This is a genomic window from Maricaulis sp. (assembly GCF_048270095.1).
Classification (GTDB): domain Bacteria; phylum Pseudomonadota; class Alphaproteobacteria; order Caulobacterales; family Maricaulaceae; genus Maricaulis.
In genome coordinates this window covers 1-57,671 of the sequence record NZ_JBLWTL010000011.1, presented here as the reverse complement: position 1 = coordinate 57,671, position 57,671 = coordinate 1, and the positions used below count along the sequence as shown (strand labels likewise).

The window sequence follows — 57,671 nt, the reverse complement described above, 5'->3', positions numbered from 1 at the left end:
CGACAGGATCTGGGCGATCTGCATCACCTGTTCCTGGTAGATGATGACGCCATAGGTCTCCTGCAGCACACCCTCCAGATCGGGGTGGAGACAATCAACCTCGGCGCGGCCAAACTTGCGGTCGACATAAACGTCGATATTTTTCATCGGGCCGGGACGGTAGAGCGAGATCAGCGCGATCAGATCCTCGATCAGATCGGGTTTCATCTTTTTCAGCGTGTCGCGCATGCCGGTGGATTCCAGCTGGAACACACCGATCGCATGGCCCGAGGCCAGCAGCTCGAATGTCGGCCCGTCATCGAACTCGATCTGTTCGAGATCGGGCACGGCCTTGCCGGCCGTCTCGACATATTGCAGCGCCCGGGCGATGACGGTCAGGGTTTTCAGGCCGAGGAAATCGAACTTCACCAGACCGGCCGGCTCGACCCATTTCATATTGAACTGGGTGGCGGGAATATCGGAGCGCGGATCGCGGTAGAGCGGCACCAGCTCATTGAGTGGCCGGTCGCCAATCACGACACCAGCGGCGTGGGTCGAGGCGTTACGGAAGAAGCCCTCCAGCTTCAGCGCCACTTCCAGCAGCGCCGCCACCGACGGGTCATTGCGCTGCATTTCGCGCAGGCGCGGCTCGAGATCGAGCGCCTGGCCCAGCGTCACAGGATTGGCCGGATTTGCGGGCACCATCTTGGCCAGCCGGTCGACCATGCCGAGCGGCATTTGCAGCACCCGCCCGACATCGCGCACCACGGCGCGCGCCTGCAGCGTACCGAAGGTGATGATCTGCGCGACCCGGTCAGCGCCGTAACGCTCCTGGACGTAGTGGATCACCTCACCGCGGCGCTCCTGGCAGAAATCGATATCGAAATCGGGCATGGAGACCCGTTCCGGATTGAGGAAGCGTTCAAACAGGAGACCAAAGCGCAAAGGGTCCAGATCGGTAATGGTCAGCGAATAGGCGACCAGCGAACCGGCCCCGGAGCCCCGGCCCGGACCGACCGGAATATCGTGCTGCTTGGCCCATTGGATGAAGTCCGAAACGATCAGGAAATAGCCCGGAAAGCCCATTTCCCTGATGACGTTGAGTTCGAAATCGAGCCGCGCGCGATAATCCTCTTCCGGTGCAGCGGCCGCACCGGCGGCGAGCCGCGCGGTCAGCCCCTCATGCGCCCGGGCGATCAGCTCCTCGCCTTCATCGCGGCCGGCCTCGGTTGGAAAGCTCGGCAGGATGGGCGCATGGGTGCGAACGCGGAAGGCGCAGCGGCGCGCAATCTCGATCGTGTTGGCCAGCGCCTCGGGCAGATCGGCAAAGCGCGCATTCATCTCGTCCGGACTGGTGAGATAGTGCAGCGGCGTCACCCGGCGCCGGTCAGTGACCGAGACATAGGAACTCTGCGAGATGCACAGCAGCGCATCATGCGCCTTGTGCATCGAGGCATCCGGGAAATAGGCCTCATTGGTGGCGACCAGGGGCAGCTCGCGCGCATAGGCCTGCTCGACAAGCCAGTTCTCGGCCTCAAGCTCCTCGGCGAGGCCATGACGCTGGAGCTCAAGATAGAGCCGGTCGCCAAAAGCCGCCTGGTACTGGTCGAGCAAGGCAGCGGCGTCGGGCTTGCGGCCTGAAACGATCAGCCGGTTGAGCGCGCTGTCTGGCCCGCCGGTCAGGGCGATCAGCCCCTCGGCATGGGCCAGCACCTGCTCAAGTGGAACATGCGGTTCTTCAGTGCCGTCAACATCGAGGAAAGCGGCACTGGAGAGCGCCATCAGATTTTGGTAGCCGGCCTCGTTCTGGACCAGAAGCGCGATCGTTCCGTCAGGTGCGGCGCGCTCACCGGGATGCGGCACGGCGAGCCGGATCGAGAGCGTGCAGCCAATGATCGGCTGGATCCCCGCCCCCGCGACATATTCTGAAAATTCCAGCGCGCCGTAGAGATTATTGGTGTCGGTGAGCGCGACGGCCGGCATGTCCTGGGCGAGGCAAGCCTCGACCAGTTTGGGAATCCGGATCGCGCCCTCGAGCAAGGAATAGGGTGAGCGAACGCGCAAATGCACAAAGGCCTGTTTCGTGCTCATCGCCGCCTCTCCCGTCAACCCGATCAGATACCGGCGCGCACCCCGCGCGCCGAATCTTGAAGTCTAACGCGATCAGACCGAGCCGAGAACCGATCCCCACATGGTGATCATCCAGGTGAAGCCGAGAATGGCGGTGGCCGCCGAGATATCCTGAACCATACGACGCATCTTGAACCCCTCCGTTTGCGTGTTCATGGTTTGTTCTTTTCACGAAAAACGCAGACCGTCAAGCGGAACACCAACAAAATCCGTTTCGTTGAGGAGAATTCAGGGGCCGGTATAGGCGGTGAGTTGACCATCGGCGAAGGTCACGACCCGATCCATGCGCTCGGCGATGTCGTGATTATGGGTCGCCACCAGGGCCGCGGCGCCCTGCTCTCTCACCGTATTTCGCAAGGCCTCAAACACCGTCGAGGAGGTCGCCGGATCGAGGTTTCCGGTCGGCTCATCGGCCAGCAAGACCCGCGGTGAATTGGCCAGCGCACGGGCAATGGCGACGCGCTGCTGTTCGCCACCGGAAAGCTGGGCCGGCTGATGCGCCGCCCGCCCGGTCAGGCCGAGCATGGCCAGCAATTGGTCCGCCCGCTCGACGGCACGGCGCTGCGAGACGCCGGCAATCAATTGCGGCAGGACGATATTCTCCCGCGCATCAAACTCCGGCAGCAAATGGTGGAATTGATAGACAAAACCGACATCGCGGCGGCGCATAGCCGTGCGCAGGCGGTCCGGCATGTCGCGCGTCGGAACGCCGCCGATCAGCACCTCGCCGCTATCGGGGCGCTCCAGCAGACCCGCCGCGTGCAATAGCGAGGACTTGCCCGAACCCGATGGGCCGACCAGGCCGACGATTTCGCCGGGCATCATCACCAGATTGACGCCGCGCAGGACGTGCAACTCATCGGCCTCAGTGACATAGGTGCGCTCGATATCGCGCAATTCCAGAACCGGCTCACTCATAGCGCAGCGCCTCGACAGGATCGAGCCGGGCCGCGCGCCAGGCCGGCGGCAGCGTCACCAGCAAGGAGACCGCGAGACCGAAGAGGGAGACGAAGGCAACCTCGCCCCAGTCCAGGTCGGCGGGAATGCGGTAGAGATAATACACGCTCGGATCCCAGACCTGGGCGCCGGTGACCCAGGTGATGAAATCCTGGATCGGCCCGACATTGATCACGAACAAAATCCCCAGAATAATCCCGGCCAGCGTGCCGAGCATGCCAATACTGGCGCCAACGATCAGGAATATCCGCAAGACCGAGGCCTGGGTCGCTCCCATGGTGCGCAGGATGGCGATGTCGCGGCTCTTGTTCTTCACCAGCATGACGAGGCCGGAAATGATATTCAGCGCCGCAATCGCGATGACAATCGTCATCACCAGGCGCATCGCCGAGCGTTCAAATTGCAGGGCGTTGTAAAAGGCCGGATCCAGCCGGGTGTAATCATAGACGACCGCATTGGAGCCGATGATCGCCGCGATCGGGTCAACAAAGCTTGCCGCGAGCTCGGGGTCGTCGAGCCGGACCTGGATCATGTCGACAGCGGAACCGCGCCCGAAGAAGAGCTGGCCCTGTTCCAGCGGCATGAAGGCAATCGCGTCATCAATCGTGGAAACGCCGGCCGCCAGCAATGCCCCCACATAATAGGCCTTGCGCCGCGGTGCGACGCCGAAGGAGGTCGCAGCACCGCGCGCCGTCAGGAAGGTGACGTAATCACCGACATTGACGTTCAGCCGCCGCGCGACCCCGGTGCCCAGCACGATGACATCGCCACCATTGCGGCCCGCACCAAATTCCTCGATCGATCCATGCGTGATCCCGGTATGGCTGCGCGGATCATCGCCGCTGCTCACCACATCCAGCGCGGCCAGATCCTCCGGGCTGATCGAGAGCACTTGCAGGAAAGTCTCGTATTGATCGGTAGAGGCCATCACCTGACCCTGCACGACCGGGTCGGCGCTCTTGACGCCGGCCATCGCCTCGATCTCGGCAACGAGCGCGTCGATCCCGCCGGGCTCGATCTCGCGTGTATCGACAAAGACATGCGGCTGGAATCCCAGCAGCTGGCTGAACAATTCATTGCGGAAACCATTCATGATCGACATCACGGCGATCAGCCCGGTCACCGCCAGCGCGATCCCGGCGAAGGAAATCATGGCGATCAGGGCGACGCCGCCATTCTTGCGCTTGGTGCGCAGATAGCGCGTCGCGATCTGGAATTCATACGGGCTGAACGGCATCGCGCCGCCCGGATCGATCGGCGGGGCTTCAGCCATGGGCAAAGTCTCGTGCTGCCAGGCGCGCCACCGCATCCTCGATTGCCAATTCATGGGTTTCGCCGCTGCGGCGGATCTTGACCTCGACCTTGCCCTCTTTCAGGCCGCGCGGCCCGATCACGAGCTGGTAAGGCAGGCCAATCAGATCGGCGGTGGCGAATTTCGCCCCGGCGCGGTTGTCGGTGTCGTCATAGAGCGGGTCGAGACCGGCAGCGACCAGGCTGGCATAGGCCGCGTCCGACGCCGTATCGCAGGCCTCGTCGCCAGCGCGCATATTGATGATGCCGACATCAAACGGCGCCACGCTGTCAGGCCAGATACAGCCCTTCTCATCGTGATGCGCTTCAATGATGGCGCCAAACAGGCGCGAGACGCCAACACCGTAAGAGCCCATATGCACGGGACGGTCCTGACCATCGGGATGGGTCAGATTGGCCTTCATCGGCTCGGAATATTTGGTGCCGAAATTGAAGATATGGCCGACCTCGATACCGCGGGCCGATAATTGCCGGTCCTTGGGCACTTCCGCGAAGGCGGCGGGGTCGTGCATTTCCTCGGTCGCGGCATAGAGCGCGGTGCGCTGATCGACCAGGGGCTGCAAATCGCCATCAAAATCAACGCTCGCGCCGGGCGCGCCCATCTCGACCAGGTCGGCATGGCAGAAAACCTCGCTCTCGCCGGTTTCGGCCAAGACGATGAATTCATGCGAGAGATCGCCGCCAATCGGGCCGGTATCGGCACGCATCGGCACAGCCTTCAGGCCCAGGCGCGTGAAGGTGTTGAGATAGGCGATGAACATGCGGTTATAGGATTTGCGGGCCGCAGCCTCGTCGGTATCGAAGGAATAGGTATCCTTCATCAGGAATTCGCGCCCGCGCATGACACCGAAACGCGGCCGGATCTCGTCGCGGAATTTCCACTGGATATGATAGAGCAGTTTGGGCACGTCCTTGTAGGAGCGGCAATAACTGCGGAAGATGTCGGTAATCATCTCCTCATTGGTCGGCCCGTAGAGCATGTCGCGCTTCTTGCGGTCGGTGATGCGCAGCATCTCCTGGCCGTAATCATCATAGCGTCCGCTTTCGCGCCACAGATCGGCCGATTGCAGGGTCGGCATCAGCATTTCCACGGCGCCGGCGCGGTTCTGTTCCTCGCGCACGATCTGCTCGATCTTTTGCAGGACTTTCCAGCCCAGCGGCAACCAGGTGTAGATCCCGGCGCTCTGCTGGCGGATCATGCCGGCGCGCAGCATCAGCTGATGCGAGATAATCTCGGCGTCCGCAGGGGTTTCTTTCAGGACAGGCAGGAAAAATCGGGACAAGCGCATGAATCGGTATCCGTGTCGGAGGGCTTGAATATCATTAGAGCGGGTCTGCGGTGGATTACAAGCGGCGGCCCCGGCCCCCGCAGCATTCCAAGCTGTGGCTACCAGCGTCCGCCATGCGGGATGAGCTGTTCCAGCACGCCGCTGAGCATCAGGAAGAAATAGACGATCCAGAGCCCGGACGTGATCGCCGTCGTCCACCACAGCTTCTTCGCCAGATTGGGGCGGACGGGTGCGCCCGGCTCGCTGCCGGCCACGACATCACCCTCCTCCTGCTGGCTGGTGATACCGATCGGGAGCATGGTGAAAAGCAGGATCCACCAGATCAGGGTGAAGACCACAACGCCATTGACGATACCCACACCGCCATCGCGGATGAAGAAACGTGACAGCCATAGCAGGCCGGCCAGAGCCACCGCGCCGCGGGCGAGCCATTTCATCATCGCGCCGGCTCCTGCATCAACTCGATCAACAGGCCGCAGCTATCCTTGGGGTGGATGAAGATCACCGGCACGCCATGGGCGCCGACATAGGGCTCGCCGGTGCCAAGCACGGTCGCGCCCCTGGCCCGCATATCATCGCGCGCGGCGATGATGTCGGCCACTTCAAAGCAGAGATGGTGCTGGCCGCCCCTGGGATTGCGCTCGAGGAATTTGTGCACCGGGCTCTCCGCGCCCAGCGGTTCGAGCAATTCAATCTCGGAATTGGCCAGCTTCACGAAAGCAACGCGAACACCGAGATGCGGGAAATCCCGCGTCTCGGTCGCTTCGGTGGCGCCGTAGAGATCGGCATAGGTCTGCTTGGCGGCTTCGATATCCGGTACCGCGACCCCGACATGATTGAGACGTCCGACCTTCATTTCGCTCTCCCTAGACCGCCAAAACCATGACATCGACCATCGGCTTCTTGCCCCAGATGCCCGAGGCCGTGCGGCGGACCGCGCGGCGGATCTCTTCCTCGACCTGATCCTCGTCCTTCTTGACGCGCGGATGCAGTTTTTCGAAACACGCTTCCGCCGAGGTTTCAAGCGCATCGAGGAAATCATCAATCGAGAAATCGGCGCTCTCGGCGAGGCCGGCCTGCTTGATATCCGGACCCGAGATCAGACGCCCCTTGGCATCAACCGCAAGCGCGACAACGATATAGCCGGCTGACGCCAGGCGGCGGCGTTCGCGCATCGAGGTCGCATCCGACGGGGTGAGGAATTTGCCGTCGAGATGCAGACGCCGGGCCGGCGCTTCATCAATGATCGAGGCGGTGCCGTCGGAGCGGATCTCGACCATGTCGCCATTGCGCACGGAAACCGAGTGCGGCACTTGCAGCTGGCGCGCATAGGCAGCGTGCTCAAGCAAATGGCGACGTTCGCCATGCACCGGGATGGCCACGCTCGGCTTGGCCCAGGCATACATTTGCGCCAGCTCGCCCCGGCATGGATGGCCGGAAACATGGATCGGCCGGTCGCGCTCAGTGATAATTTCGACGCCTTTTTCGGCCAGCTGGTTCTGCAGCTCGAAAATCCCGACTTCATTGCCCGGGATCACCCGGCTGGAGAAGATCACGGTATCGCCCTTGGTCAGGGTGACATTGCGGTGATTGCCGGCGGCGATGCGCGACAGCGCTGCGCGCTCCTCGCCCTGGCTGCCGGTGCACAGATAGAGGATGCGGTTTTTCTGATAGGTGACCGCTTCTTCCTCGCTGACGAAGTCCTGGACGTGCGACAGCATGCCCACCGCCTTCGCCGCTGCGGTCATGCGATGCATGGAGCGGCCGACCAGACAGACACGGCGGCCATTGGCCTCGGCGGCCTCGATCGCCGATTGCAGACGCGCGACATTGGATGCGAAGGCAGCGATCGCCACCCTGCCCTTGTGCTCGCCGACCACCTTGATCAGCTCGTCGCGGACATCGGCTTCCGAGCCGGATTCGCCTTCGGAGAAAACATTCGTGCTGTCGCAAATCATTGCGAGCACGCCTTCTTCACCCAGCGCGGTGATGGCCTTGATATCGGTGGCTTCGCCGATCAGCGGATCAGGATCAATCTTCCAGTCACCCGTGTGAAGCACCAGGCCGGCCGGGGTACGGATCGCCAGGCCATTGGGCTCGGGAATGGAATGGGTCAATGTGATCATCTGGCAATCGAACGGGCCGACATTGAAACGGCTGTCGAGCCCGACCTCATGCAGGGTCACCGCATCGAGCAGACCATGCTCGCGCAGCCGGTCGCGGACCAGCCAGGCGGTAAAGGGTGTTGCCCAGATCGGGCAGCGCAGCTTGCGCCAGAGATGCGCCACAGCGCCCATATGGTCTTCATGGGCGTGCGTCAGCACCATACCGACGAGATCACCGCGGCGCTCCGCGATGAATTCCGGATCGGGCATGATCAAATCGACGCCGGGCGTCGAAAGATCACCAAAGGTCACACCGCAATCGACGATGATCCATTTGCGATTCTCTTCTGGCCCATAGCCGAAGAGATTGAGGTTCATGCCAATTTCGTTGGAACCGCCCAGTGGCAGAAAATACATGCTATCGGTCAATTGGCACCGCCATTGAGTTTCCAGACCTCCAGCAGGCCTCGGATGGTGAGATCGGGATCGTAATGCTCGATCGTCCGGGACGCGCCGTCGAAGAGCGAAACCACGCCGCCCGTTGCGATCACCGTCATGGGTTGGCCATACTCACACCTGAGCCGTTCGACAAGCCCGTCGATGAGATCGATATAGCCCCAGAACACGCCAGACTGCATGGCGCTGACCGTATCCTTGCCCATAACGCGGTCCGGCTTGGCAATCGCCACACGCGGCAGTTTGGCCGCCGCACCGTGCAGGGCCTGCATGGACAGGTTGATGCCGGGCGCAATAATGCCGCCCTCAAAAGCGCCATCGGCGGCGATGACATCGAAGGTCGTCGCGGTCCCGCTATCGATCACGATCAGGGCACCGGAATAGCGGGCGCGGGCGCCGAGCGCATTCACCAGGCGGTCGGCACCGGCATCCTGCGGGCGGTCGAGCCGGACCTCGATATCCAGGCGGACACCCGGTTCCCCGACAATAACCGGCTCGCATTCGCAATAGCGCCGCGCCAGATTGCGCAGATTGAACAGGGCTTGCGGCACCACGGTCGAGATTACGCAGGCATTGATATCGGAAAATTTGAAGCCGCGCAGCGCCATGAGTTGCGACAGCCAGACGGCATGCTCATCCGCCGTGCGGGTGCTCTCGGTGCCGGCGCGCCATTGTGCTCGCCAGTCCTCACCATCATGAATGCCGAACAGGATATTGGTATTACCGCAATCGATCACGAGCAGCATGTCTGGCTCTCCTATCCCGTCGCCGGGAAAAACACTTCGCCTGCGGAGATATACCTGTGTTGACCCGAGGCCAAGTCGAGCCGCAGCGCGCCGTCCGGCCCGAGATCGCCGAAAGATCCATCAAGCGTCTCATTGGCGAGGCGAACCAGGCAGCGTTCACCGAGCCCGTGTGCGCGGGCCAGCCAGTGATCGCGCACGCCCCCGAAACCGGCGCGCATCCACGTCTGGAACTCGCGGTCGAAAGCCTCGGCGAGCACAGCCAGGGCGGCTTCGCGGTCCAGCCGGCCTCCGGCCTGTCCCAGGCTGATCGCCGGCCGTTCCGTGTCGTCCGGTGCCGCGACGAGATTGATACCGACACCGATGGCAAGCCACAGCCCGCCGCCGGGCGCCGCGCCGGATTCGAGCAGGATGCCGGCGACCTTGCGGCCATCGACCAGCACATCATTGGGCCATTTCAGCCGCGTCCGTCCGGCATCGCCCAGCGCCGCGTCGCAGACCGCGGCGACCGCGAGCGCGGCAATGAAGGATAATTGCGCCGCCTGCCCCGGCGGACGGTCGAACACATAGAGGCCGCTGGCGAACAGATTACCGTCGAGACTGTGCCAGTCGCGGCCGCGCCGGCCACGGCCGGCTGTCTGGCGCTGCGCCGCTATCCAGACCGGGCCGCGCTCGCCCGCCATGGCGCGCTCGCGAGCCTCTGCATTGGTCGACCCGGTCTGTTCGAGCCATTCGATCCGGGGCGCAGGTGCGGTCAATGTCTAGAGCACGTCCAGGCCAACACTGAAGGCCCGGTAGACCATCCAGCCGAGGGCCGGCAGCAGCAGCAAGGTCGACCAACCCGCCACGCGGGTGACCCAGTAGATGCTCATCGCCGGCTGTACGAAATTCACTTCCGGCGCATCAAACCACATCACCTTGATAATGCGCAGATAATAGGCCGCGCTGACGACGCTGAAGAGGACCGCCAGAACCGCGAGGATGAGAAGGTCCGACTGGACGGCCGAGAAGACGACGAAGAATTTGCCAAAGAAGCCGACAAAGAAGGGCAGACCGCCAATCGAGAACATCAGCGCGGTCAGGGACCAGCCCAGGCCCGGATTGGTTTGCGCCAGCCCGGCCAGGTCAGAGATCTGCTCGACCATGCCCTCGCGGGTCCGCATCGACAGCATTGCGCCGAACGTGCCGACCACGGAGATCATGTAGAGCGACATGAAAACCAGCAGCGCCCAGATACCGGTCTGGCTGGCAGCGGCGATCGCGACGAGGGCGTAACCGATATTGCCAATCGAGGAATAGGCCATCAGGCGTTTGAAGTTTTGCTGCGTCAGCGCGCCAAAGGCACCGACCCCCATCGACAGGACGGCGATGATCCAGACGACATCGCGCCACTGGTCAATCATGCCCCCGAAGGGCTCCAGCAGAACGCGCGCCAGCAGCACGATGGCCGCCATTTTCGGCGCCGAGGCAAACAGGGCGGTGACCGGCGTGGGAGCGCCCTCATAAACGTCCGGCGTCCACATGTGGAAGGGCGCAGCGGAAACCTTGAAGGCGAGACCACAAATCACGAAGACCAGGCCGAAGATCAGGCCGATGGACGGCTCACCGGCGACGGCGATGGCGATCTCGTTGAAACCGGTTGACCCGCTGAAGCCATAGACCAGCGAGGCACCATACAGCAGCAGGCCGGAGGACAGTGCACCGAGGACGAAATATTTGAGGCCGGCTTCGGAGGCGCGCAGGCTGTCGCGATTGAACGCCGCCAATACGTAGAGCGCCAGTGATTGCAGCTCGACGGCCATATACATCGAGATCAGGTCATTGGCCGAAACCATCATCACCATGCCGGTGACGGCCAGCGCGACCAGAACCGGAAATTCGATCTTGGAGAGCTTCTCTGACTCCAGATAGGGCAATGCCAGAAGCAGGGCGACAGCTGCGGCCAGCGTAATCGCGACCTTGGAATATTTCGCCAGCGAGTCGAGCACGAAGGCGCCGCCAAAGGCCTGGCCATCATCGCCAGTCAGGAAAAGCGCGGCAAAACCGGCGGCGACCAGAAGCCCGATTGTCAGCAGATGGACAAGGCGCGGTGTGCCCGCCCCTTTGAGGAAAACCCCGAGCATCAACAGCGCCATGGCGCCGCCAGCCAGCATCAGTTCCGGTGTCAGGAGCGACAGGTCGTGGGAGAGCATATCCGCGGTCATGTCAGGCCTCTTACTGAGCCGGTGCGGCGAGTGCCGCATCATAATTGGAGATCAGCGCCTCGACCGAAGCGGCCGTGATATCGGTCACCAGGGTGGAGGAAACACCGAGCAAAAGCGTCATGATGATCAACGGCACGAAGATGATCCATTCCGTGCGGTTGAGATCGGTCAGCGTGTTGAGCTTTGGATTGGTGATCTCGCCGAACACAACATCGCGATAGACGGTCAGCATATAGACCGCCGACAGGATAATCCCGACAGCTGCGCCGGCACCGACCCACCAGGCGACCTGGTAGCCACCGATCATCGTCATGATTTCGCCGATGAATCCGGATGTGCCCGGCAGCCCGACATTGGCCATGGCAAACAGGCCGAAGATCGCCGCATAGACCGGCATCTTGTGCACGACCCCGCCATAAAAAGCGATTTCGCGCGTGTGCATGCGGTCATAGATCACACCGACGCACAAGAAGAGCGCCGAGGAGATAAAGCCGTGGGAGATCATCTGGAAGATGGCGCCCTGCACCCCGAGCATATTCATCGAGAACAGGCCCAGCGTCACAAAACCCATATGCGCGACCGAAGAATAGGCGATCAGCTTCTTGATGTCGGTCTGCCGGAACGCGACCAGGGAGGTATAGATGATGGCGATCAGCGAGAGCACGAAGACCATGGGCGCGAAATAGGCGCTGGCATCCGGGAACATCGGCAGCGAGAAGCGCAGGAAGCCGTAACCGCCCATTTTCAGGAGCACACCGGCCAGGATGACCGAACCGGCTGTCGGTGCCTGGACGTGGGCATCGGGCAACCAGGTATGAACCGGCCACATCGGCATCTTCACCGCGAAGGAGGCGAAGAAGGCGAGCCAGAGCCAGGTCTGGGCCTGCGGTGTGAAGGCGGTGTCGAGCAGGACGGTGATGTCGGTCGTTCCCGCTTGCAGGAACATATAGATCATCGCCACCAGCATGAGCACGGAGCCCAGCAGGGTATAGAGGAAGAATTTGAACGCGGCATAGACGCGGTTCTGACCGCCCCACACCCCGATGATCAGGAACATCGGGATCAGGCCGCCTTCGAATAACACATAGAAAACAACAAGATCGAGCGCAGTGAAGACGCCCAGGATCAGGGTTTCCAGCAGCAGGAAAGCGATCATGTAATCGGCGACGCGCTTTTCGATCGCGCCTGATGCCAGGATACAGATCGGCATCAGGAAGGCCGTCAGGACGACGAAGAGCACCGAAATGCCATCGACGCCCATGCGGTAGCCCATGCCAATTTGTTCAAGCCAGACAACCTCATGCACGAATTGGAAGCCGGAAACAGCCGGATCGAATTCGAGCAGCATCAAGCCGGCAAACAACAGGGTGACGAGGGTCGCGCCGAGGGCCACCACGCGCGAATTCTTGTCGATCAGGCCCTGGTCTTCAGGACGCGAGGCGAACCGGAAAACGGCAATGATTACAGCACCAATAGCTGGTGTGAAGGTCAGGATCGACAGGAAGGCATCGAGCTCGGAAAACATGCTATTGGCCTCCTGCGCCGGCGAGAATCCAGAGGGTCAGCCCCAGAACACCGATCAGCATCACGAATGCGTAGTGATAGACAAAGCCTGACTGGGCCTTCGCGATGCGTTTGGCGGCGGCAAACGTCATGCCGGCGACGCCGTTCGGGCCGAAGCCGTCAATGATGCGCACATCGAAGAACTTCCAGAACACATCGCCCAAGCCCTTGGCACCTCTCACGAAAATGAAATGGTAAATCTCGTCGACATACCATTTATTGTAGAGGAGCGAGTGGATCGGACCGCCACGCGCGGCAATCCGGGCGCCCATCCCGACATTGATCAGATAGGCGTATATCGCAGCCAGGAAGCCGATCAGGGTGACGACAAACGGCGCCAGGATGACCCAGACGGGCGGATGTTCGCCAGTCGCGTGAGCCTCGCCCTCGTCTGCCGCAGCATGGGTGTTGGCCGGCTGTTCGTGTGCTGCAGGCTCGCCATGAGCCACTACATCCCCATGAGCATCGGCATCACCGCCCGCGACAGCCGGTCCGTGGACCGCGCCGGGCAGGCTTTCATTCCAGAAATGCGCCGAATTGCCGCCGATGAAATCATTCTTCATCAGACCACCGGCGAAGATCGCACCGATGGCGAGCACGACGAGCGCGCCCATCATCGACCATGGCGGATCATGGGCGTGGTCGAAGGTGTGCTTGTCACCCCGGAAGGTCCCGTTGAAGGTCATGAAGATCAGGCGCCAGGAGTAGAAGCTGGTCAGAAGTGCCGCGATGACACCGACCCAGAAAGCCAGATTGCCGAAGGCAATACCTTGCTGGCCGGCCATATAGGCGCCTTCGATGATCGCATCCTTGGAGAAGAAGCCGGCAAAGCCGAGATCAGGCAGGACGCCGATACCAAGCGCCGCGAAGGGCAGACCGACGCCGGTCAGGGCAATCGTGCCGATCAGCATCATGATCCAGGTCGCGGGCATCATCTTGGTGAGCCCGCCCATTTTTCGCATGTCCTGCTCATCATGCAGCCCATGGATGACCGAACCGGATCCGAGGAAGAGCAAGGCCTTGAAGAAGGCGTGCGTGAACAGGTGGAACATGGCGGCGCCGTACAGGCCAAGCCCGGCGGCGAAGAACATATAGCCCAGCTGCGAACAGGTGGAATAGGCGATGACGCGCTTGATGTCGTTCTGGGCCAGACCGACGGTCGCTGCGAAGAAGGCGGTCAACGCCCCGATCACGGTGATGAAGGCGGAGGCATGGGGCGCCAGTTCGAAAATCGGGAAAGCGCGGCAGACCAGGAAGACCCCGGCGGTCACCATGGTGGCAGCGTGGATCAGGGCGGAGACCGGGGTCGGTCCCTCCATCGCATCGGGCAGCCAGACATGCAGGAAGAATTGCGCCGATTTACCCATCGCGCCGACAAACAGCAGGATGGCAATCAGTTCGATCGCCGGGATATCCATGCCGGCAAAGGCGAGCGTCGTCGCGGTATGGTCGCCGGCAGCCGCGAAGACATCATTGAAGCTGACCGAACCGAACACCAGGAAGATCGCCATAATGCCGATGGCAAAGCCGAAATCGCCGACCCGGTTGGTGACGAAGGCCTTGATGGCCGCGTCATTGGCGGACTTCTTCTTGTACCAGAAGCCGATCAGCAGATAGGAGGCCAGGCCCACGCCTTCCCAGCCGAAGAAGAGCTGGAGGAAATTGTCGGCCGTCACCAGGGACAGCATGGCGAAGGTAAACAGCGAAAGATAGGCGAAGAAGCGCGACCGGTGCGGGTCGTTCGCCATATAGCCCCAGGAATAGATATGGACCAGCGAGGCAACGCTGGTGACCACAACCAGCATCACCGATGACAGCGTGTCGAGCTTGATCGCCCAGCTGACATCGAAGGTGCCGACCGACATCCAGGTCGCCAGGTGAATGGTCTGGCTATTGCCGCCATAGGCGACGTCAAAGAAATTGAGGATCGACAACAGGGCCGACACCACGACAAAGCCGGTGGTGACGATCTGGGCGACGCGGTGACCGATGAAATTGCCGAACAGGCCTGCGAAGGCAGCGGCAAACAGCGGACCGAAGACGATGAGAACTGCCATAATCCCCTTAGCCCTTCATCAGATTGGCGCCCTCAACCGAGATATCGCCCCGGTTGCGGTAGTATACGACGAGAATGGCGAGACCGACGGCGGCCTCGGCGGCGGCGACGGTCAGCACGAACAGGGCAAAGACCTGTCCGGCGAGATCGCCGAGGAAGCTGGAAAACGCCACCAGATTGATATTCACCGAGAGCAGGATCAGCTCGACCGACATCAACAGGATGATGACGTTCTTGCGGTTCACGAAAATCCCGAACACGCCAATCGTGAACAGGATCGCCGCAACGGCGAGATAATGTCCCAGACCGATATCGATCATTCGCCAATCCCCTGTCCTGGTTTGATGTCGAGCATCTCGACGGCGTCTTCGCGGCGGCGGCCGACCTGGGCCGTCACGCTCTGGCGCCTGACGCCGGACTTGTGACGCAAGGTCAGCACGATGGCGCCGATCATGGCGACCAGCAGAACCAGACCGGATGTCTGGAAGAAGTAGATGTAATCATTGTAGAGAATGAGACCGAGCGCCTCGAGATTGGACATCCCTTCCGGCGTCGCGGCGGCGCGCAGCGCCTCGGCTTGCGGCGAGCTCTGCCAGGTCATCGCGATCATCACCAGCTCGCCCGCGAGGATCAGCGCGACAATGGCGCCGAGCGGGAGATAGCTCAGAAAGCCCTGTTTCAGCTCGGTGAAATTGACGTCGAGCATCATCACCACGAACAGGAAAAGCACCGCGACCGCGCCGACATAGACAACGATCAGCAGCATGGCGAGGAATTCCGCGCCAAGCAGGACAAACAGGCCCGCCGCCGAGAAGAAGGCGAGGATCAGGAACAAAACCGACCTGACCGGATTGCGCGCGATGACGACCATGAAGGCCGACGCTATCAGCACTCCGGAAAAGGCCCAGAAGGCCAGTGTTGCGAGCATGATGCCCTCTTCCGTTCTCTTGCGTCTCAGATAACGGCCGTATCAGCGATACGGCGCGTCGAGTTCCAGATTCCTGGCAATTTCCCGTTCCCAGCGATCGCCGTTCTCGAGCAGTTTTGCCTTGTCGTAATACAATTCTTCGCGCGTCTCGGCGGCAAATTCGAAATTCGGCCCTTCGACGATGGCGTCGACCGGGCAGGCTTCCTGGCAATAACCGCAATAGATGCACTTGGTCATGTCGATGTCATAGCGCGTGGTGCGGCGTGAGCCGTCCTCGCGGGGTTCCGCTTCGATAGTGATGGCCTGGGCCGGGCAGATCGCCTCGCACAGCTTGCAGGCGATGCAGCGCTCTTCGCCATTGGCATAGCGGCGCAGCGCATGCTGACCACGGAAGCGCGGGCTCAGCGGGCCCTTTTCGAAGGGGTAGTTCAGCGTCGCTTTCTTGGCGAAGAAATACTTCATGCCCAGCCCGAAGGCGGACCAGAAGTCCATCAGCAAGGCACCGCGAATGGTTTGTTCAATACGTCCCATGACGATTATCCCTGTGCCCCGAAGACGATGTAGGCGCCGACCAGTGCGACCGCGGCCAGCGAGGTCGGCAGGAAGATCTTCCAGCCCAGACGCATCAGCTGGTCATAGCGGTAACGCGGCGTCAGCGCCTTCACCATGGCAAACATGAAGAAGAAGAAGACCACCTTGATCGCAAACCAGAAGAAGAACCACAAATGCGAGACCAGGTACGGCCAGGCCGTCGTGTCCAGCTCGATCGGTGGATTCCAGCCGCCGAAGAACAGGATCGTCGTCATCGCACACATCAGGACGATGTTGAGATATTCGCCGATCATGAACAGCAGATAGGGCGTCGAGGAATATTCGGTCTGATAGCCGGCGACGAGTTCGGACTCGGCTTCGGCCAGATCAAACGGCGGACGGTTGGTCTCGGCCAGAGCGGAGATGAAGAAGATCACCGTCATCGGGATCATCACCAGGAACATCGGCCAGCCATCTTCAAACAGGGCCCGGCCAGCGAGCACATTCCAGTTCCAGAAGCCGCCCGACTGGGCCTCGACGATAACGGAGAGATTCATCGAACCGGCAAACAGCAGCACGGTGACGATGACGAAGCCGATCGAGACTTCATAGGAGACCATCTGGGCCGCCGAACGCAGCGCCGCCAGGAATGGGAATTTCGAGTTGGAGGCCCAGCCGCCAATGATGATGCCGTAAACACCCAGCGAGGACATCGCGAACAGGTAGAGCAGGCCAACATTGAGGTCGGCGATCACCCAGCCCGGTGCCACCGGCACCACGGCCCAGGTGGCGAAGGCCAGGACCAGGGTCAGCAAGGGTGCGAGAATATAGAGCGGACGATCAACGCCGGCCGGAATGACGATTTCCTTGAACACGAATTTGAAGAAATCCGCGAAAGACTGCAGCAGACCGAAAGCGCCGACCACATTGGGGCCCTTGCGCATCTGCACTGCCGCCCAGACCTTGCGATCCATCAGCAGCAGGAAGGCCAGCGCAATCAGCAACACAATGGTGAAGCCGAGGATCTGCAGCACGGCCATGCCCAGCCCGCCCCAGACGCCGAATTGGGTGATGAAATCGCTCATCGCTTACTCCGCCGCAGCTTGGGCTGGCCCGGCGGCGATGGCGGAGCATTCCGCCAGCGTCTTCGAGGCCCGCACGATCGGGTTGGTAAAGTAGAAATTCGTCACCGCGACACCGAAATCATCTGCGGCGACATCACCGGCAGCGCCGATCTTGGCGACGTCGAATTCGGCGGCATCATCGCAACCGGGGGCATAATCAATCCCGGCGAAGACGGCATGGCTAGCGAACAGCTTGCGGCGTAGTTGCGCCAGATTGTCATACGGCAAGGTCTTGGAGAGATGCTCGGACAGGGCGCGGAAAATCGCCCAGTTTTCCTTCGCATCGCCTTTCGGGAAGACGGCGCGCGAGGCGAGCTGAACCCGGCCCTCGGTATTGACGAAAATCCCGTCCTGTTCGGTCCAGGCGGCGCCGGGCAGGATGAGATCGGCGCGGTGGGCGCCGGCATCGCCATGGCTGCCGATATAGATCACGAAGGCATCGCCGAAGCTGGCCATGTCGAGCTCGTCGGCGCCCATCAGCACGATGGTATCCATCTTCGCCGATTGCAGGCCGGCAACATCATGACCGCCCTCACCCGGCACGAAGCCGAGATCGAGACCGCCGACGCGGCTGGCGGCCGTGTGCAGCACGTTGAAACCATTCCAGTCGGCGCTGACTGCACCGACCGCGGCGGCAAGTTCACCGGCAGCGCGCAGGACTTGCGCCCCGTCTGCGCCGGCCAGGGCGGCAGAGCCGAGAATGATCATCGGACGCTTGGCATCTTTCAGCGTCTTGATGAAGCCGGAACGTTTCTTCTTCAGGCCGGCCAGATCCTTGGCGGACGTGCCGACATGCTCATAGGGATAGGTCAGATCAACCGGTGCGCCGATCAGGCCGACCTGGGTGTCATTATTGAGCCAGGTCTTGCGGATGCGGGCATTGATCATCGTCGCTTCGGTGCGCGGATTGGCACCGATGACCAGGATCGCGTCGGCGTCTTCGATGCCGGCGATAGTCGTATTGAAGAGATAATCCTGGCGATTGCCGGAATTCAGCTTCGATCCATCCTGGCGGCAATCATAGGAGACGATGCCAAGCGCATCGAACAAATCCTTGGCGGCCTTCATTTCCTCGACCGGGCACAGATCACCGGCAATGGCGCCGATCTTCGAGGCGTCGCCGGAGAGTTTGCCGGCAGCGATTTTCAGCGCTTCGGGCCAGTCAATCGCGCGCAGCTTGCCGGCCTCGCGGACGTAAGGCTTGTCGAGGCGCTGACGGCCCAGACCTTCCCAGGCGTAGCGCGTCTTGTCGGAAATCCATTCCTCATTCACGCCCTCATGAACGCGCGGCAGGATGCGCAGCACGGCAGGACCGCGCGCATCGACGCGAATGTTCGAGCCGACCGCATCCATCACATCGATAGTCTCGGTCTTTTCCAGTTCCCACGGACGGGCATTGAAGGCGTAGGGTTTCGAGGTCAGCGCGCCAACCGGGCAAAGGTCGATCACATTGCCGGAGAGTTCCGAAGTGATGGCTTTTTCCAGATAGGTCGTGATCTCGGCATCTTCGCCGCGGCCAATCATGCCGATCTCCGGCACGCCGGCGATCTCGGTGACGAAACGGACGCAGCGCGTGCACTGGATGCAGCGCGTCATCTCCGTCGCAACGATCGGACCCATATATTTGTCTTCGACGGCGCGCTTGTTTTCAGGAAAGCGCGAACCCGTGCGGCCATAGGCAATCGACTGGTCCTGCAGATCGCATTCGCCGCCCTGGTCGCAGATCGGGCAATCGAGCGGGTGATTGATGAGCAGGAACTCCATCACCCCTTCGCGCGCCTTCTTGACCATCGGCGACAGCGTATTCATCGCCGGCGGCTCACCATTCGGCCCGCCGCGCATATCCTTGACCTGCATGGCGCAGGACGCAGCCGGTTTGGGTGCCCCCACCAGCTCGACCAGACACATGCGGCAATTGCCGGCGACCGACAGGCGCTCGTGATAGCAGAAACGCGGAATTTCGCGCCCGGCAGTCTCGGCGGCCTGCAACAGCGTATAGGAAGTCGGAACCTCGATTTCCTGGCCGTCAATAATGATCTTGCGGAGATCTTCGCTCATTGGATGATGCCCTATTCCGCTGCCACTTGAGACACGAAGACCGGCTTGCCGGCGCGATAATTATTGATGCGGGACTCGATTTCCGGACGGAAATGCCGGATCAGGCCCTGGACGGGCCAGGCGGCCGCATCGCCGAGGGCGCAGATCGTGTGGCCTTCGACCTGGCCAGCCACGTCGAGCAGCATGTCGATCTCGGAGATCTCGCTCTCGCCGCGCGACATGCGTTCCAGCACGCGCCACATCCAGCCAGTGCCTTCGCGGCATGGCGTACACTGGCCGCAGCTTTCATGGCGATAGAAATACGAGATCCGCGCGATGGCCTTCACCACGTCGGTCGACATGTCCATCACGATGACGGCGGCAGTGCCCAGGCCGGACTTGTGGGCCTGGAGCGCGTCGAAATCCATCAGCACGTCGTCGCAGATATGTTTCGGCAGCAATGAGACCGACGAGCCACCCGGGATGACGGCCTTGAGATTGTCCCAGCCGCCGCGAACACCGCCGGCATGGGTCTCGATCAGGGTCCGCATCGGGATCGACATCGCTTCTTCGACATTGCACGGCTTGTTCACATGGCCGGAGATCGAGAAGATCTTGGTGCCGACATTGCGCTCGCGGCCGAATGAGGCAAACCATTCAGCGCCGCGGCGCAGGATGGTGCCGGAAACCGCGATGGATTCGACATTATTGACCGTGGTCGGGCAGCCATACAGGCCCGCATTGGCCGGGAATGGCGGCTTCATGCGCGGCTGGCCTTTTTTGCCTTCCAGGCTTTCCAGCAATGCCGTCTCTTCGCCGCAGATATAGGCGCCGGCGCCGTGATGGATATAGACGTGGAAGGGCCAGCCATGGATATTCTTGTCGCCGATCAGCTTGGCCTCATAGGCCTCCTTGACCGCCTTTTCGAGCGCCAGGCGCTCGGTGACGTATTCACCGCGCAGGTAAATGTAACAGGCATGCGCCTGCATCGCGAAGGAGGCGATCAGACAGCCTTCGATCAGGAGGTGCGGATCATGGCGCATGATCTCGCGGTCCTTGCAGGTGCCCGGCTCGGATTCGTCAGCATTGACGACGAGATAATGCGGGCGCGCGCCCACTTCCTTCGGCATGAAGGACCATTTCAGACCGGTCGGGAAACCGGCGCCGCCACGGCCGCGCAGGCCCGAGGCCTTCATATTGTCGATGATCCAGCCGCCGCCCTGCTCAAGGATTTCCTTGGTGCCATTCCAGCAGCCGCGCTGCTTTGCGCCTTCAAGGCCGGCATCATGGTGTCCGAACAGATTGGTGAAGATCCGGTCCTTGTCCTGGAGAAGCGCCGTCATGATTTGGCCTCCGCTTTTCCGGTATTGGGCAATTTGATCGTCTTGGCGCGCGAACCGTCATAAAGGCTCGGATCGGTCAGCACTTTGGTGCCGTGCGGCTCGGAGGAGACGCGGTCCGATTGCGGGCCGTATTTGATCGCTTTGCCGGCGGCGAGATCGTCGAGGATCTGCTCCAGCTTGGCGGCGTCGAGGTCTTCCACGTAATGATCGCCGTCTTCATTGGCGAGCTGGAACATCGGGCCATTGGCGCAGGCGCCCATGCATTCCACTTCAACCCAGGTGAACTTGCCGTCGCCGGAAATCTCGCCGGCCTCGCCAATGCGTTTCTTGCAGACGTCGATCAGATCCTGAGAGCCACGCAGCATGCACGGTGTCGTGCCGCAGACCTGGATCAGGTTTGTCCCGACCGGGGCCAGATTATACATGGTGTAGAAGGTGACGACTTCGTAGACTCGGATATAGGGCATTTCCAGCCGGTCCGCGACAAGGCGCAGGGCCGGTTCAGACACCCAGCCCTCCTGCTTCTGGGCGATCCAGAGCAGGGGAATAACGGCCGAAGCCTTGCGGTCTTCGGGATATTTCCCAAGCCAGAACGCAATTTCCGCCTCACTCTTCGCGTTGAAGGTGAAGCTGTCCGGCTGTTGTTTCGCGAGGCGGCGTACGCTCATCGGTCGATCTCCCCGAACACCACGTCGAGCGATCCGATGATCGCCGAGACATCGGCCAGCATATGGCCCCTATTCATGAAATCCATCGCCGCGAGATGGGCAAAGCCCGGCGCGCGGATCTTGACGCGGTAGGGCTTGTTGGAGCCATCGGAGACGAGATAGACGCCAAATTCGCCCTTCGGCGCCTCGACGGCGACATAGCATTCGCCCGCTTCCACCTTGACGCCTTCGGTATAGAGCTTGAAGTGCTGGATCAGCGCTTCCATCGAGCGCTTCATCTCGGCGCGGCGCGGCGGCGAGAACTTGCTGTCGGTCGCCAGGACTTCGCCCTGGTTCTCCGGTTTTTCCAGCCAGTCACAACATTGCAGCATGATCTTCACGCTCTCGCGCATTTCTTCCATGCGGCACAGATAGCGATCATAACAATCGCCATTCTTGCCAACCGGCACGCGGAAATCGAGCTCGTCATAGACCGAATAAGGCTGTGAGCGGCGCAGATCCCAGGCCAGGCCGGACGCGCGCACCATGACGCCGGAGAAACCCCAGGCGAGCACGTCTTCCTTGGTGACAACGCCGATATCGACATTGCGCTGTTTGAAAATCCGGTTCTCGGTCAACAATGTGTCGATATCGTCGAGCTTTTCCGGGAATTGGTGGCACCAGGCGCGAATATCACTGATCAGCTGCGGCGGCAGGTCCTGATGCACGCCGCCGGGGCGGAAATAATGCGCGTGCATGCGGCTGCCCGAAGCGCGCTCATAGAAGATCATGAGCTTTTCACGCTCTTCGAAACCCCAGAGCGGCGGGGTCAGCGCGCCGACATCCATCGCCTGCGTGGTGACGTTGAGCAGATGATTGAGAACGCGGCCGATCTCGCAATACAAAACGCGGACATATTCGCCGCGCTTGGGCACGGTGATGCCAGCCAGCTTCTCGGCGGCCATGCAAAACGCATGTTCCTGATTCATCGGCGCGACATAGTCGAGCCGGTCGAAATAGCCGATACCCTGGAGATAGGTCTTGTGTTCCAGCAGTTTCTCGGTGCCGCGATGCAAGAGGCCGATATGCGGATCGACCCGCTCGACGACTTCGCCATCGAGCTCGAGCACCAGGCGCAGCACGCCGTGCGCGGCCGGGTGTTGCGGGCCGAAATTGATCGTGAAATTGCGTGGGGCGGTATTGATAGCGTCGTCAGCCATGACCTAGCCCCCCTTCCGGCCATCTTGGGCCTTCTCGTCGCCGGGAAGGATGTATTTGGCACCCTCCCACGGGCTCATGAAATCGAAATCGCGATAGGCCTGCACCAGTTCAACCGGCTCGTAGACGACGCGCTTCTGCTCGTCATCCCAGCGCACTTCGACATAGCCGGAGAGCGGAAAATCCTTGCGCAACGGATGCCCCTCGAAACCGTAATCGGTGAGGATGCGGCGCAAATCCGGGTGGTCGGAGAAGGAGATGCCATACATGTCGAAGGCTTCGCGCTCATACCAGTCGGCAACCGGGAAGAGCTCGGCCACACTGGCGACCGAGGTCTCCGCATCGGTCGCCAGCTTGACGCGGATGCGCTGGTTCTGATGCATGGAGAGCAGGTGATAGACGACATCGAAGCGATCGCTGCGCTGCGGATAATCCACGCCGCACAGATCGATCAGCGTCGTGAAACGGCAGGCCGGATCATCGCGCAGATAGCGCAGCACATCGGTGATGCGGTCGCGATGGATATGGATCGTCAGATCGCCAAAGCTGATATCCCAGCTCTTGACGGCTGAATCCTGGGCCGCTGCGATATGCTCGCCTAGCGTCGTGAGGGCTTCGCTCATCTCGTCCTCTCCTAGCGCTCGATCGAGCCTTCGCGGCGGATCTTCTTCTGCAATTGCAGAATTCCGTACACGAGGGCTTCAGCGGTGGGCGGGCAACCGGGCACATAGATGTCAACCGGCACGATGCGGTCACAGCCGCGCACGACGGCGTAGGAATAGTGGTAATACCCGCCGCCATTGGCGCAGGACCCCATCGAGATGACATAGCGCGGCTCGGGCATCTGGTCGTAGACCTTGCGCAAGGCGGGCGCCATCTTGTTGGTCAAGGTGCCGGCAACGATCATCACGTCCGACTGGCGCGGGCTGGCGCGCGGCGCGAAGCCGAAACGCTCGACATCATAGCGCGGCATCGACGCCTGCATCATTTCCACGGCGCAACAGGCCAGACCGAAGGTCATCCACATCAAGGAGCCGGTGCGCGCCCAGGTGACCAGATCATCGGCGGCGGCAACGACGAAACCCTTGTCGGCGAGCGCATCAGAGACGCCGTCGAAGAAGGGATCGTGTGCCTTCGGATCATATCCGGGAACCGCAGCGCGGCCGGCCATTCCAGCAGGTGGTGTGAGGTCTGATGTCATGGCTTCATTCCCAATCCAGCGCGCCCTTTTTCAGCTCGTAGATAAAGCCGATCGTGAGCACGGTGAGAAAGACCATCATCGACCAGAATTCAAACGCCCCCAGGCTCTCGCGCAGCGTTACCGCCCACGGGAAGAGGAAGGCCACTTCCAGGTCGAAAATGATGAACAGGATGGCGACGAGGTAGAAGCGGATGTCGAATTTCATCCGCGCATCGTCAAAGGCTTCAAAGCCGCATTCGTAAGTGGAGACTTTTTCCGGATCGGGATTCGAGGGCGCGATCACAAAGGCCGCGGCCATGAAGCCGACACCCAGTGCCGCCGCAATGCCGAAGAAAATCAAGATAGGCAGGTAATCGAGAAGCAACGCGTCCATTGCCGGGCCTCGCCAGATTGCGTCCGATACCGGGCCGGTATCCGCCGGGGTGCTCGTTGTGAGACGCCACAGGACGAATCAAAACACCGCAACAGCCCCCTGCCCGATTTGGCGCGGAAGCTAGATCGCACCGGCCTCTGGGGCAAGGGCAAATGGCGGCGTTATTTCAGTGATTGTGGCCGGATGGGCCCGCCAGGCAAGGCAGTTGCGAGCGGGTCGCAAAGAGCGGTGTGGAAAGCCGGATCCGACGGCTCCCACAATCACCGGCTCCTGACGCAGCCGCCTCAACGCAATGCGCGTTGCGCAATGCCCGCGATCCAGGCGCAAACACGGTCCGGTGCTTCCATCGGCGCCAAATGGCTGACCGCGTCAATTCGCTCGATGCTGACGCCGCGACGCCGCAACCCCGCCTGATTGACGACAGTCGAACCGCGAGGGGCCTTGAGTACATGGGCGCGGTCGCCAACTATCCGTGCCGCGCGCAGACAATCATGGCCCTGGGCCTCATAATTGGCCGCTTCCCAATTCGGATCACAGGCCAGATGCACCCCGTTTTCGTCCGCAACCAGGCCATCGGCGAGATAGTCCTCAAGCACGCCGGGAGCCCAGCTGGAAAAGGTCTTGTGGCGCCCGTAACGCCGGGCAACAGCGGCGCGATCGGGCCAGCCATTGGCCCGGCGCCGGGCCTGGTTGGCAATGCCGAAACGGCCCTTGAGCAGGTTATGCAGGGGCCAGCGCGCCACCAGATTGACGCTGAGCGGCAGGATCACCGGTTCGACCAACGCCAGCACCGGCCGGGTTGGCAAACGGGCCGCGGCGAGCAAGCTGCTGGCCGCGCCCATTGAATGCCCCGACAAAATGGCAGGAGGCTGCGGCAATTGGTCGTAGAGTTGCCGCAAGTCGTCGGCATAGACATCCCAGCTGCGATGCGTGCCCGGATCGGCCGGCAGGCGCGAACGGCCATGACCGCGCAGATCCGGCGCGATGATCTCGAAGCGGTCAGCCAGGGGCGTCAGCATCTGGTCATAGGCGCGGGCGCAAAACCCGTTGGCATGGGCAAAAACCAGCACCGGGGCGCCGGAATTGGTCCAGACCCGGGCCGACAGCACGCCATCGCTCAGTCGATAGTCTCGATATTCAGGCACAGTCATGATTCAGGCACAGTCATGCACGGCTTTCCAGCAATGGCCCTCAAGGAGCCCCCCGCGTTCAAGCATTGCGCGCACCCGGGATCAATTCGCATTGGCTGCGCCCGGCCGCATAGACGCCATACACTTGTCCCTAGTCAGCCCCGGCGGTGGCCGGCGCGCATCCAAACGCGTCGCGCATCGCCGCTCCGGCGTCCACGTCGCGCATGGCCGCGACCCCGGCGATGGCGCAGCGATCAGCGGCCGTGATGTCCTGATTGGCAATGATTTCAGCAGACAGGCGCGCCCAGTCATCATTGCCGGTGAGGATTTCCAGACCGCCATCGGCCGGCGTGTCGAACCGCAACAGACGGCCGCCCGATTGCCAGGCCGGCCAGTTCATCCAGTCCCCCTCACCCGCATTGGGATCGCCGGCATGAGCAAAGGCGCCCCAATAGGCGCCCATCGCGCTGGCGACGGCCTGCCGGCCCTCGGCATTGGCGTTGGTGAACAGGACTTTGCCGATATCGCCGTAGAGAATCGAAAAATCGTTGAACACAAAGGGCAACTCCATGCTGTGCGCCGCGCCGAGCAGGGCGCCGGTGTCGGTGAAGAGCAAGGAACCGCCTTCATCCCAGTCAAAGCGATAGGCCCAGACCTGGTCATGCCCGGCCGCGATGAGGCGATCGGCCGCGTCATCGACGCCGTCGAGCCGCCAGAGCCGGGCACCGAAATCGCCATTGGCGACATAGCGCGCCGGGTCACGCCGATTGCGGATCACTCCGAATGTCGTCTTGGTGAACTCCGGGTCGAAGGCGAGATAGAGGCGGCTCTCATCGCGATTGCTGCCGGTAATCAGGGGCACGAACTGGCGCGCCGGGTCAGCGAAGACCGCACGCATGCCGCCGACCGGCAAGGTCACACCATCTTCGATCACGCGCGGCATATCCGCCTCGCCATAGGCGGCAAAGACTTCCTCGAGCGAGGCTGCTCTCAAGGCGCTGGCCGGCGCATTGGCACCGGCGAAGCGGGCCCCGGCTTCCAGCCCGGCGATTTCATTCAGCGCGCTCGGCGGCAAGGGCTCGGTGCCTTCGGCGCGTGCCAGGGACACGCTGCGCATCGTCCCGCTCTGGGCGATCGCACGATGGAAGAGACCATCCGCCAGCGGCGAGGCCATCAGGGCCAGAACATTCTGGGCGCCGGCGCTCTCGCCGAAAATCGTCACCCGCTGCGCATCACCGCCAAAGGCCGAGATATTGTCGCGCACCCAGGCGAGGGCCGCGATCTGGTCGAGCAAGGCAAAATTCGCGGCCGCATCCTCGGCTGTCTGCGCGTCTGCGCGCAACGCAGGATTCGCGAACCAGCCGAGCGGGCCGAGCCGATACTGGATGACTGCCACGATGACATCCTGGTCGAGCGCGAGCTGCGAGCCGTCATACTGACCCGCATAACCCCATGTATTGGCCCCGCCATGGATGAAGACCATCACCGGCAGCTCGCGGTCGCGGGCATCCGCGGGGGCGTAGACATCGAGATAGAGACAATCCTCGCCGCCGATCAATTGATCCGGTTCCAGGTCGGAATCAAAGCCATTGGTGATCTGGGCGCAGCGCTCCGGCGATGTCAGCGCTTCGAACACACCTTCATGTGGCGAAACGGGGCGCGGCGCGCGCCAGCGCAAATCCCCGACCGGCGGTGCGGCGAAGGCCAGACCGCGCCACGCCTCGGCACCGCGAGCCGTGCGTGACCCAATGATCTCGCCCTGGTCGAGCACGCGGATGGTCGCGGGGTCAGATGCGGGTGGCGCGGACGGTTCGCTTGATTGGCCGCAAGCGGCGAGTCCCAAGCCCAAAATCGCTGACAGAATAATGCGCATTTCATCCCCCAAGACACAACTTCGCCAGAAAGTGCGGTGATTACCCCCCAAGGGCAAGGCGCGATTGCGCGATCGAAGCCTTGACCTTGACCTCTCGCTCCTCGACCAAGGTGATGGCGGCGGCACTGCCGCACGGATCAGGATATGGAAATCAGCATGGCATCCCGTTTCAGAGACTGGTTTCGGCTCCTGACCTGCGCTGCGCTCGGTGCGGCCGCCGCGAGCGCGGCCATGGCACAGACCAATGAGAACCCGCCGGCCCCGCGCTCTGATTATGCCGACGGTCTGATGACGCAGCCACCGCCGGTCACCGAACCGGACCGCTGGACGCGCTGCAATCCCGCCCCGGCGCCGTGTAACCATCCCCGCATTGCGCTGGTCCTCTCGGGTGGTGGCGCGCTGGGCATTGCCCATGTCGGTGTCATCCGCGCGCTCGAGCAGGCGGGTGTCCAACCTGACCTGATCGTCGGCACATCCATGGGGGCCGTGGTCGGTGGTCTCTACGCGACAGGCTATTCGGCCGACCAGCTCGAGCAGGCCGTGCTCGGGATGGACTGGCAACGCATTTTCAGCTCCGCTTCGCCGCGCCGCTCGCTCTCCTACCGCCGCCGGCGCGAGGAGGAGAATTTCCCGGCCGAACTGAGTTTCAACATTGATCGCGACGGGCTGCGCCTGCCGCGGGCCTTCATCAACGACCAGAACCTCAATCTCTCCCTGCGCAATATGGTGCTCAATCCAGGGCGCGGCTCGTTCGACGACATGCCGATTCCCTTCCGCGCGGTCGCGACCGATATCGTCACAGGCGAGCCTGTGAGCCTGGAGGAAGGCGACCTGGCGATGGCGATGCGCGCCTCAATGGCCGTGCCCGGCGTGCTGCCACCTGCGGAGATCGACGGACGGCTTCTCGTGGATGGCGGGTTGAGCAAGAATATCCCGATTGATGTCGCCCAGGCGATGGGTGCCGATATCATCATCGTCGTGGCGATGCAGGGACGCCTGATGACGGCCGGGGAATTGCGCACCGGCGTCGATCTGATGGCCCAGTCGATGACGCTGCTTGTGCGCTCCAACGAGACCGCGCAACTCGCCCTGCTCGGACCGCAAGACATCCTGATCCAGGTCGATCAGGGCACGCTGACGACAGGCGACTTTGCCCGCGGGGTCGAGTTGATCGAGGCCGGCACACTAGCCGCCAATGCCTATTTGGGACAATTGCAGGCGCTCGCGACCAATCATACCCGGCTGGTCTCGCGTCCCCTGCCCCGGATTGATGAAGTCCTGATCGAAAACACCTCCCGGCTCGACGATACCGTCCTGCTCTCCCATGTCCGCCAGACACCGGGCGAAGACCTCGATGTCGCGGGCCTGTCCGACGATCTCGCCGGGATTTACGGCCTGGGGGCGTTCGAGTGGGTCACCTATGAATTGCGCGAGAACGGTGAAAACACTGCGCTGGTGATCGATGCCGTCGCGCGCGCCGATGATGTCGCGAGAATCCGCGCCGGCATGACGCTGGAAAATGATTTCGACGGCAATGACGAATACCGTATTTCCCTGGAATACCGGTCGCCACCGATCGACCGTTTCGGCTCCGAAGTCCGGGTAGACGCCGTATTTGGTGACCGCTTCGGCCTGACCGCGGAAGTGTTCAAACTCTTCGACACCGCGCAACATCTCTTCGTGGCGCCGCGCGTCAATGTCGTCATGCGCAATGTCCCGCGTTATCGCGAGGACGGTTTCCGGACCGGCTCCTACCGCGCCAATTTCGCCGAAATACAGCTTGATGCCGGCTGGCAATTCGATTTCCCGGCGGAGATCCGCTTCGGCTATCAGCGCGGCACCGGCGAGGCGCGTCTGCATGACGGCTTTGCGACGCCTGAAACCATTGCGGTGGATATCGGTCAGTTCAATCTGTCCGCCGGGCTCGATACGCTCGACAGCGCCTTCTTCCCGACCCGGGGCGTGCGCCTGTCATCGCGCTGGTCGGTCGCTCGCGAAGCGATTGGCGCCAGCGCTGATTTCGAAACGCTTGAAGCGCACGCCATGCAGGTCTGGTCGCGCGGCCCCGATACGCTGATCGCCCAGCTCGACGCCGCCTCCAGCCTGTCAGGCACGATGCCGCTCGAATCCCTTTACCGGATCGGTGGCCTGTTCAGCCTGTCCGGCTATAAGGACGAAGAGCTGATCGGTGAAACCTATGCCCTCGGCCGGCTGGTCTATCGGCGGCGGCTGAACGGCGGCGATGCCCAGGCCTTCGGCGTCCCGATCTATGCCGGCACCTCGCTTGAGGCCGGCAATGTCTGGGCCGATCCGGATCTGGCCAGCACCTCCGACATCACCCTGGCGGGCAGCGTCTTCCTCGCGGCCGATACGGTGATGGGCCCGGTCTATCTGGCCTATGGCCGCTCCGATGCCGACCGCCAGTCTGTCTATGTCTTTGTTGGCCGTCCCTTCTAGGCGGCCCATCAGGCCAGGCCCCGGCAATAATGAAAACGGCCGCCCCGAAAGGCGGCCGTTTATGTATCGGGACGTCGATCTGGCGATTGCCCGATCAGGATGGGCGGCTGCCCGGACGGCGGGGCTTGAAGATCTTGCCTTCACCGCCCTTCGAAGCCGTACCCTTGGAGCGCTCACCACCCTTGAATTTCGGCTTTCCCCCGTCCCTCGCGGGCCCGGAGGGCTTGCCGTGGGAGGCCGGACGGCCCTCACCGCGCTTCTCGCCATCGCGCGGCCCCTTGCCGGGCTTGCCGCGCGCCGCCGGGCGGGCATCGCCCCGCTTTTCACCATCGCGGCCGGGATGGCCGGCCTTGGCCGGGCGTGCATCGCGGCGCTTGAACTCGTCACCATCACGCGCCGTACCAGCGGATGACTTGTCCCGAGGCCCCCGTCGGCCCTCAGCGCGCGCCGCCCCGTCCCGGCCGGCATAGGCTGCCGGTGCCGGGCGTCCTTCGCGGCGCTTGAAATCATCACCGGTGCGCGGCGCACCAGCCGGCTTGCCTCGCGGCGCCGCACGTTCGCCACTGCGTTTGGGCGCGTCACCATCGCGTCCGCCCGTTTGCGCCTTGAAGGCCCGCTTGACGGGCTTGGCGCGCGGTTTGCTCGGCACAGCCGCCTCCGCCTCATCACCCTCGAGCTCGACAACATGGCCGGCACCGCGCTTGGGGATATCGGTCCCGATCAGATGCTCGATCTCGCGCAGGTAATGTTTTTCACTATTGTCCACGAGCGAGATGGCGATGCCGGTCTTGCCGGCCCGCGCTGTGCGGCCGATCCGGTGGACATAGGCCTCCGGCACATTGGGCATCTCGTAATTGACGACATGGGAGACGTCATCGACATCAATGCCGCGCGCCGCGACATCGGTGGCGACGAGGATCTTGATCTTGCCGCGGCGGAAGCCGTCCAGCGCCCGCGTCCGGTCGCCCTGGGTTTTGTCGCCATGGATCGCCTTGGCATTGAGCCCGTATTTGATGAGATGCTCATGCACGCGGTCGGCGCCGCGCTTGGTGCGCGTAAACACGATGCCGCGCGTCATGTCCTGGGTCGACAGGATGTCGAGCAGGAGCGAACGCTTTGACCCGCGATTGCACAGGATGACGCGCTGATCGATCAATTCGATTGGCTGCGACTGCGCGGAGACCGAGATGTGTTTCGGATCCTTCAGGAGGTCCTTGATCAGGGCACGGATCTGTTTCGGCATGGTCGCCGAGGTCAAAACGGTCTGGCGATTGAAATTGAGCTTGGCCGAGATATCGCGCACCGCCGGGAGAAAGCCGAGATCGAGCATCTGGTCAGCTTCATCGAGCACCAGGGTACGGGTCTGGTTGAGCTTGATGGCGCCGGATTCCATGTGGTCGACCAGCCGGCCTGGCGTGGCGACGACGATGTCGACACCGCGCGACAGGGCGCGAATTTGCGGGAACGGCTTGGCACCACCCACCACCAGCGCCACGGAATAGCGCACATGGCGGCCATAGGTGCGGATCGCCTGTTCGATCTGTGCCGCCAGCTCGCGCGTCGGCGTCAGGATCAAGGCACGGCAGCATTTCGGCTCGACCGGCCCTGCCGCCGCTGCCAATCCGTTGAGGATGGGCAGAAGGAAGGCCGCGGTCTTGCCAGTCCCGGTCTGGGCAATGCCGACAAGGTCGCGCCCGGCCAGCATGTCCGGGATGAATTCGGCCTGGATCGGGGTCGGGCTTTCATAGCCCTCCGACGTCAGGGCGCGAAGGATAGGTTCGGCAAGGCCGAGTTCGGTAAATTTGGTCAAGTCGGGCACGCTTTCATAATAGGCGTCCGCCGCGGGAGCCATAGCCCACCGCGTGCGACGCCGGTTTTGCATCGAGGAAGCTTGCGTAGAACAGCCGCCATGTCGGTGTACCGCACGCGGCACGTCTGGTTTGGCTGGGATCGATACGCAGTTAATCTCGCCAACGCACACCGTCGATGAGATCGACATCATCTACGCACGGTGTGTTGAGCGCCCTCTCCCACGGATAGGCGGACGCAGCAAGTCATTTCGCAAGACCGGTGCGATGCCCGCGCGCCCTGCCACAGCCCCCTTGGCCCCCACGACACAGCGGCCCAGGCAGTCCAACAGACGTTGCATTGCCGCCATTTCCCGTTAACCTTTTTGCAGACCAGCCAAGCTGGAATATTTCGGGAGAAAGTTCATGGCGACCAACACGATGCTCCGCGCCTGCGCGCTCGGCCTTGCACTTCTGCTGGGTGCCTGCGCGACCACGGTCCCGGTCTCGGTCGTCGTCCCGGCCCGGCATCCCGAGGCCTCACTCTTGCGCGTCGTCTATGTCGATGACCTGCGGGGCCGCGGCGGCAATGCCGTACGCGACGCTCTGGAGACCGCGCTGGGACGCCATACGCTGGACGGGCAGCGTTTCTTCACCGTGGTGCGCGACCAACGGCGTGCCGATGGTCATTATGGCGGCCGCATGATCAATGACCGCCGTCAGGAAGAATATTATCAGACCACGCAATCGGTTTGCGTGCGCTCCGGCGATGACCGCTGTGCCTCCCGCGTCAATCGCGAAGTGACCTGCACGCGCTATTATATCGACCTGGCAGCCCAGATAGATCTGATCGATGCCCGCACCGGGCGCATCGTCTATTCCCGGGATCACCGCAATCGTGCCCAGGACAGCTGGTGTCCCGGTCAGGCCGCATCACGCACTTATGGCCAGCTGGAATACCAGGCCGCCCAGGGTATCGCCAGCGCCGTCCTGCTCGACGTGGCGCCGCACAATCAGCAGTTCAGGGCGGCCTTCTTCACTAATGCGGACACTGTCAGCGAGGCCAGTCGCCCCGCCTTCGAATACGCGACTGACCTGGCCCAGAATGACGCTGTCTATGACGCCTGCCAGGAATGGGGGGCGCTTGAAGGGCTGGAGCCCAACAGCGCCGGCCTGCTCCTGAATCTGGGAATTTGTTCGGAACTGGTGAGCGATACCAGCGCGGCGGAGAATTACTATTATCGGGTGATGGAACTCGACCCATCGCTGAACAACCGGGCCCAACAGGGCATTCGCCGGGCCCGGATCGCCGCAGCCGGGGTCGAGCAACTCGCCGACATCGCTGATGCCGAGCGGGACGCCTGGGACTGACCGCGCCGGCCGGCGATGGGCAGGACAACACCAGGGGCCGAAGGAATGCGTGCACGTCCGCCGTAGCCTGCGTCATGTCAGACCGCACGCCATTGTCCGCCGCTGTACACGCCTTCCCTACGGATCAGAACGCTTCGCAGGTCAGAATGACGTCACACCTGAGCGGGGCGTTTTCTCGCCCGTGTCGCTCTCGGCAAAGGAATCGATCAAAGCCATTAAAGTGCTTCCGGTCGGGTACCCCTGGGGCAATGCATCAACCGGATAGCTGGTTCCACCCTCAATTCGCGCAAGGCTTTGCGGCACGAGGACCCAGGCCTGCTGGTTCGGGCCCATGACCCGGACCTCTGCCTCAACCGGCTGGCTGGTGACGGCCTCGATATCGGCCTCAAGCTGCCTCCTGGGAGCGTTCTGGGCCGAGGCCGCCTGCGCCAGAACCGCCAGGGAAACGGTCGCAATCAGCGACACAGAAACAAGACCAAAATCACGCACCACAATCGCAGCCGATCACCTCCCCAGCCGCGCCACAACGCGAGCCGCCCCCCCCTTGGGCCGGCCCTCTTCGTATCCAGGACCATTTTCGCTCTCGAAATCCTCGAGGACAGAAAATGGCGCGAGTGACGGGACTCGAACCCGCGACCTCCGGCGTGACAGGCCGGCGCTCTAACCAACTGAGCTACACCCGCTTGGTGTTCCCGCCTCAGCGAGAGGCGTTTGTCTAAGGTTTCACTGCCGCCCGGTCAAGCGACTTTGGGCAGGGGTGAACAGCATGAATGCAGCGCCTGCCTCAAAGCCCGGCAAAATGCCGTCCGGCCCAGCGCCGCGTCACGCCCAGACAGGTGTTTATCAGTATTTCCAGATCACTATCCCCGATCACGAAGGGCGGCATCAGATAGATGATGTTGTTGAAGGGGCGCACCCAAATCCCCGATTCGACAAATTCCGCCTTCAGCGAATCGAGGTCGGGCAAGCCGGCCATCTCGATCACGCCAATCGCACCCTGCCAGCGCACATCAACGACACCGGGAATATCACGCGCCGCCGGAAGGAGCCGCGCAAACGCACGCTCAATGGCGGCGACCTGCTGCAGCCGCGGCTCGCGTTCGAACAGGTCCAGCGAGGCATTGGCCGCAGCACAGGCCGCCGGATTGCCCATATAGGTCGGCCCATGCATCAGCGCCGCCGAGGCCTGATCGCTCCAGAAGGCGTTGAATATCTGTTTCGAGGCAATCGCTGCGGCCAAAGGCAAAGTGCCGCCGGTCAGCGCCTTGGAGACTGTCATGATATCGGGCGTCACCCCGGCTTTCCCGGCCGCGAACAGGGTGCCGAGGCGGCCAAAGCCGGTCATGATCTCGTCAAAGATCAGCGGCAGGCCACGGGCATCGCAAGCTTCGCGCATGGCCTGCAGGGTTTCAGGGCTGTGGAATTTCATCCCCCCTGCCCCCTGCACCAGCGGCTCGGTCATCACACCGGCAATCTCGCCGGCTTGCGCATCGAGCAGCGCCTCGAAACGCGCCCGCGAACCGGCATCGACCGGGAGGTCGGCGATGATCTGATGTGGCAGCGAGCCGGCGAACAGCGAATGCATGCCTTCATCGGGATCGCAGACCGACATGGTGGCAATGGTGTCGCCATGATAGCCGCCGCGAAAAGCCACGAAGCGTGTACGGCCAAGAATACCCTGGTTGATCCAGTACTGGATCGCCATTTTCATCGCGATCTCGACGGAGACCGAGCCGGACTCGCAGAAAAAGACATGATTGAGATCGCCTGGCGCCAAGGCCGCCAGGCGGGCCGCCAGCCGCTCGGCGGGGTCATGGGTCAGCCCGCCGAGCATGACATGCGGCACCCGATCGAGCTGATCCTTCACCGCTTCGATGATGTGAGGGTGGCGATAGCCATGGCAAACCGTCCACCAGGAGGAGATGCCATCAATCAGCGTGCGGCCGTCAGCGAGGTGCAGGCGCACGCCCTCGGCGGATGTGACCGGCAGCGCCGCCGGTGTGGTCTTCATCTGGGTATAGGGACGCCAGAGGTGCAGGCTGGCCGGATCCGGACGTGATGTTTTCATCGGCAGGGCTTTAGCAGGCCTGGTTTCTGTGCGACAGGGCTGAGATGAAATCGACCGACGCCCGCCCCGAGCCGAGATCCGGCACCCTGCCTGCCTCTGCAACGCTTGATGCTTTTGCGAGCAGTAAACTGGCCGGGCTGGAACGCCGGCAGCTGCGCCGCAGCATTGTCGAAACCGATGGTCGGGACGCGGTGCAAGTCGAGCAGCATGGCCAATCCCTGCTCAATTTCTGCTCCAATGATTATCTCGGCCTCAGCCGCCATCCCGAAGTGATTGCCGCCGCCCAGGCCGCAACAGCCCGCCACGGCACTGGCTCGGGGGCCTCGCGCCTGGTCACGGGCGGTCACCCGCTGCTGTTCGAACTGGAAACACGGCTCGCCCGCTTCAAAGGCGCTGAGGACTGCATCGTGTTCGGCTCCGGCTATCTGGCCAATCTCGCGATAACCCCCGCCCTGCTCGGCTCCGGCGATCTGATTCTGATCGATGAACTGGCGCATGCCTGCCTGTTCGCCGGCGCGCAACTTTCACGCGCCCGGGTCGAGACTTTCCGCCACAATGATCTCAGTGACCTTTCAGCGAAGCTCGCCGAGCGACGCCCCGAGGCCCGGCGCGCCATGATCCTGACCGATGGCGTGTTCTCGATGGATGGCGATCTGGCGCCCCTGCCTGGCCTGCAGGTGCTGGCTGACCGTCATGATGCCTGGCTTCTGGTCGATGACGCCCATGGGGTCGGCGTTGTCGCTGGCGGACGCGGGTCGGCACACGCCTTTACACCGCCCGTCCAGGCCCCGCTGCAGATGGGGACCCTCTCGAAGGCGCTCGGCAGCTATGGCGGCTATCTGTGTGCTTCGCACGCCGTGTGCGAGCTGTTGCGCACCCGCGCCCGCCCACTCGTCTTCACCACTGCCCCGGCGCCGGCCAGTATCGCCGCCGCGCTCAAGGCGCTCGATCTGATCGAAAGCGAGCCGGCGCTGTGCGAACGTCCGACCCGGCTGGCGCGGCGTTTTTGCGCCGCCGCCGGCCTGCCCGAGCCCGTCTCGCCGATCGTGCCGGTGATTCTGGGCAGCGCAACCGCTGCGCTTGACGCCTCGGCACAATTGCGGGCCGAGGGTTTCCTCGTCACGGCGATCCGGCCGCCGACCGTGCCGCGTGGAACGGCGCGCCTGCGCATCACGTTTTCGGCCGCTCATGATGAGGCTGATATTGACCGTCTCGCCGGTCTGGTCGCGGCCTGGGCACCACAGCATGAGGCGGCGGAATGATGCGACGGCCCTATTTCTTCACCGGAACCGGCACCGATATCGGCAAGACCCATATTCTATGTGCGCTGTTGTCAGCCCTGCGCGCCTCAGGGCGGCCCGCACGCGTGCTCAAACCGGTCGCCTCCGGTTTCGATCCCGATGCCCTGTCCGCCACCGATACAATCCGCCTGCTGCGCGCCAACGGCCAGGAACTCAGTGCCCAGGCTGTGCAGGCGATGACGCCCTGGCGCTTCAAGGCCGCGATATCACCGGACATGGCGGCGCGGCTGGAAAAGCGCGAACTCAAACTGGCGCCACTGGTCAATTGGTGTCTCGATCATCTCGATCCGGCTGGCCCGACCCTGATCGAGGGCGCGGGCGGCGTCATGTCGCCGATTGCCGAAGACGGGCTCAATCTCGACCTGATCCGCGAACTCGATGCGCGGCCCGTCCTGGTGGCCGGCAATTATCTCGGCACGATCTCGCACACCTTGACAGCCCTGCGCGCGCTGGACGGTCGCTGCACGGTAATTATCAACGAGATGACACCCGGCCCGGTCAGCGCTGCCGAAACGGCCGACGCGATTGCGCGCCATGCCCCACGGGCGGATGTGCGCGTATTCGATGCCGCGAGCCCGGCAGACCTCACAGATATCCTGGACCAGGGATAGTCAGGGCATACGCCCAGACCCGCCCCTGGCCAACAACACGCCGCTAGTAGTCTCCGCGCGGACGATCGATCAGACTGCCGAAAAAGACCGCGTTGAGGAACATTTTCTCGGGACCGCGGAACGTGGCGCGGAAATTCGGGTTGTCGGCGAACATCACCACCGACCCCCGTCCCAGCCGCTGGGCGATCACCGCCGGCGTTCCGGCGATCTCGTCGCGCCGTCGCTGTGAGGCGTAGCCGGACAGAAGCGGGTCGGCGGCATATTCAACGACGACGGCAAATGGATCGTCTTGAGGCCGTTCCAGCACGATTTCGGTATTTCGGTGCACCGCGATGAACCGGTCCGAATAGCCGAAACCGATCGGGTGGCTGGTATCGAGATCACCGGCGAAGATCGCGCCGCCAATTACATGCTCGGCATCATCCACCGGCATGGCACCATAATCACGCCGCGCCGGGTCACCGGTCGCGGGAACCTCATCATCCCCGCCTTCATCCGTGCCGAAGAATGCCTCCTGGGCCATCTGTGCGCCCTGACGCGAAGCGATCAACACGCCGCCATCATCGCGGATCCAGTCGCGAATACGCTCCAGGTCGCCACTGGCAAAACCGGTATTATTGCCGCCGACGACAACCAGATGCGTATAGCGCGACCAGTCGAGGCCAGCGAGCTCGCTCTTGCGGCGCAGGGTGACCGGGATTTGCATACGATGGTCAAGCTGATGCCAGACTTCGCCGGCGTCATAGAGCGAGATGCCATCATCGAACAATAGCAGGATTTCCGGACGCTCGATCGGACGGAAACCATTGCGATCGCCCAGATCCGGCGTGTCGCCCGGTGTTGAGCCGGTCATGGCCGAATAAACCGGCACACCATCTTCGGCAGCGATCCGGCTGACGAGACCATGGATCTCAGCAGCGCTGGCATCCTGCCCGACCAGGGGGATGAAGGTCGTGCCCGGGCCGAATTCGATCAACCCGTCCTGGGTCGTGATCATGGCCCTCTCGGTTGCGACGCGAACACGGATATCCGCATCAAGCAGGCGATAGAGGGCCCGCGGCGCATAATAATCCGACCAGCGCAGGACATAGCCATAGCTCGAGACCGGCGGCGCACTGAAAGTGATATCGCCAGGGTGGGCCATCTCACCGAGCGACTGGGCCGACAGATTGCCTGTCAGGGCCGAGTATTCCAGGTCATAGGCCAGCGGCAGGGTCCAGCCGGAAACGTCATAGAAAACATTCTCCTCGAAACTCGTGACCCGGTCGAACAGGGCGCGGATCATCACATATTGTGGCTGTTGCATCGGCACGATGTAGGCCTCGCCGGCGCGATAGGTGCGGCCATCGGCGCGCAGGTCACGGGCCAGCGCGTGAACCGTGACATCATGGCGGTCGAGCAGGTCGAGGAAGAGATTGAGCCGGGCCGGATCGCCTTCGGCGGAGAAGACGTAGCCGCTTGTGCGGTCACGGCCGGCACTGACGGCGGCATCGGCGAAGAATTGACGCTGATAGGCCGCGATCTCGCTACGCTGGGCCAGGGCGCCGGCAATGGTCGTCAGCCCGGTGCGGAACTGGGTCCGGACATTGTCAGCATGGCTGACCAGGCCATGATCGCTTTCGATCAGACCGCCGCGCGCCGAGCCGATCTCGAACAGGATGCCGAGCGAGCCATTGACCTGGGGATAGGTCGAGCCCTTGCCGACATAGAAATTGTCAAAGCCTTCCTCGGTCGTGTAGAGGCGCGCCTCTTGATCGAGAAAGCCGATATGATGCTGGGCGATGTTGCGGGTCAGCTCGCGTGCCCGTCCCGGGATCAGCGGGTTGAGGCGACGCGGTTCGCCGGGATGAAAATAGAAGGTCGCGTCCGTCCCCATCTCGTGGAAATCAGCCGAAACCTGTGGCTTCCAGCGATGCCACTGGGTCAGCCAGGCGCGCGACTCCGGCTGGGTCTGCAAGAGCCATTGGCGATTGAGGTCGAACCAGTAGTGATTGGTGCGGGCGCTGGGCCAATTGTGCTGGGCATGGGCCGGATCTGTCACGGCAGTGTCGGAGCCAAACATTTCGACCAGGCCGGCGCGCCGGCTATGGCCATCCGGATTGAAGACCGCGGTGATGAGCACAACGCTGTCGCGCAGGGTCTGCTCGATCTCGTCTCCCTCGGCGGCGGCGAGATGGTAGAGCATCGGAATAGCCGCATCCATGCCGGACGGTTCGGCGCCATGGACGCCGTAATTCAACCAGATAATTGCCGGCCCGCTACCAGCCGCCGCCGCCGGGTCGAGCTGGGCCAGATGGGCCGCGCGGATATCCTCGATGCGGGCCTGGTTTTCCGGCGCGGTAACCACGAAGAACAGGATCGGTCGGTGTTCATGGGTGTAGCCGATCGTCTCGACCGTGATGCGGTCCGAGCCCTGCGCGATCTCGGTGAGATAGCTGACCATCTGCTCATGGCGCACCGGCCGCTCGCCCAACCCGAAGCCGAATCGGGCTTCCGGCACCGGAACCCCGGAATCATAACGCGTGTCCGCCAGCTGAAAAAAACCGATCGGCTCAGCCAGGACAGGCGAGGCCAGCCCGAGCACGAGCAGTGCAGCGATGGATCTGAAAACGGACATGAGCGGCTCCCCAAAGAACAATGTGTCCATGGCAGGCTAGCGCGTGGGGCCCGGGAGGCAAGCTGTGAAGTGTGATCAAGACGCCGCGCTGCGAGCGCTGGCGGGATGGCGGATTAACAAGGGGATTTGGGTGTGAGCCCTGCGCGGCTGTCGCTGCGGGATGGCGACCGGTCCGCCGTCGCCGGAGGTGTTGATGCTGGGGCCCGCCCAGCCGTAGCTGCGGGATGGCGAGCGGTCCGCCGTCGCCGGTGGCCTTGATGTCGGGGCTTGCCCAGCCGTAGCTGCGGGATGGCGAGCGGTCCGCCGTCGCCCTTCGGGCTATGGCGTGACAGCCTTCGCTACTCCGCAGCGAAGGCTGGTGGGCGGTGAGGGGCTCGAACCCCCGACCCTCTCGGTGTAAACGAGATGCTCTCCCAGCTGAGCTAACCGCCCTGGGACCAAGCCCGACAGCTTGTGCTGGTCAGGAGGCGCTTTTTAGTCCGGCTGTGCGGTAGGATGCAAGTCAGCTCTGCGGTGCGCCACCGGCATCACGGATCACGGCACCGATGATCAGCTCGATTTGCGACATCGTGTCGGCCGCGGGATCCTCGGCGCGGCTATTGGGCAGAGTAATGGTGACGATGCCATGCACGCTGGCCCACATGGCGCGTGCCGCACGGGCCCGCAGGGCCGGGTCAGCGAATCCCGGCACGCCCTCGATCACTGTCTCGACAATCGCAAACAGGGCGTTTTCCGACTGGGAATAATCGGGTGGACGTGGCCCGGCGCGGCGCTGGCTGGTCTGCAGAACGGCGGCCCAGCGGCGCTCATTGGCGATCACAAAATCGATATAGGCCCGCGCCAGCGCCATCAGCGGCACCATCACGTCGGTCTCGCCCGGATCGAGCTCCGCGAGCGCGGCGCTGTGATGGGCGGCGAATTCACGATGGGTTTCGCGGTTGAGGGTGCGGACCAGCGCCTCGATATCGCCGAATAGTTTGTAGATCGAACCGACACTCAGTCCGGCACGCCCGGCAATCGCCCTCGCCTGCAGCCCCGGCAATCCTGATTCGGCCAGAAGGTCGCGCGCAGCCTGCAAGGCAGCCTCGCGGTTCTGATCGGTCAACCCGGGCCGCCCACGCGGGCGGGTGGCGGGTTTGGTTTCGGGCGTGGCGGTGGCGGGATTTTTCATGGCCCGAGGCTAGCGGGGAAACAATAACGAACAATGTTCTTTTTCACTTGCCTGAATCCGATTCACATTCATTTTGTGAACATCGTTCGTTTTAAAAAGTGATCGCCATGATGCCCTATAGTTTCAACCTCAGCACCCTCGCCCGGCCCGCCTCACTGCGCCATTGGTTGCGCCTGCGTCCGGCACGCGGGGCTTTCCGGATTGGCGATGGCTGGCTCGCCGCCTATCTTTCGCTGCTGTTCGGCGTCTTGAGCCTGGGCGCTGTTCTGGCGTTCCACTTTCCGGCGCATCTCACGATCCCGGAATTGCGCGCCAATTACGACATCCCGACCCTGCGGGCCGGGCTCGGTGCGCTGATGATCCTGTCCGGACTGTGTGGCGTTTTGGGCCTGGTGCGCAAACGCCTGACCGTCGCCGGTGCCGGCCTTGCAGTCCTGGCGCTGGCGGCCCTGCTGGGTGGTGCCGACACGCCGCTGGGGCCGCTACAGGCCTCGCCATTCTATATCGGGCTGGACTGGTTTGTGCTCGGCCTGCTCTCGACCGGCCTGGTCTTCATCCTGCTTGAAAAGGCGGCGCCGCTACGCGAACACCAACCGGTCTTGCGTGAGGACTGGTCACTCGATCTGAAGCATTTTTTCGTCATGCACCTTCTGCTCGGTGCCTATCTGGCCGGCACCAATTTCCTGCTCGTACACGGGCTGGGCTGGGCCCGGTTCGAACCGGTGACGGAATTTATCTCATCCCTTCCGTTCATCGTGCAGTTCTTCGCGATCATGCTGGCCGTCGATCTGGTCGAATACGCTGTTCATCGTGCCTATCACAGTGAGGCCTTCCTGTGGCGCATCCACGCGGTGCACCACTCCTCGAAACAGATGGACTGGCTCGCCAGCTCGCGACTGCACGTGCTGGAGGCCCTGATCACCCGCACCGCGACCCTGGCCCCCGTCTTTCTGCTCGGTTTCGACCAGGCGGCCGTCAATGCCTATGCCCTGATGATCGGATTTCACGCAACTTTCATCCACGCCAATATCGACTGGGATCTGCGCTGGCTGGAGCCCGTCTTCGTGACCCCGCGCCACCATCACTGGCACCATGCCGAGGAGGTAGCCGCCCACAACAAGAATTTCGCGGTCCATTTTGCCTTCATCGACCGGATATTCGGCACGCTGCACATGCCCGAGGGTTGGCCCGAGGAATATGGCATTGGCGCCGAAGAGCCGGCCCAGAGCTACCGCGCGCACACGCTTCACCCCTTCAAGGGCCTGGTGGCGGCCTGATTCCAGGCGGGTGGGCGAGGAATGGAAAACTATTTCGCGCCCCGCCCATTTTCCCGCTTGCGTGAACCGGATTCAGCTCTACCGTTTTTTATGAACATAGTTCATTAAAGGAGATACTGATGTTCAAGACATTCATCACCATCCTGCGCGGTCGCAGTGCCCAGGCGAGAGACGAACTTGAAGACGGTCATACTGTGCTCATCCTCGAGCAGAAATTGCGCGAAGCCAGTGCCGGGCATGACCGCGCTAAACGCGCACTGGCCACCATGATCCTGCGAGAACGCAATGAGAAACGCGCCCTCGCCGGCGTCACATCGCGGATTGGCGATCTGGAGAGCCGTGTAACAGCGGCGATGAAAGCCGGCATGGATGCCTTCGCCAGCGAAGGCGCCGACGCTGTCGCAGAGCTTGAGCGCGAGCAATCAGTGCGCGAACAGACGCTCGAACGCACAGCCCTGGCCGCCCGGCGGCTGCGCCTGATGATCGAAAAAACCGACCGGCGACTGGTCGAGTTGCGGCTCGGCCTGACCACGGCCCGCTCAATGGAAGCAGAGCGCGGCGCGACCCGCGACTTGCGCGGCGATTTTGCTGGCATGGCGGCGATCGTCGAAGGTGAGGCTGTCCTAAAGCGAGCCCTGGAACGCACCGATACGACAGAAGAATTCGATATTCTCGACCAGATCGACGCCGAGTTGAATGGTGATGACCTGGTCGAGCGCATGGCCGCGAACGGGCTCGGCACGCCGTTGCAGACGCGCGGTGCTGATGTGCTGGCCCGCCTCAAGGCCTGCACTGAAGCCGGCATCAATGCCGGCCACACCCAAACGGTCTGAAGGAGATCATCATGCTGGGACAATCCAAACTCTGGGTCAGCTTCAATTATGCCTGCGTCATCGCAGCGTATGCCATGCTGGGACTGTCACTGATCCTGATGCCCGTCGACATGTCGACCAAAGGCTATGTCGGCATGGGCGTGCTGTTTCTGACCGGGTCGCTCGTCACCCTGGTCAAAACGTTGCAGGAACAGCGCATCAATGAGCAGTTTTCGTCAAAGGTGGAACGCGCACGGCAGGAAAAACTGCTCAGCGACTACGTCGCCACCGAATAGGCCAACCCGGCCGGACCATCGAGGAATGAGCGGGCCTGCAGCCTTTTGACTGCAGGCCCGCTTGTTCAATCCACCCTGACGCGATCAATACGGTCGGCGGCATAGCAACCCAGCATCTTGATCTCCCGCGTATGGGCCTCCAGTGTCGTGAGGCTGTCGCGTAATTTGGGATCGTCCAGATGCGCCTCGACATCCATGATGAACATTTCTTCCCACGGATTGCCCGCGATCGGGCGGGATTCCAGCTTCACCAGATTGATGCCATTGTCGCGAAACCCTGTCAGGGCATCGACCAGGGCACCGGGGTCGTCGCGGGTGGTGAACATCATCGAGGTCTTGCACTCGACCCCGCGCGCCGGGAGCTTGCTGTCACGCGCCAGGACGATGAAGCGCGTGATGTTCTGCTCGTGATCGCCGACCGCATGGGCAAGAATATCAAAGCCGAACAGTTTGGCGGCATCCTCGCCGCCGATGGCCGCCGCAGTATCATCCTCTTCCAGCAGGCGTTCGAGCGCCCGCGTCGTGCTGGACGACATATGGGTCTCGATTTCCGGATGACCGGCCAGATAGCGGCGCGATTGCGCCAGCGCTTGCGGATGACCGAAAACCCGGGTGATGCGGCCACTGCCGGACGCCTTGCCGATCAGGCAATGATCGACCCTGAGCATGAATTCACCGGCGATCCGGGTGCGGCCTTCGAGCAGGATGTCGAACACCTCATTGATCGAACCGGTCGTCGTATTCTCGATCGGCACGACGCCATAATCGACCTCGCCGGTCTCGACGGCACGGAAGATCGAAACGAAATCGCGCTTGGGCGACGGCACGACATTGGCATTGCGCCGGGCGAAGATTTTCTGGGCCGCGATATGGCTATAGCTGCCCGGACCGCCCAGATAGGCGACGCTGGCCTCGTTGAGATCGGCATCTCGCATGGAGTCGAAACGGGTGCGCTGAAGCTGGATCGAGTTATCGAACAGGGCATGAAAGACCTGCTCAACCAATTCCTGCGGCACGCCCTGGGCCTTGCCCCGTTCGACGGCCTCGCGGAGGACCACCTGTTCCCGCTCGCGATCACGCACCGGCAGGCCGGAGCGAACTTTCTCGTCGACGATCGCCTCAACCAGGGCTGTGCGCCGTGCGATCGCATCGACCAGCTCCCGGTCGATCTGCGTGATCGATGAGCGGATTTCATCGCGTGAAACTTGTTCAGACATGTCCTGGCCTTCTCTCAAAACGAAAAAGGCCTCCCCTTTTGGGGGAGGCCCTGGAAACTCGCTGCTTGTCGCGCGCGCTAGCCGGCCACCGCCCCCGAACGGGTTGCGTTGCTAAAATAGCCGGCAAAATAGAGCGTAGTACAAGTCATGAGATGATTGTGCGTCCCCGCCCCGTCGCCGTCAATGCCGCAGCGCCGCATTCACGCAAGTTTATTGCAGAAAAAAGGCCGGGATGATTAATCCCGGCCTTTCAATTCCACTCCGGTGTGAGCCGGTGGCAAGTTAGTGTGCGAGCTGCGCCTCTGAACCATCCGTTCCCGGATTGGCCATGCCCGCCAGGGCCGCCGCATCGGACTCGGTCCACTCGACCGGTTCGACCGGTGCGGCCAAGGCGCGAGCCAGGACTTCATCAGCGGTTTCGACCGCGATGATTTCCAGCCCGACTTTCACATTGTCCGGAATTTCAACGAGATCTTTCTCGTTTTCCTTGGGGATCAAAACGGTTTTCACGCCGCCGCGAAGGGCTGCCAGCAACTTCTCTTTCAGACCGCCGATTGGCAGGACATGGCCACGCAGGGTGATTTCACCCGTCATCGCCAGATCCTTGCGTACGGGAATTCCCGTCAGGACGGAAACTATCGCCGTCATCATGCCGATACCCGCCGACGGACCGTCCTTCGGCGTGGCGCCTTCCGGGACGTGAACATGGATATCCGTCGTGCGGAATACGGTTGGCCGGATGCCCATGGACGGCGCCCGCGACTGCACGAATGAATTCGCCGCCGAGATCGATTCCTTCATCACATCGCGCAGATTGCCGGTGACGGTCATCTTGCCGCGACCCGGCATCTTGACCGCTTCGATCTGCAACAGATCGCCGCCCGCTTCCGTCCAGGCCAGGCCGGTGACGAGGCCCACACGGTCCTCGCGCTCGGATTCACCAAAACGATATTTGCGGACACCGGCAAATTCGCCGAGATTATCCACCGTGATATCAACCCGTTCCGCCTTGCCACCTTGCAGGCGGCGTACAGATTTACGGGCGAGATTGGCAATCTCCCGTTCGAGGCTGCGCACGCCGGCTTCCTGGGCGTAATAGCGGATCAGGTCGCGCACGGCATTATCGCTCACCGACCAGTCGCTCGGCGTCAGGGCGTGATTGACCATCTGCTTGGGGATCAGGTGCCGTTTGGCGATCTCGAGCTTTTCATCTTCGGTGTAACCGGCGATGCGGATGACTTCCATCCGGTCGAGAAGCGGTTGCGGCAGGTTGAGCGTATTGGCCGTCGTCACGAACATGATGTCGGAGAGGTCGTAATCGACCTCCAGATAATGATCGTTGAACGTCGCATTCTGTTCCGGATCGAGCACTTCAAGCAGGGCCGCAGACGGGTCGCCGCGATAGTCGGCACCGAGCTTGTCGATCTCGTCGAGCAGGAAGAGCGGATTGCTCGACTTGATCTTCTTCATCGACTGGATGATCCGGCCCGGCATGGAGCCAATATAGGTGCGGCGGTGGCCACGGATCTCGGCTTCGTCACGCACGCCGCCCAACGACATGCGCACGAAATCACGGCCCGTCGCCTTGGCGATCGAGCGGCCCAGCGAGGTCTTGCCGACGCCCGGAGGCCCGACGAGGCACAGGATGGGGCCGCGCATTTTCCGGGTGCGCGCCTGCACGGCGAGATGTTCGAGAATGCGTTCCTTGACCTTTTCCAGGCCATAATGATCGGCTTCGAGCACGTCCTCGGCACGCGTCAGATCATTTTTCAGACGCTTGCGCTTGCCCCAGGGCAACGCAATGATCCAGTCGAGATAATTGCGCACGACAGTGGCTTCCGCCGACATCGGGCTCATCTGGCGCAGCTTCTTGAACTCGGCATCCGCCTTGGTGCGCGCCTCTTTCGACAGCTTGGCTTCAGCGAGACGGTCTTCCAGCTCGGCAAGCTCTTCACGGCTGTCATCGCCCTCACCCAGCTCGCGCTGGATCGCCTTCATCTGCTCGTTGAGATAATATTCGCGCTGGGTCTTTTCCATCTGCCGTTTGACACGGCTACGGATTTTCTTTTCGACCTGCAGAACCCCGATCTCACCTTCCATCAGGCCGAGGATCCGCTCGAGACGGGCGGCGGCATCGGGCTGTCCCAGCAGCGCCTGTTTCTCCTCGATCTTGACCGCCAGATGCGCGGCAATCGAATCCGACAGCTTGGCCGGATCGCTGATCTGGGCCAGCGAGGCGAGCGCCTCGGGCGGCACTTTCTTGTTCAGCTTGACGTAATCGTCGAACTTGGCGGCCACGGTGCGCATCAGCGCTTCCAGCTCGGACGGGTCACCGCTCTCCTCGACGACCGGTTCGCAGGTCGCCTCGTAGAAGTCTTCGGTATCGGTATAGCCGGTAATTTCGACGCGCACGCCGCCCTCGACCAGCACTTTCACGGTACCGTCGGGCAGTTTGAGCAATTGCAGAACCGAGGCGATTACGCCGGTGGTGTGGATCGCCGCATTGGCCGGTTCGTCATCGCCGGCCGTGCGCTGGGTCGCCAGCAGGATCTGCTTGTCGGCGCGCATGACTTCTTCCAGCGCCTTGACCGATTTTTCGCGGCCAACAAAGAGCGGAACGATCATGTGCGGGAACACGACAATGTCGCGCAACGGCAGAAGGGGAAGTGTCTTGATTGTGGACATGTATGCTCCATGCGCACCCGTTTGCCGGCGCGTCGAGACTTGACGGGTTATCATGACTCGTTTCGGCCGGACGCCGACGGGTGAAAACTAGTGGCAGCCGGGTGGCCGCCTCTTACGCCAACAGGTGGCGATGCGAGGCGGCTACGTCAAGCACCCGTGCGCTTATCGTCTTTGCGTTCAGCATAGATCAGCAATGGCTTCGCATTGCCCTCGACGACTTCGGCATTGACGACGATTTCCTCGACGCCATCCATGGATGGCAGGTCGAACATCGTCTCAAGCAGAATGCCTTCCATGATCGACCGCAGGCCGCGGGCCCCGGTCTTGCGCAGAATGGCGCGCTTGGCGATCTGCTTGAGCGCGTCCTCTGTGAAGGTCAGGCCGACGCCTTCCATGTCGAACAGGCGCTGATACTGCTTCACCAGCGCGTTCTTCGGCTCGGTCAGGATCTGCACCAGGGCGTCCTCATCGAGGTCTTCCAGGGTCGCAATCACCGGCAGACGCCCGACGAATTCCGGGATCAGGCCAAAGCGCAGCAAATCATCAGGCTCGACCATGCGCAGGATATCGCCGGTGCGGCGGACATCGGGTTCGCGCACATCGGCACCAAAGCCGATCGAGGAGCCCTGACCGCGCTGGGAGATAACCTTGTCGAGACCGGAGAAGGCCCCGCCGACCACGAACAGGATATTCGTCGTGTCGACCTGCAGGAATTCCTGCTGCGGATGTTTGCGCCCGCCCTGCGGCGGCACGGAGGCAACCGTGCCTTCCATAATTTTCAGCAAGGCCTGCTGCACGCCTTCACCCGATACGTCACGGGTGATGGATGGATTGTCGGACTTGCGCGAAATCTTGTCGATTTCATCGATATAGACGATGCCGCGCTGGGCCCGCTCGACATTGTAGTCGGCGGACTGAAGCAGTTTCAGGACGATATTCTCGACATCCTCACCGACATAGCCGGCTTCGGTCAGGGTCGTCGCATCGGCCATGGTGAAGGGCACGTCAAGAATGCGCGCCAGCGTCTGGGCCAGCAGGGTCTTGCCGCAACCGGTCGGGCCGATCAGCAGGATGTTCGATTTGGCCAGTTCGACATCGGAATTCTGGCTGGCGTGATTGAGGCGCTTGTAGTGATTATGGACCGCGACCGCGAGCACGCGCTTGGCATGCGACTGGCCGATCACATAATCATTGAGGACATCAAAGATCTCCTGGGGTGGCGGAACGCCCTCCTTGGATTTGACCAGCGATGACTTGTTCTCTTCACGGATGATATCCATGCAGAGTTCCACGCACTCATCGCAGATAAAGACCGTCGGTCCTGCGATCAGCTTGCGCACCTCATGCTGGCTCTTGCCGCAGAAGGAGCAGTACAGCGTGTTCTTGGACTCGGCGTCGCCGCCTGTGGTCTTACTCATGTCCGCTCCATTTCAAGCCCGGGCCTCTATTCGATACCCGCAATTTGTTCGGTCCTGCAACATCAAGGCCGAACTTTAGCGAAAGGTTTCCGCCTCTGCTAATTCGACCATATCGCTACAGTATGCTTCAAGCCACCCCGCAGACCGGGATCACAATCAGCTCTCCGGATTGTCCGGGTCGATCCGCTTGGCATAAACATGATCAACCAGGCCAAACTCCTTGCCCTCATCCGCAGACATGAAATTGTCGCGGTCGAGCGCCTGTTCGATCTCATCATAAGTGCGACCGGTGTGTTTCACGTAAATTTCGTTCAGGCGGCGTTTGATTTTCTGGATATCCGCTGCATGGCGCTCGATATCCGACGCCTGGCCACGGAAGCCGCCCGATGGCTGGTGCACCATGATGCGGGCATTCGGTGTCGCATAACGCATTTCCGGATGGCCGGCGGTGAGCAGAAGCGAGCCCATCGAGGCGGCCATACCCATACACATCGTCGAAACCGGGCTGCGGATATATTGCATTGTGTCATAGATCGCCAGGCCGGCCGAGACGACGCCGCCAGGTGAATTGATATAGATCGAAATCTCTTTTTTCGGGTGCTCGGATTCGAGGAAGAGAAGCTGGGCCACGATCAGGCTGGCCATGTGATCCTCGATCGGACCCGTGATGAAGATAATCCGCTCCTTGAGCAGGCGGGAGTAGATGTCGAAGGCGCGCTCGCCCCGGCTGGTCTGCTCCACCACCATCGGAACCAGATTCATCATCACATCCTCGGGATTATGCATATCAAGCTCCTTGGGCCGTTGCCCTGAATTATTTAGGGACGATTCTCGTCACGCGCGAGGGTGAACTATTGCGGGCGTTGCCGATACGCGCAAGCCGCAGGCTGCAGAGAGAGGTGCGATGCGCCGGGTAAAAAAAAGCGCCGGGGCGGAACCGCACCGGCGCTCTTTACGTCATGAGACCCGATTTGATCAGGCGTCTTTCTTCTTTGCAGCCGGCTTCTTCTTGGCAGCTGGCTTGGCCGCCGCTTTCTTTGCTGCAGGCTTGGCTTCCGCTTTCGCATCCGCTTTGGCCGCAGGCTTCTTCTTGGCCGCAGGCTTCTTCGCCGCAGTTTTCTTCTTGGCGGGCTTGGCAGCCGCCACTTCTTCATCGTCCGCGTAGAGCGCTTCCTTGGTCACCGGCACATCGGTGACGTCGGCGAGCTCGAGGATGTAGTCGACGACTTTTTCCTCATAGATAGGGGCGCGGACCTGGGCGACAGCGCCCGGGTTTTTCTGGTAGAACTCAACGACCTGACGCTCCTGACCGGGATAGCGCATGGCTTCCTGGTTGATCGCGCGGGAGAGTTCTTCCTGGGTGACGTCGAGCTTGTTGCGATTGCCGATCTCGGCCAGCACCAGACCCAGACGCACACGGCGCTCGGCGATGCCGCGATATTCGGCTTTCAACTCGTCTTCGCTCTTTTCCTTGTCGTCGTCTTCCAGGTGACCGTGTTCGATCGCATGGGCAACTTCACGCCAGATATTCTCGAATTCGGCTTCGACCATTTTCGGAGGCAGATCGAAATCATGCGCTTCGTCGAGCTGGTCGAGCACGACGCGCTTCACCTTCAGGCGCGATTGCGCAGCATGTTCGCCGGCGAACCGCTTCTTCAGCGCGTCTTTGAGACCATCGAGATCGGACAGGCCGAGACGCTTGGCCAACTCGTCGTCAATCTTGGACTCCTGGGGCGCTTCAACAGCCTTCACGGTGACGTCGAAGACAGCCTCTTTGCCGGCCAGGTGCTTGGCCTGGTATTCGGCCGGGAAGGTCACGGTAACGGTCCGCTCTTCGCCGGTCTTGGAGCCGACAAGCTGTTCTTCAAAGCCGGGAATGAAGGCGCCATCGCCCAGACCGACACGATTATCTTCGGCGGAACCGCCTTCAAAGGCGACGCCGTCAATCTTGCCGACAAAATCGATCACGACGATATCGCCATTCTCGGCCTTGGCAGCCTTGCCCTTCTTGGGAGCGAATTCGCGGCTCTCATCAGCCAGCTTGACCAGCGCTTCGTCGACTTCCGCATCGGAAACCTCGATCACCGGACGCTCGATCTTGACCTTCGACGGATCGGCTGGCTCGAAATCAGGCATGATTTCCAGGCTGATCTCGAACACGAAATCCGACTGGCCCGATGTAACGGCCTTGGCATCGCTGACAACATTCACTTCCGGCTGCGAGGCCGGGCGAAGCTTGCGCTCGTCCAGGGTCTGCTGGGTGGTGGCCGGGACGAGTTCATTGAGCAGGTCGCCCATGATTGATTCGCCGAACATGCGGCGGATATGGCTGGTCGGCACCTTGCCCGGGCGGAAGCCCTTCAGGCGGACTTCAGGACGGATCTCCTGGATTTTCGCGTCCAGGCGAGCTTGCAGGTCGTCTGCAGCAAAGACGATCTCATAGGTGCGGCTCAAGCCTTCAGCGGCTTTCTCGGTGACGTTCATGGGTTGGCCCTGGCATTGCTGTGGAGGCGGACAAATCCGCAGTCAAATTCGAGCGCGCGTTATGTCACGCCGATTCACGGTGCGCAACGCTGCGAAGCGGCTTGCCGGTGCGGATGTGTGCTGGAAGGGCCAATCGGCCCCAAAAAACACGGAATTGCGGCGCGGTTCGGACGTCCGGGCGCGCAACACTGCCGTTCTGGATGTTGGACTGTCCAGCCCGTGCCCGCGCAGCGAGCGCCGGGCGAAGACCGGAATACGGCCGGCGTCAGTCCGCCTTCGCTCGTTTTAGTGTTGGGCCTGCCCAGCCGAAGCTCGCGCAGCGAGGGTGTGATGAAAGCAGGCGAAACGTCCGAGCAAGTCCGCCTTCGCCGAAGGCTATGGCGGGACAGCCTTCGCTCGTTTTAATGTTGGGCCTGCCCAGCCGAAGCTCGCGCTGCGAGGAAGTGGTGAAAGCAGGCGAAACGTCCGAGCAAGCCCGCCTTCGCCGAAGGCTATGGCGGGACAGCCTTCGCTCGTTTTGGTGTTGGGCCTGCCCAGCCGAAGCTCGCGCAGCGAGCGAAGGCTGGTGCGGATGGAGGGACTCGAACCCCCACGTCTTGCGACACTTGGACCTAAACCAAGCGCGTCTACCAGTTCCGCCACATCCGCATGAGGTTCCTCACCTCAGCGCTCTATCTATCCCACACCACGCGATCGTCAATATCGACCCACTGCCACCAGACAGTTCACCGGCTCAGGGCCCGGCTGCATAATATATGCTTCGCCATGGTCGCCACGCGCTGCGGGCCAGATGCCCTGCCCTGGCGGGCCTGCCCACGAGCGGCACGGCGGCGTCGCGCCGAAACCGTCTCGAAACCGCCTCGCCACGCCTGCAAGGCAAGACAAAATTAACCACACATTCCGTGTGATAGAGGCGAATCTTCTGCTGTGGGGTCCGCACGAATGACAAAGACAACCAAGCCAATCGAGGCGGCTGCACCGGGTTCGGTCCCGATCCATGTCCTCCACATCGAGGACCTCAATTGCGATGCATTGCTGATCGAGCATTTCCTGCGCAACACCTATCCCGGTCCGGTCAAGCTTCACCGCGTAAAATCCCTGGCCGATGGCCGGGCCGCGCTGGGCGAAACCGCCTTCGACATCATCCTGCTCGATCTGGGTCTGCCCGATGCGACGACGATGGAAAATGATATCGCCGCGCTGCACCGTGTGAGTCCGGTGCCGCTCATCATCCTGTCCGGGTCTGACAATGCGGAAATCGTCGGCCGCACATTCGCCTCGGGCGGCGAGGACGCACTGGTCAAATCGCTGGAGAATTTCCAGACCCTCGGATCGGTGATCGTCCGTACGCTTGAGCGCGCCAGTGCCGCACGTCTGCATCAGGGCCAATTGCAGGAAATGCACGCGCTCTACCGCCAATATTTCGATTCCTGCAGCGATGCGGTTGTGATGACCACGGGAACCGGCGAACTCCTCAGCCGAAATGCTCACGCGGAACGTTTGTGGAGTGCCACAAACATCGAATCCTACGCGCGCAATTTCAGGCTCCGCCTCGATGAACCGCTGCGGTTTCCGATGATCCTGCAATTCTCCGATCCGCACCGGTTCGAGATCCACGATGCCATCATCACCCCGGTCGCACACAATGGCGCCAAGATCCTGATCTCCACTATTCGTGACACCCGGCAGTCAAACCCGGCCAGCGCTGCGCCGGACGTGGTTCAACTCCACCCGCACACAGAGATGGATGCCGACCAGCGCCAAACCGGCTGAAGCGCCGCTTGCACCAGCCTCGTCCCTGGTCCTAGCTAGGCATTTGCTGATCAGACCGCCCGGGGGGCGGCCCGTGAGGAGACGCCGGATGGATGAAGAACGCTCCGCTTTTGACTGGGAAACCCGCTTTGCTGCCGATGATACGCCTTGGGAGCGTGCCGGCCTTCACCCGGCCATGCTGGCCTGGGTCGAGGCCGGTGAGTTGCAACCTGGCGCGCGGGTTATCATTCCCGGCTGCGGCCGCTCACCGGAACTTGGGTTTCTCGCGGCGCATGGGCTCGACGTCACGGGCGCCGACCTGTCGCCCACGGCCATCGACTTCCAGCGCCGGCAGCTCGACAAAGCCGGGCATGACGCAACCCTCCTGGAGGGTGATGTCCTCGCCCACCGCCCCGACACGCCTTATGACCGGGTTTATGAGCAGACCTTCCTGTGCGCCATCCCGCCGCGCCTGCGCGTGGATTACGAACGCGCCCTGTGCGACTGGCTGAAGCCCGGCGGGCATTTGCTCGCCCTCTTCATGCAAAAAGACGTGGCTGGAGGGCCGCCTTATGGCTGCGCCCTGCCCGCCATGCATCAGCTCTTCCCGGAGGAGCGCTGGATCTGGCCCGATGATGATGCGTTCATTGCCTGGCCGCACCCGTCTTTGAAGGGCAAGCCGGAACTGGCCGGCGTCCTGGTCAGGCGCTAGGGCGCCTCTTCAGGGACGACCACGGGCGAGACCGCCATTTTGCGTGCCTTGCCATGCTTGGCCGTCATCGGTGCGCGCGTCAGCACATACAGACCGGCAAGGCAGCCCGACAGGATATTGGCAAAGGCCACGCCCCAGATCACACCCTGCGGGGCATCGAGCCAGATCGCGCCGATCAGGACACCCGGCACCATCAAACCAAGCGCGCGCCCGGCGGTGATCGCCATTCCATATCCGGGACGCCCAAGACCGTTGAAGCCAGCGCTGGCGGCAATCGTGATGCCATAGCCCGCTATCGTCAGCGGCACGATGCGCCAGTAGAAGGCTGCCGTCGCCTGGCCGGCCTCGCTCGGCAGGAAGGCGGCAGCGAGCAGGTCAGCAGATAGCCAGAGCACGACGGCGATGGTCAGGCTCCAACCTATGCAGAACAGGAAGCTGGACCGGAAAGCTTCGCGCACCCGGTCGAGCCGCGCGCCGCCGCCATTCTGACCCGTCACGGCCCCGATACAGGCCGATAGTGCGAATAGTGGCACGATGGCAAAGGCCTCGACGCGCGCTGCAACCCCGAGTGCAGCGACGGCGGCATCGCCGAAACGCGCCATGGCCAGGCCGCTCATCGCGACCGTCATGGCAATCGGATTGAACACGTTGGAAATACTGGCCGGCAAGCCAACCCGGGCGATCTCGCCCCAATGGTGCCAGACCTCGCCCAGATCGCTCCAGCCGAAATCGATCAGCTTTTCCTTGAACACGAGATACCAGCCGACCATCGCAAAGGTGAGCGCATTGGCCGCCACGGTCGCGAGTGCGGCGCCAGAGACCCCCCAGCCAAGACCGGGAAACAGGCCAAACACATCATCGAGTATGAAGATCGGATCGAGGATCAGATTGAAAATGGCTGCCGCGACCATCATCAGGCTGGGAATAATCGCATTCCCCAGCGCGCGCAGGATATTGCTCGCAACCATCGGGCCGACAATCAGCACGATTCCGCCGAACCAGACGGTCATGTAGTCGACCACATGCGGCAACATGGTCGCACTGGCGCCGAGGGCACGGAAGATGGGTTCAACAAAAACAATGCCCAACGCCGACACCGCGCCGACCGAGAGGAGTGACAGCGTCATCGCATCGGTGGCGATGCGCGGAATCGACCCGGCATCCTTGCGCCCGGCAGCCCGCGAAACGGCCGACACGGCACCGGCTCCGAGCCCGATCGAGACACTCATCACCAGCATGGTGACGGGAAAGCTCATCTGCACCGCCGCCTGTTGCGCGGTGCCGAGGGTGCCGACCCAATAGGTATCGACAATCCCCACCAGCATCATGGCGAGAATACCGAAACTCATCGGCACGATCATGCGCAGCACATGGCCGAAAACCGGCCCCTCAGTCATGTCGTGTGCTGTCCGTCCGGCCATGGTGCATCCTTATCAACGCGCAGGCGATGTTAGATAGAGATTGTCAGAGGAGTCTGCACCCGGCTGACGTCACTTCCCCGTGAATGGCAGCTATGCGGTGGGTTTGTTGAGGTCGTAGGCGGCGATGCTCGCCAGGTTGACGATATCCGTCACCGACGCCCCGAGCCGGGCTATCTGAACGGGTTTCTCAAGCCCGACCAGCATCGGACCGATCACCGTCGCCCCACCGGCCGCCTTCAACAGGCGCACCGCGATCGAGGCGGAGTGGACCGCCGGCATGATGAGGACATTGGCCGGCTCGCTCAGCCGCGAGAAAGGGTAAAGTTCGTGATGATCGGGATCGAGCGCAATGTCAGCCGCCAGCTCACCCTCATATTCGAAATCCACGCCAAGCTCGTCGAGAATGCGCACCGCGTGCTGCATCTTTTCCGAGCGTTCGCCCGGCGGATTGCCGAAGCTGGAATAGGACAGGAAAGCGAGATGCGGTGTCAGCCCGAAACGGCGCGCGGCATTGGCTGTCGCGATCGCGATCTCGGCCAGCGCCTGGGCGTCGGGAAATTCGGTGACGGAAATATCGCCAATGATCAGGGTCCGGCCGCGCGAGACGGCGGCAGCCACACCCACGGCGCGCCCGCCCTCTACCGGTTCCAGCGCCAGCTTGACGTCTCGCATCACCACATTCGAGTGGCGCGTCACGCCGGTGACCATGCCGTCAGCCTGCCCCATTTTCAGCATGCAGGCCGAGAAGACATTGCGGTCATTATTGACCAGGCGTTGCACGTCGCGGCGCAGATAGCCCTTGCGCTGCAGGCGGCCATACAGGAAATCGGCATAGTCCGAATTGTGCTCCGACAGGCGGGCATTGCAGATTTCCAGCGTGTCGGTCGGAATCCCGAGTTCGCGCATATTGGCGAGCGCGACATTCTCGCGCGCCACCAGGATCGCCTTGCCCAGCCCCTGGGACTGGAAGGCATGGGCGGCCCGGATCACCGATGGTTCCTCGCCTTCAGCAAAGACAATCGTCTTCTCCTCAGCGCGGATCGAGGCGGCAACACGTTGTTGCAACGCCGCGGTCGGGTCGAGCCGGCGCGCCAGGGTGTGGGTGTAATTGACGCCTTCCGCGAAAGGCAGCCGGGCGACACCGCTGTCGACCGCAGCCTTGGCCACGAAGGGCGGGACCCATGAGATCAGGCGCGGATCAAAGGGCGACGGGATGATGTAATCACGCCCGTATTGCAGCCGCTCACCCTTATAGGCGACGGCGACCTCGTCGGGGACATCCTCACGCGCCAGCGCCGCCAGCGCCCGGGCCGCGGCGATCTTCATCTCCTCATTGATGGTGCGGGCCCGCACATCGAGTGCACCGCGGAAGATATAGGGGAAGCCGAGGACATTATTGACCTGGTTGGGATAGTCGGAGCGGCCCGTCGCCATGATGACATCATCGCGCACGGATTTGACCGCTTCCGGAGTGATTTCCGGAGTTGGATTGGCCATCGCAAAGACAATCGGATTCGGTGCCAGACTGGCGATAATTTCCTTCGTGAAAACGCCGGCCGCCGACAGGCCGAGCAGGACATCGGCGCCCACCGCCGCTTCGGCCAGGGTGCGGGCCTCGGTCTTGACCGCGTGCTTGGCGAGGCGCTCATGCAAGCCTTCGCGACCCTCATAAACCACACCGTCGATATCAACCACGATGGTGTTTTCCGGACGCACGCCGATCGACTCGATCAGCTCCAGCACCGAGAGCCCGGCCGCCCCGGCACCGCACAGGACAACCTTGGTGTCCTCAAGCTTGCGTCCGGTGATGTCGCAGGCATTGATCAGGCCGGCCGTAGCGATAATCGCCGTGCCGTGCTGGTCATCATGAAAGACCGGGATATCGAGCATTTCGCGCAGGCGGCGTTCGATGTCGAAGCATTCCGGCGATTTGATATCTTCCAGGTTGATGCCGCCAAAAGTGTCACCAAAACCGCGAACACAGGCGATGAATTCTTCCGGGTCGGTATAGTCGATCTCGATGTCGACGGCGTCGATATCGGCGAAGCGCTTGAACAGGATCGCCTTGCCTTCCATGACCGGTTTCGAGGCCCGCGGGCCCAGATTGCCGAGGCCGAGAATGGCGGTGCCGTTGGAGACGACAGCGACCATATTGCCCTTGGACGTGTAATCGTAAACCGCATCAGGATCAGCCGCGATGGCCCGCACCGGTGCCGCCACGCCTGGCGAGTAAGCCAGTGCCAGATCGCGCTGGGTGGACATCGGCTTGGTCGCGGCAATTGCCAGCTTGCCCGGCGTTGGCTTGTTGTGAAACAGCAAGGCATCGATATCGAGCTGACTATCGGCGCTATAGGGCTTATCTGACGACATGGGACAACCTTCCTGAGGGCGTGGAGCGAACATGACCTGAGCCGCCGCCCGCGCCAAGCCCGCAACCTGTATTATCAGTCTTTCGCACTGAGACGCTTGAGCGCCAGCGCCTGGGCGCTCCGGGCGGAAAATGCCTGCAGGACGTGCGGCAACATGCCGGGGATGTCTTCGGCGGTAAGGCCAGTGCCCAGGCGCAGCCCCGCATCACCATGCAACCAGGCCGCAGCGCAAGCGGCATCGAAGGCCCCAACCGACTGCGCCATCAGGCCACCAATCAGGCCCGCAAGGACATCACCACTCCCCGCCGTGGCGAGCGCGGGGCTGGCATGGCGGTTGATGACCACGTCACGCCCCGGTGCGGCGATCACTGTATCAGCGCCCTTGAGCAGAACGACGCAGCCGGCCCGCCGCGCCGCCTCGAGCACCGCGTCGATCCGGTTGTGGGATGCCCTGAGCAGGCCGGGGAACAGACGCTCGAACTCACCGGCGTGAGGCGTGATCACATCGATCGGCTGCAGCCGTTCAAACAAGCCCTGCGGCTCGTCCTCGAATGAGCTCAGTGCATCGGCGTCCAGCACCAGCGGCGCCGGCTGGGCCAGCACCTCGCAAACTGCCCGGCGCGTCATCTCGCCAACCCCGGCCGCCG

The 57,671-nt window shown here is 62.3% G+C and carries 47 protein-coding genes and 3 tRNA genes (1 of these 50 running past the window's edge); 9 read left to right on the top strand and 41 right to left on the bottom strand.

Annotated features, from left to right (window positions below):
- From dnaE to ACN0YJ_RS08210, 25 genes are all read right to left on the bottom strand, one after another.
- Positions 1 to 2,070, bottom strand: the 5' portion of a protein-coding gene (gene dnaE, locus ACN0YJ_RS08330; RefSeq protein WP_417495912.1) for a DNA polymerase III subunit alpha. The gene continues 1,374 nt to the left of window position 1, outside the view; 2,070 of the gene's 3,444 nt are visible here — the first part of the coding sequence; it begins with the start codon at positions 2,068 to 2,070; the stop codon falls past the left edge of the window.
- 267 nt (positions 2,071 to 2,337) lie between these two features.
- Positions 2,338 to 3,027: an ABC transporter ATP-binding protein gene (locus tag ACN0YJ_RS08325; protein WP_417495911.1), complete on the bottom strand. Its 690-nt coding sequence runs from the start codon at positions 3,025 to 3,027 to the stop codon at positions 2,338 to 2,340.
- A complete protein-coding gene (locus tag ACN0YJ_RS08320) occupies positions 3,020 to 4,339 on the bottom strand; it encodes a lipoprotein-releasing ABC transporter permease subunit (protein ID WP_417495910.1) in 1,320 nt (439 codons plus the stop codon). The genes ACN0YJ_RS08325 and ACN0YJ_RS08320 overlap by 8 nt, the downstream gene beginning before the upstream one ends.
- Positions 4,332 to 5,666 carry a proline--tRNA ligase gene (gene proS, locus ACN0YJ_RS08315; protein WP_417495909.1) on the bottom strand — a complete coding sequence of 445 codons (1,335 nt, stop codon included), beginning with the start codon at positions 5,664 to 5,666 and terminating at the stop codon, positions 4,332 to 4,334. The genes ACN0YJ_RS08320 and proS overlap by 8 nt, the downstream gene beginning before the upstream one ends.
- 98 nt (positions 5,667 to 5,764) lie before the next feature.
- A complete protein-coding gene (locus ACN0YJ_RS08310; RefSeq protein WP_417475974.1) occupies positions 5,765 to 6,106 on the bottom strand; it encodes a DUF1467 family protein in 342 nt (113 codons plus the stop codon).
- A complete protein-coding gene (gene mce, locus ACN0YJ_RS08305) occupies positions 6,103 to 6,522 on the bottom strand; it encodes a methylmalonyl-CoA epimerase (RefSeq protein WP_417495908.1) in 420 nt (139 codons plus the stop codon). Before mce ends, ACN0YJ_RS08310 begins: the two co-directional genes overlap by 4 nt.
- A gap of 10 nt (positions 6,523 to 6,532) precedes the next feature.
- Positions 6,533 to 8,149: a ribonuclease J gene (locus tag ACN0YJ_RS08300; RefSeq protein ID WP_417489093.1), complete on the bottom strand. Its 1,617-nt coding sequence runs from the start codon at positions 8,147 to 8,149 to the stop codon at positions 6,533 to 6,535.
- Between the two features lie 47 nt (positions 8,150 to 8,196).
- Complete coding sequence (locus tag ACN0YJ_RS08295; protein ID WP_417475971.1) at positions 8,197 to 8,973, bottom strand: type III pantothenate kinase; 777 nt, start codon at positions 8,971 to 8,973, stop codon at positions 8,197 to 8,199.
- Positions 8,974 to 8,984: 11 nt separating this feature from the next.
- On the bottom strand, positions 8,985 to 9,728 hold the full coding sequence (locus tag ACN0YJ_RS08290) for a biotin--[acetyl-CoA-carboxylase] ligase (protein ID WP_417495907.1): 744 nt from the start codon (positions 9,726 to 9,728) through the stop codon (positions 8,985 to 8,987).
- A gap of 3 nt (positions 9,729 to 9,731) precedes the next feature.
- Positions 9,732 to 11,174, bottom strand: coding sequence for an NADH-quinone oxidoreductase subunit NuoN (nuoN, locus tag ACN0YJ_RS08285; protein ID WP_417475968.1), 1,443 nt, complete (start codon positions 11,172 to 11,174; stop codon positions 9,732 to 9,734).
- A gap of 10 nt (positions 11,175 to 11,184) precedes the next feature.
- Positions 11,185 to 12,699, bottom strand: a complete 1,515-nt coding sequence (locus ACN0YJ_RS08280; protein ID WP_417495906.1) for an NADH-quinone oxidoreductase subunit M — start codon at positions 12,697 to 12,699, stop codon at positions 11,185 to 11,187.
- 1 nt (position 12,700) lies between these two features.
- Complete coding sequence (gene nuoL, locus ACN0YJ_RS08275) at positions 12,701 to 14,794, bottom strand: NADH-quinone oxidoreductase subunit L (protein WP_417495905.1); 2,094 nt, start codon at positions 14,792 to 14,794, stop codon at positions 12,701 to 12,703.
- A gap of 7 nt (positions 14,795 to 14,801) precedes the next feature.
- A complete protein-coding gene (gene nuoK / locus ACN0YJ_RS08270) occupies positions 14,802 to 15,110 on the bottom strand; it encodes an NADH-quinone oxidoreductase subunit NuoK (protein ID WP_417476380.1) in 309 nt (102 codons plus the stop codon).
- Complete coding sequence (locus tag ACN0YJ_RS08265) at positions 15,110 to 15,721, bottom strand: NADH-quinone oxidoreductase subunit J (protein WP_417475966.1); 612 nt, start codon at positions 15,719 to 15,721, stop codon at positions 15,110 to 15,112. Before ACN0YJ_RS08265 ends, nuoK begins: the two co-directional genes overlap by 1 nt.
- A 42-nt stretch (positions 15,722 to 15,763) precedes the next feature.
- On the bottom strand, positions 15,764 to 16,252 hold the full coding sequence (gene nuoI / locus ACN0YJ_RS08260; RefSeq protein WP_417475964.1) for an NADH-quinone oxidoreductase subunit NuoI: 489 nt from the start codon (positions 16,250 to 16,252) through the stop codon (positions 15,764 to 15,766).
- A 5-nt stretch (positions 16,253 to 16,257) separates the two neighbouring features.
- Positions 16,258 to 17,337, bottom strand: coding sequence for an NADH-quinone oxidoreductase subunit NuoH (gene nuoH / locus ACN0YJ_RS08255; protein WP_417475962.1), 1,080 nt, complete (start codon positions 17,335 to 17,337; stop codon positions 16,258 to 16,260).
- Positions 17,338 to 17,340: 3 nt separating this feature from the next.
- A complete protein-coding gene (gene nuoG / locus ACN0YJ_RS08250) occupies positions 17,341 to 19,434 on the bottom strand; it encodes an NADH-quinone oxidoreductase subunit NuoG (protein WP_417495904.1) in 2,094 nt (697 codons plus the stop codon).
- Positions 19,435 to 19,445: 11 nt separating this feature from the next.
- A complete protein-coding gene (gene nuoF, locus ACN0YJ_RS08245) occupies positions 19,446 to 20,756 on the bottom strand; it encodes an NADH-quinone oxidoreductase subunit NuoF (RefSeq protein WP_417475957.1) in 1,311 nt (436 codons plus the stop codon).
- Positions 20,753 to 21,424 (bottom strand): NADH-quinone oxidoreductase subunit NuoE, encoded by a 672-nt coding sequence (gene nuoE / locus ACN0YJ_RS08240; RefSeq protein ID WP_417475955.1) that lies wholly within the window; start codon positions 21,422 to 21,424, stop codon positions 20,753 to 20,755. The genes nuoF and nuoE overlap by 4 nt, the downstream gene beginning before the upstream one ends.
- Positions 21,421 to 22,623: an NADH-quinone oxidoreductase subunit D gene (locus ACN0YJ_RS08235; protein ID WP_417489089.1), complete on the bottom strand. Its 1,203-nt coding sequence runs from the start codon at positions 22,621 to 22,623 to the stop codon at positions 21,421 to 21,423. Before ACN0YJ_RS08235 ends, nuoE begins: the two co-directional genes overlap by 4 nt.
- A gap of 3 nt (positions 22,624 to 22,626) precedes the next feature.
- The gene (locus ACN0YJ_RS08230) at positions 22,627 to 23,244 is read right to left on the bottom strand and encodes an NADH-quinone oxidoreductase subunit C (protein WP_417495903.1); all 618 of its coding nucleotides are present in this window, start codon (positions 23,242 to 23,244) and stop codon (positions 22,627 to 22,629) included.
- A gap of 11 nt (positions 23,245 to 23,255) precedes the next feature.
- Positions 23,256 to 23,822 (bottom strand): NADH-quinone oxidoreductase subunit B family protein, encoded by a 567-nt coding sequence (locus ACN0YJ_RS08225; protein ID WP_339738866.1) that lies wholly within the window; start codon positions 23,820 to 23,822, stop codon positions 23,256 to 23,258.
- A gap of 4 nt (positions 23,823 to 23,826) precedes the next feature.
- The gene (locus ACN0YJ_RS08220; protein ID WP_091771263.1) at positions 23,827 to 24,195 is read right to left on the bottom strand and encodes an NADH-quinone oxidoreductase subunit A; all 369 of its coding nucleotides are present in this window, start codon (positions 24,193 to 24,195) and stop codon (positions 23,827 to 23,829) included.
- Between the two features lie 284 nt (positions 24,196 to 24,479).
- Positions 24,480 to 25,346, bottom strand: a complete 867-nt coding sequence (locus ACN0YJ_RS08215) for an alpha/beta fold hydrolase (RefSeq protein ID WP_417495902.1) — start codon at positions 25,344 to 25,346, stop codon at positions 24,480 to 24,482.
- Between the two features lie 130 nt (positions 25,347 to 25,476).
- Positions 25,477 to 27,198 (bottom strand): carboxylesterase/lipase family protein, encoded by a 1,722-nt coding sequence (locus tag ACN0YJ_RS08210; protein WP_417495901.1) that lies wholly within the window; start codon positions 27,196 to 27,198, stop codon positions 25,477 to 25,479.
- A 156-nt stretch (positions 27,199 to 27,354) separates the two neighbouring features.
- On the opposite strand from ACN0YJ_RS08210, the gene ACN0YJ_RS08205 reads away from it, so the two are divergent.
- Positions 27,355 to 29,655, top strand: a complete 2,301-nt coding sequence (locus tag ACN0YJ_RS08205) for a patatin-like phospholipase family protein (protein ID WP_417495900.1) — start codon at positions 27,355 to 27,357, stop codon at positions 29,653 to 29,655.
- A 94-nt stretch (positions 29,656 to 29,749) separates the two neighbouring features.
- On the opposite strand, the gene ACN0YJ_RS08200 is transcribed toward ACN0YJ_RS08205, so the two are convergent.
- Positions 29,750 to 31,465 carry a DEAD/DEAH box helicase gene (locus ACN0YJ_RS08200; protein ID WP_417495899.1) on the bottom strand — a complete coding sequence of 572 codons (1,716 nt, stop codon included), beginning with the start codon at positions 31,463 to 31,465 and terminating at the stop codon, positions 29,750 to 29,752.
- A 403-nt stretch (positions 31,466 to 31,868) separates the two neighbouring features.
- Here ACN0YJ_RS08200 and ACN0YJ_RS08195 point away from each other — a divergent pair, with 403 nt between their 5' ends.
- Positions 31,869 to 32,813, top strand: coding sequence for a hypothetical protein (locus ACN0YJ_RS08195; protein WP_417475942.1), 945 nt, complete (start codon positions 31,869 to 31,871; stop codon positions 32,811 to 32,813).
- A 141-nt stretch (positions 32,814 to 32,954) separates the two neighbouring features.
- On the opposite strand, the gene ACN0YJ_RS08190 is transcribed toward ACN0YJ_RS08195, so the two are convergent.
- The 3 genes from ACN0YJ_RS08190 to ACN0YJ_RS08180 form a co-directional block, all read right to left on the bottom strand.
- On the bottom strand, positions 32,955 to 33,302 hold the full coding sequence (locus tag ACN0YJ_RS08190) for a hypothetical protein (RefSeq protein ID WP_417495898.1): 348 nt from the start codon (positions 33,300 to 33,302) through the stop codon (positions 32,955 to 32,957).
- 117 nt (positions 33,303 to 33,419) lie between these two features.
- Positions 33,420 to 33,496 (bottom strand) — tRNA-Asp (locus ACN0YJ_RS08185).
- A gap of 101 nt (positions 33,497 to 33,597) precedes the next feature.
- Entirely contained in the window at positions 33,598 to 34,881 is a 1,284-nt protein-coding gene (locus tag ACN0YJ_RS08180) for an adenosylmethionine--8-amino-7-oxononanoate transaminase (protein ID WP_417495897.1), read from the bottom strand.
- A gap of 44 nt (positions 34,882 to 34,925) precedes the next feature.
- Here ACN0YJ_RS08180 and bioF point away from each other — a divergent pair, with 44 nt between their 5' ends.
- Both bioF and bioD read left to right on the top strand, forming a co-directional pair.
- The gene (bioF, locus tag ACN0YJ_RS08175) at positions 34,926 to 36,143 is read left to right on the top strand and encodes an 8-amino-7-oxononanoate synthase (RefSeq protein WP_417495896.1); all 1,218 of its coding nucleotides are present in this window, start codon (positions 34,926 to 34,928) and stop codon (positions 36,141 to 36,143) included.
- On the top strand, positions 36,140 to 36,793 hold the full coding sequence (gene bioD / locus ACN0YJ_RS08170) for a dethiobiotin synthase (RefSeq protein WP_417495895.1): 654 nt from the start codon (positions 36,140 to 36,142) through the stop codon (positions 36,791 to 36,793). The genes bioF and bioD overlap by 4 nt, the downstream gene beginning before the upstream one ends.
- Positions 36,794 to 36,836: 43 nt before the next feature.
- Here the strand turns inward: bioD and ACN0YJ_RS08165 are convergent, their stop codons facing one another.
- From ACN0YJ_RS08165 to ACN0YJ_RS08155, 3 genes are all read right to left on the bottom strand, one after another.
- Complete coding sequence (locus tag ACN0YJ_RS08165) at positions 36,837 to 39,410, bottom strand: M14 family zinc carboxypeptidase (RefSeq protein ID WP_417495894.1); 2,574 nt, start codon at positions 39,408 to 39,410, stop codon at positions 36,837 to 36,839.
- A 356-nt stretch (positions 39,411 to 39,766) separates the two neighbouring features.
- A tRNA-Val gene (locus tag ACN0YJ_RS08160) sits at positions 39,767 to 39,842 on the bottom strand.
- A gap of 70 nt (positions 39,843 to 39,912) precedes the next feature.
- A complete protein-coding gene (locus ACN0YJ_RS08155) occupies positions 39,913 to 40,515 on the bottom strand; it encodes a TetR/AcrR family transcriptional regulator (protein ID WP_417495893.1) in 603 nt (200 codons plus the stop codon).
- 173 nt (positions 40,516 to 40,688) lie between these two features.
- On the opposite strand from ACN0YJ_RS08155, the gene ACN0YJ_RS08150 reads away from it, so the two are divergent.
- From ACN0YJ_RS08150 to ACN0YJ_RS08140, 3 genes are all read left to right on the top strand, one after another.
- A complete protein-coding gene (locus ACN0YJ_RS08150) occupies positions 40,689 to 41,858 on the top strand; it encodes a sterol desaturase family protein (RefSeq protein ID WP_417495892.1) in 1,170 nt (389 codons plus the stop codon).
- Between the two features lie 119 nt (positions 41,859 to 41,977).
- Positions 41,978 to 42,691 carry a PspA/IM30 family protein gene (locus tag ACN0YJ_RS08145; RefSeq protein ID WP_417495891.1) on the top strand — a complete coding sequence of 238 codons (714 nt, stop codon included), beginning with the start codon at positions 41,978 to 41,980 and terminating at the stop codon, positions 42,689 to 42,691.
- 11 nt (positions 42,692 to 42,702) lie between these two features.
- The gene (locus ACN0YJ_RS08140) at positions 42,703 to 42,966 is read left to right on the top strand and encodes a YiaA/YiaB family inner membrane protein (protein ID WP_176780388.1); all 264 of its coding nucleotides are present in this window, start codon (positions 42,703 to 42,705) and stop codon (positions 42,964 to 42,966) included.
- Positions 42,967 to 43,031: 65 nt separating this feature from the next.
- On the opposite strand, the gene pheA is transcribed toward ACN0YJ_RS08140, so the two are convergent.
- The 6 genes from pheA to ACN0YJ_RS08110 form a co-directional block, all read right to left on the bottom strand.
- On the bottom strand, positions 43,032 to 44,183 hold the full coding sequence (pheA, locus tag ACN0YJ_RS08135; protein WP_417475928.1) for a prephenate dehydratase: 1,152 nt from the start codon (positions 44,181 to 44,183) through the stop codon (positions 43,032 to 43,034).
- Positions 44,184 to 44,465: 282 nt separating this feature from the next.
- Complete coding sequence (gene lon, locus ACN0YJ_RS08130) at positions 44,466 to 46,868, bottom strand: endopeptidase La (protein ID WP_417495890.1); 2,403 nt, start codon at positions 46,866 to 46,868, stop codon at positions 44,466 to 44,468.
- A 146-nt stretch (positions 46,869 to 47,014) separates the two neighbouring features.
- Positions 47,015 to 48,286 (bottom strand): ATP-dependent Clp protease ATP-binding subunit ClpX, encoded by a 1,272-nt coding sequence (gene clpX / locus ACN0YJ_RS08125; RefSeq protein WP_091771890.1) that lies wholly within the window; start codon positions 48,284 to 48,286, stop codon positions 47,015 to 47,017.
- 156 nt (positions 48,287 to 48,442) lie between these two features.
- The gene (locus ACN0YJ_RS08120) at positions 48,443 to 49,072 is read right to left on the bottom strand and encodes an ATP-dependent Clp protease proteolytic subunit (RefSeq protein WP_091771889.1); all 630 of its coding nucleotides are present in this window, start codon (positions 49,070 to 49,072) and stop codon (positions 48,443 to 48,445) included.
- A gap of 189 nt (positions 49,073 to 49,261) precedes the next feature.
- Positions 49,262 to 50,770 (bottom strand): trigger factor, encoded by a 1,509-nt coding sequence (gene tig, locus ACN0YJ_RS08115; protein ID WP_417495889.1) that lies wholly within the window; start codon positions 50,768 to 50,770, stop codon positions 49,262 to 49,264.
- 563 nt (positions 50,771 to 51,333) lie between these two features.
- Positions 51,334 to 51,418: transfer RNA gene (locus ACN0YJ_RS08110), tRNA-Leu, on the bottom strand.
- 294 nt (positions 51,419 to 51,712) lie between these two features.
- On the opposite strand from ACN0YJ_RS08110, the gene ACN0YJ_RS08105 reads away from it, so the two are divergent.
- A complete protein-coding gene (locus ACN0YJ_RS08105) occupies positions 51,713 to 52,543 on the top strand; it encodes a response regulator (RefSeq protein ID WP_417495888.1) in 831 nt (276 codons plus the stop codon).
- A gap of 88 nt (positions 52,544 to 52,631) precedes the next feature.
- Entirely contained in the window at positions 52,632 to 53,234 is a 603-nt protein-coding gene (locus ACN0YJ_RS08100) for a methyltransferase domain-containing protein (protein ID WP_417495887.1), read from the top strand.
- Here ACN0YJ_RS08100 and ACN0YJ_RS08095 read toward each other — a convergent pair.
- From ACN0YJ_RS08095 to ACN0YJ_RS08085, 3 genes are all read right to left on the bottom strand, one after another.
- Positions 53,231 to 54,655 carry an MATE family efflux transporter gene (locus tag ACN0YJ_RS08095; RefSeq protein ID WP_417495886.1) on the bottom strand — a complete coding sequence of 475 codons (1,425 nt, stop codon included), beginning with the start codon at positions 54,653 to 54,655 and terminating at the stop codon, positions 53,231 to 53,233. The two genes, ACN0YJ_RS08100 and ACN0YJ_RS08095, sit on opposite strands and share 4 nt — an antisense overlap.
- Positions 54,656 to 54,745: 90 nt before the next feature.
- Complete coding sequence (locus tag ACN0YJ_RS08090) at positions 54,746 to 57,025, bottom strand: NADP-dependent malic enzyme (RefSeq protein ID WP_417475915.1); 2,280 nt, start codon at positions 57,023 to 57,025, stop codon at positions 54,746 to 54,748.
- A gap of 74 nt (positions 57,026 to 57,099) precedes the next feature.
- Positions 57,100 to 57,671: NAD(P)H-hydrate dehydratase (locus ACN0YJ_RS08085; protein WP_417495885.1), on the bottom strand; the 572-nt coding region annotated here is incomplete at its 5' end.

Excerpts from the sequence above, each read along its gene's own strand:
- ACN0YJ_RS08100 (WP_417495887.1), top strand. The coding sequence starts at position 52,632 with ATGGATGAAGAACGCTCCGCTTTTGACTGGGAAACCCGCTTTGCTGCC.
- bioF (WP_417495896.1), top strand. The coding sequence starts at position 34,926 with ATGAAATCGACCGACGCCCGCCCCGAGCCGAGATCCGGCACCCTGCCT.
- ACN0YJ_RS08165 (WP_417495894.1), bottom strand. The coding sequence starts at position 39,410 with ATGTCCGTTTTCAGATCCATCGCTGCACTGCTCGTGCTCGGGCTGGCC.
- nuoH (WP_417475962.1), bottom strand. The coding sequence starts at position 17,337 with ATGAGCGATTTCATCACCCAATTCGGCGTCTGGGGCGGGCTGGGCATG.
- proS (WP_417495909.1), bottom strand. The coding sequence starts at position 5,666 with ATGCGCTTGTCCCGATTTTTCCTGCCTGTCCTGAAAGAAACCCCTGCG.
- nuoF (WP_417475957.1), bottom strand. The coding sequence starts at position 20,756 with ATGACGGCGCTTCTCCAGGACAAGGACCGGATCTTCACCAATCTGTTC.
- bioD (WP_417495895.1), top strand. The coding sequence starts at position 36,140 with ATGATGCGACGGCCCTATTTCTTCACCGGAACCGGCACCGATATCGGC.
- ACN0YJ_RS08230 (WP_417495903.1), bottom strand. The coding sequence starts at position 23,244 with ATGAGCGAAGCCCTCACGACGCTAGGCGAGCATATCGCAGCGGCCCAG.
- ACN0YJ_RS08095 (WP_417495886.1), bottom strand. The coding sequence starts at position 54,655 with ATGGCCGGACGGACAGCACACGACATGACTGAGGGGCCGGTTTTCGGC.
- ACN0YJ_RS08310 (WP_417475974.1), bottom strand. The coding sequence starts at position 6,106 with ATGATGAAATGGCTCGCCCGCGGCGCGGTGGCTCTGGCCGGCCTGCTA.
- ACN0YJ_RS08210 (WP_417495901.1), bottom strand. The coding sequence starts at position 27,198 with ATGCGCATTATTCTGTCAGCGATTTTGGGCTTGGGACTCGCCGCTTGC.
- pheA (WP_417475928.1), bottom strand. The coding sequence starts at position 44,183 with ATGTCTGAACAAGTTTCACGCGATGAAATCCGCTCATCGATCACGCAG.
- ACN0YJ_RS08220 (WP_091771263.1), bottom strand. The coding sequence starts at position 24,195 with ATGGACGCGTTGCTTCTCGATTACCTGCCTATCTTGATTTTCTTCGGC.
- ACN0YJ_RS08280 (WP_417495906.1), bottom strand. The coding sequence starts at position 12,699 with ATGTTTTCCGAGCTCGATGCCTTCCTGTCGATCCTGACCTTCACACCA.
- ACN0YJ_RS08205 (WP_417495900.1), top strand. The coding sequence starts at position 27,355 with ATGGCATCCCGTTTCAGAGACTGGTTTCGGCTCCTGACCTGCGCTGCG.
- nuoL (WP_417495905.1), bottom strand. The coding sequence starts at position 14,794 with ATGGCAGTTCTCATCGTCTTCGGTCCGCTGTTTGCCGCTGCCTTCGCA.
- lon (WP_417495890.1), bottom strand. The coding sequence starts at position 46,868 with ATGTCCACAATCAAGACACTTCCCCTTCTGCCGTTGCGCGACATTGTC.
- nuoG (WP_417495904.1), bottom strand. The coding sequence starts at position 19,434 with ATGAGCGAAGATCTCCGCAAGATCATTATTGACGGCCAGGAAATCGAG.
- ACN0YJ_RS08265 (WP_417475966.1), bottom strand. The coding sequence starts at position 15,721 with ATGCTCGCAACACTGGCCTTCTGGGCCTTTTCCGGAGTGCTGATAGCG.
- ACN0YJ_RS08295 (WP_417475971.1), bottom strand. The coding sequence starts at position 8,973 with ATGCTGCTCGTGATCGATTGCGGTAATACCAATATCCTGTTCGGCATT.
- ACN0YJ_RS08140 (WP_176780388.1), top strand. The coding sequence starts at position 42,703 with ATGCTGGGACAATCCAAACTCTGGGTCAGCTTCAATTATGCCTGCGTC.
- ACN0YJ_RS08325 (WP_417495911.1), bottom strand. The coding sequence starts at position 3,027 with ATGAGTGAGCCGGTTCTGGAATTGCGCGATATCGAGCGCACCTATGTC.
- ACN0YJ_RS08215 (WP_417495902.1), bottom strand. The coding sequence starts at position 25,346 with ATGACTGTGCCTGAATATCGAGACTATCGACTGAGCGATGGCGTGCTG.
- ACN0YJ_RS08090 (WP_417475915.1), bottom strand. The coding sequence starts at position 57,025 with ATGTCGTCAGATAAGCCCTATAGCGCCGATAGTCAGCTCGATATCGAT.
- nuoE (WP_417475955.1), bottom strand. The coding sequence starts at position 21,424 with ATGAGCGTACGCCGCCTCGCGAAACAACAGCCGGACAGCTTCACCTTC.
- nuoI (WP_417475964.1), bottom strand. The coding sequence starts at position 16,252 with ATGGGACGTATTGAACAAACCATTCGCGGTGCCTTGCTGATGGACTTC.
- ACN0YJ_RS08145 (WP_417495891.1), top strand. The coding sequence starts at position 41,978 with ATGTTCAAGACATTCATCACCATCCTGCGCGGTCGCAGTGCCCAGGCG.
- nuoN (WP_417475968.1), bottom strand. The coding sequence starts at position 11,174 with ATGACCGCGGATATGCTCTCCCACGACCTGTCGCTCCTGACACCGGAA.
- mce (WP_417495908.1), bottom strand. The coding sequence starts at position 6,522 with ATGAAGGTCGGACGTCTCAATCATGTCGGGGTCGCGGTACCGGATATC.
- ACN0YJ_RS08120 (WP_091771889.1), bottom strand. The coding sequence starts at position 49,072 with ATGCATAATCCCGAGGATGTGATGATGAATCTGGTTCCGATGGTGGTG.
- ACN0YJ_RS08235 (WP_417489089.1), bottom strand. The coding sequence starts at position 22,623 with ATGGCTGACGACGCTATCAATACCGCCCCACGCAATTTCACGATCAAT.
- ACN0YJ_RS08180 (WP_417495897.1), bottom strand. The coding sequence starts at position 34,881 with ATGAAAACATCACGTCCGGATCCGGCCAGCCTGCACCTCTGGCGTCCC.
- ACN0YJ_RS08105 (WP_417495888.1), top strand. The coding sequence starts at position 51,713 with ATGACAAAGACAACCAAGCCAATCGAGGCGGCTGCACCGGGTTCGGTC.
- ACN0YJ_RS08300 (WP_417489093.1), bottom strand. The coding sequence starts at position 8,149 with ATGAACCTCAATCTCTTCGGCTATGGGCCAGAAGAGAATCGCAAATGG.
- ACN0YJ_RS08225 (WP_339738866.1), bottom strand. The coding sequence starts at position 23,822 with ATGACATCAGACCTCACACCACCTGCTGGAATGGCCGGCCGCGCTGCG.
- tig (WP_417495889.1), bottom strand. The coding sequence starts at position 50,770 with ATGAACGTCACCGAGAAAGCCGCTGAAGGCTTGAGCCGCACCTATGAG.
- clpX (WP_091771890.1), bottom strand. The coding sequence starts at position 48,286 with ATGAGTAAGACCACAGGCGGCGACGCCGAGTCCAAGAACACGCTGTAC.
- ACN0YJ_RS08150 (WP_417495892.1), top strand. The coding sequence starts at position 40,689 with ATGATGCCCTATAGTTTCAACCTCAGCACCCTCGCCCGGCCCGCCTCA.
- ACN0YJ_RS08320 (WP_417495910.1), bottom strand. The coding sequence starts at position 4,339 with ATGGCTGAAGCCCCGCCGATCGATCCGGGCGGCGCGATGCCGTTCAGC.
- ACN0YJ_RS08195 (WP_417475942.1), top strand. The coding sequence starts at position 31,869 with ATGGCGACCAACACGATGCTCCGCGCCTGCGCGCTCGGCCTTGCACTT.